The organism is Vibrio sp. 2130-1 (genome assembly GCF_033339515.1).
The window spans coordinates 344,303-401,973 of record NZ_JAWOUT010000003.1; the positions used below are offsets into that span (position 1 = coordinate 344,303).

The 57,671-nt window shown below is 44.3% G+C and carries 46 protein-coding genes (2 of these 46 running past the window's edge); 23 read left to right on the forward strand and 23 right to left on the reverse strand.

Going from position 1 to position 57,671, the window contains the following annotated elements:
* The 4 genes from R7Q09_RS06375 to napF form a co-directional block, all read right to left on the reverse strand.
* Positions 1-275 carry the 5' portion of a nitrate reductase cytochrome c-type subunit gene (locus R7Q09_RS06375; RefSeq protein WP_005389061.1) on the reverse strand. The gene continues 181 nt to the left of window position 1, outside the view, so 275 of the gene's 456 nt are visible here — the first part of the coding sequence; its start codon is at positions 273-275; its stop codon lies off the left edge, out of view.
* A gap of 78 nt (positions 276-353) precedes the next feature.
* On the reverse strand, positions 354-2,843 hold the full coding sequence (gene napA / locus R7Q09_RS06380; protein ID WP_213963673.1) for a periplasmic nitrate reductase subunit alpha: 2,490 nt from the start codon (positions 2,841-2,843) through the stop codon (positions 354-356).
* Positions 2,840-3,148 carry a chaperone NapD gene (locus R7Q09_RS06385; RefSeq protein ID WP_005373535.1) on the reverse strand — a complete coding sequence of 103 codons (309 nt, stop codon included), beginning with the start codon at positions 3,146-3,148 and terminating at the stop codon, positions 2,840-2,842. Before R7Q09_RS06385 ends, napA begins: the two co-directional genes overlap by 4 nt.
* Positions 3,149-3,195: 47 nt before the next feature.
* Positions 3,196-3,681, reverse strand: coding sequence for a ferredoxin-type protein NapF (napF, locus tag R7Q09_RS06390; RefSeq protein ID WP_104976222.1), 486 nt, complete (start codon positions 3,679-3,681; stop codon positions 3,196-3,198).
* A gap of 247 nt (positions 3,682-3,928) precedes the next feature.
* Here napF and narQ point away from each other — a divergent pair, with 247 nt between their 5' ends.
* Both narQ and R7Q09_RS06400 read left to right on the forward strand, forming a co-directional pair.
* Positions 3,929-5,665 carry a nitrate/nitrite two-component system sensor histidine kinase NarQ gene (narQ, locus tag R7Q09_RS06395; RefSeq protein WP_025767926.1) on the forward strand — a complete coding sequence of 579 codons (1,737 nt, stop codon included), beginning with the start codon at positions 3,929-3,931 and terminating at the stop codon, positions 5,663-5,665.
* 4 nt (positions 5,666-5,669) lie between these two features.
* Entirely contained in the window at positions 5,670-6,284 is a 615-nt protein-coding gene (locus R7Q09_RS06400; protein ID WP_031777156.1) for a response regulator, read from the forward strand.
* Between the two features lie 90 nt (positions 6,285-6,374).
* On the opposite strand, the gene R7Q09_RS06405 is transcribed toward R7Q09_RS06400, so the two are convergent.
* Positions 6,375-6,548, reverse strand: a complete 174-nt coding sequence (locus R7Q09_RS06405) for a hypothetical protein (RefSeq protein WP_005373524.1) — start codon at positions 6,546-6,548, stop codon at positions 6,375-6,377.
* A 261-nt stretch (positions 6,549-6,809) separates the two neighbouring features.
* Between R7Q09_RS06405 and R7Q09_RS06410 the strand changes: the two genes are divergently transcribed.
* Both R7Q09_RS06410 and pepT read left to right on the forward strand, forming a co-directional pair.
* A complete protein-coding gene (locus R7Q09_RS06410; RefSeq protein ID WP_318070617.1) occupies positions 6,810-7,673 on the forward strand; it encodes a DUF6279 family lipoprotein in 864 nt (287 codons plus the stop codon).
* Positions 7,674-7,843: 170 nt separating this feature from the next.
* A complete protein-coding gene (pepT, locus tag R7Q09_RS06415) occupies positions 7,844-9,073 on the forward strand; it encodes a peptidase T (RefSeq protein ID WP_176311456.1) in 1,230 nt (409 codons plus the stop codon).
* A gap of 82 nt (positions 9,074-9,155) precedes the next feature.
* On the opposite strand, the gene R7Q09_RS06420 is transcribed toward pepT, so the two are convergent.
* Positions 9,156-9,620: a dCMP deaminase family protein gene (locus R7Q09_RS06420; RefSeq protein WP_005373515.1), complete on the reverse strand. Its 465-nt coding sequence runs from the start codon at positions 9,618-9,620 to the stop codon at positions 9,156-9,158.
* 419 nt (positions 9,621-10,039) lie between these two features.
* On the opposite strand from R7Q09_RS06420, the gene vmeY reads away from it, so the two are divergent.
* Positions 10,040-11,167: a multidrug efflux RND transporter periplasmic adaptor subunit VmeY gene (gene vmeY, locus R7Q09_RS06425; RefSeq protein ID WP_017635193.1), complete on the forward strand. Its 1,128-nt coding sequence runs from the start codon at positions 10,040-10,042 to the stop codon at positions 11,165-11,167.
* Positions 11,168-11,175: 8 nt separating this feature from the next.
* On the forward strand, positions 11,176-14,328 hold the full coding sequence (gene vmeZ, locus R7Q09_RS06430; protein ID WP_318070618.1) for a multidrug efflux RND transporter permease subunit VmeZ: 3,153 nt from the start codon (positions 11,176-11,178) through the stop codon (positions 14,326-14,328).
* An 89-nt stretch (positions 14,329-14,417) separates the two neighbouring features.
* Here vmeZ and R7Q09_RS06435 read toward each other — a convergent pair whose 3' ends face one another.
* Together R7Q09_RS06435 and arfB are read right to left on the reverse strand one after the other, a co-directional pair.
* Positions 14,418-16,187, reverse strand: coding sequence for a methyl-accepting chemotaxis protein (locus R7Q09_RS06435; RefSeq protein ID WP_318070619.1), 1,770 nt, complete (start codon positions 16,185-16,187; stop codon positions 14,418-14,420).
* Between the two features lie 99 nt (positions 16,188-16,286).
* The gene (arfB, locus tag R7Q09_RS06440) at positions 16,287-16,700 is read right to left on the reverse strand and encodes an alternative ribosome rescue aminoacyl-tRNA hydrolase ArfB (protein ID WP_170893137.1); all 414 of its coding nucleotides are present in this window, start codon (positions 16,698-16,700) and stop codon (positions 16,287-16,289) included.
* A gap of 76 nt (positions 16,701-16,776) precedes the next feature.
* On the opposite strand from arfB, the gene R7Q09_RS06445 reads away from it, so the two are divergent.
* On the forward strand, positions 16,777-17,379 hold the full coding sequence (locus tag R7Q09_RS06445) for a beta-phosphoglucomutase family hydrolase (RefSeq protein WP_176311459.1): 603 nt from the start codon (positions 16,777-16,779) through the stop codon (positions 17,377-17,379).
* Between the two features lie 88 nt (positions 17,380-17,467).
* On the opposite strand, the gene R7Q09_RS06450 is transcribed toward R7Q09_RS06445, so the two are convergent.
* Entirely contained in the window at positions 17,468-18,460 is a 993-nt protein-coding gene (locus R7Q09_RS06450; protein WP_318070620.1) for an OmpA family protein, read from the reverse strand.
* A 459-nt stretch (positions 18,461-18,919) separates the two neighbouring features.
* On the opposite strand from R7Q09_RS06450, the gene aroG reads away from it, so the two are divergent.
* The 3 genes from aroG to R7Q09_RS06465 all read left to right on the forward strand — a co-directional run bounded on the left by aroG (position 18,920) and on the right by R7Q09_RS06465 (position 23,076).
* A complete protein-coding gene (gene aroG / locus R7Q09_RS06455) occupies positions 18,920-19,972 on the forward strand; it encodes a 3-deoxy-7-phosphoheptulonate synthase AroG (RefSeq protein ID WP_005389030.1) in 1,053 nt (350 codons plus the stop codon).
* 159 nt (positions 19,973-20,131) lie between these two features.
* Complete coding sequence (locus tag R7Q09_RS06460; RefSeq protein ID WP_025767923.1) at positions 20,132-21,304, forward strand: MFS transporter; 1,173 nt, start codon at positions 20,132-20,134, stop codon at positions 21,302-21,304.
* Between the two features lie 209 nt (positions 21,305-21,513).
* On the forward strand, positions 21,514-23,076 hold the full coding sequence (locus R7Q09_RS06465; protein ID WP_176311460.1) for a methyl-accepting chemotaxis protein: 1,563 nt from the start codon (positions 21,514-21,516) through the stop codon (positions 23,074-23,076).
* A 141-nt stretch (positions 23,077-23,217) separates the two neighbouring features.
* Here R7Q09_RS06465 and tkt read toward each other — a convergent pair whose 3' ends face one another.
* Together tkt and tal are read right to left on the reverse strand one after the other, a co-directional pair.
* Positions 23,218-25,209 carry a transketolase gene (gene tkt / locus R7Q09_RS06470; protein WP_158173414.1) on the reverse strand — a complete coding sequence of 664 codons (1,992 nt, stop codon included), beginning with the start codon at positions 25,207-25,209 and terminating at the stop codon, positions 23,218-23,220.
* Between the two features lie 125 nt (positions 25,210-25,334).
* On the reverse strand, positions 25,335-26,285 hold the full coding sequence (gene tal, locus R7Q09_RS06475) for a transaldolase (RefSeq protein WP_005373488.1): 951 nt from the start codon (positions 26,283-26,285) through the stop codon (positions 25,335-25,337).
* Between the two features lie 466 nt (positions 26,286-26,751).
* Here tal and R7Q09_RS06480 point away from each other — a divergent pair, with 466 nt between their 5' ends.
* Positions 26,752-27,753, forward strand: coding sequence for a sugar-binding transcriptional regulator (locus R7Q09_RS06480; RefSeq protein WP_005387670.1), 1,002 nt, complete (start codon positions 26,752-26,754; stop codon positions 27,751-27,753).
* A 165-nt stretch (positions 27,754-27,918) separates the two neighbouring features.
* On the opposite strand, the gene R7Q09_RS06485 is transcribed toward R7Q09_RS06480, so the two are convergent.
* The 5 genes from R7Q09_RS06485 to moeA form a co-directional block, all read right to left on the reverse strand.
* Positions 27,919-28,749, reverse strand: a complete 831-nt coding sequence (locus R7Q09_RS06485; RefSeq protein WP_017635204.1) for a sulfurtransferase — start codon at positions 28,747-28,749, stop codon at positions 27,919-27,921.
* A gap of 140 nt (positions 28,750-28,889) precedes the next feature.
* Positions 28,890-29,384 (reverse strand): hypothetical protein, encoded by a 495-nt coding sequence (locus R7Q09_RS06490; protein WP_213906157.1) that lies wholly within the window; start codon positions 29,382-29,384, stop codon positions 28,890-28,892.
* A gap of 12 nt (positions 29,385-29,396) precedes the next feature.
* Positions 29,397-31,502, reverse strand: coding sequence for an LruC domain-containing protein (locus R7Q09_RS06495; RefSeq protein ID WP_318070621.1), 2,106 nt, complete (start codon positions 31,500-31,502; stop codon positions 29,397-29,399).
* Positions 31,503-31,677: 175 nt separating this feature from the next.
* A complete protein-coding gene (moeB, locus tag R7Q09_RS06500; protein WP_206953447.1) occupies positions 31,678-32,427 on the reverse strand; it encodes a molybdopterin-synthase adenylyltransferase MoeB in 750 nt (249 codons plus the stop codon).
* A 9-nt stretch (positions 32,428-32,436) separates the two neighbouring features.
* The gene (gene moeA / locus R7Q09_RS06505) at positions 32,437-33,672 is read right to left on the reverse strand and encodes a molybdopterin molybdotransferase MoeA (protein WP_039841169.1); all 1,236 of its coding nucleotides are present in this window, start codon (positions 33,670-33,672) and stop codon (positions 32,437-32,439) included.
* Positions 33,673-33,959: 287 nt separating this feature from the next.
* Here moeA and folE point away from each other — a divergent pair, with 287 nt between their 5' ends.
* Positions 33,960-34,613, forward strand: coding sequence for a GTP cyclohydrolase I FolE (gene folE / locus R7Q09_RS06510; protein ID WP_005373478.1), 654 nt, complete (start codon positions 33,960-33,962; stop codon positions 34,611-34,613).
* Between the two features lie 45 nt (positions 34,614-34,658).
* Here the strand turns inward: folE and R7Q09_RS06515 are convergent, their stop codons facing one another.
* Both R7Q09_RS06515 and clcA read right to left on the reverse strand, forming a co-directional pair.
* Positions 34,659-35,606, reverse strand: coding sequence for a TDT family transporter (locus R7Q09_RS06515; protein WP_318070622.1), 948 nt, complete (start codon positions 35,604-35,606; stop codon positions 34,659-34,661).
* A 261-nt stretch (positions 35,607-35,867) separates the two neighbouring features.
* The gene (clcA, locus tag R7Q09_RS06520) at positions 35,868-37,271 is read right to left on the reverse strand and encodes a H(+)/Cl(-) exchange transporter ClcA (protein WP_005373473.1); all 1,404 of its coding nucleotides are present in this window, start codon (positions 37,269-37,271) and stop codon (positions 35,868-35,870) included.
* Between the two features lie 470 nt (positions 37,272-37,741).
* Between clcA and R7Q09_RS06525 the strand changes: the two genes are divergently transcribed.
* Positions 37,742-38,356, forward strand: coding sequence for a hypothetical protein (locus R7Q09_RS06525; RefSeq protein WP_245398181.1), 615 nt, complete (start codon positions 37,742-37,744; stop codon positions 38,354-38,356).
* Here the strand turns inward: R7Q09_RS06525 and R7Q09_RS06530 are convergent.
* On the reverse strand, positions 38,337-38,750 hold the full coding sequence (locus R7Q09_RS06530; protein ID WP_005387686.1) for a helix-turn-helix domain-containing protein: 414 nt from the start codon (positions 38,748-38,750) through the stop codon (positions 38,337-38,339). The two genes, R7Q09_RS06525 and R7Q09_RS06530, sit on opposite strands and share 20 nt — an antisense overlap.
* A 95-nt stretch (positions 38,751-38,845) precedes the next feature.
* Between R7Q09_RS06530 and R7Q09_RS06535 the strand changes: the two genes are divergently transcribed.
* The 5 genes from R7Q09_RS06535 (at position 38,846) to R7Q09_RS06555 (ending at position 44,671) form a co-directional block, all read left to right on the forward strand.
* Positions 38,846-39,754: an aldo/keto reductase family oxidoreductase gene (locus R7Q09_RS06535; RefSeq protein ID WP_005387688.1), complete on the forward strand. Its 909-nt coding sequence runs from the start codon at positions 38,846-38,848 to the stop codon at positions 39,752-39,754.
* 367 nt (positions 39,755-40,121) lie between these two features.
* A complete protein-coding gene (locus tag R7Q09_RS06540; RefSeq protein ID WP_005373466.1) occupies positions 40,122-41,126 on the forward strand; it encodes a response regulator in 1,005 nt (334 codons plus the stop codon).
* Positions 41,126-41,563, forward strand: a complete 438-nt coding sequence (locus tag R7Q09_RS06545) for a PAS domain-containing protein (RefSeq protein WP_005373463.1) — start codon at positions 41,126-41,128, stop codon at positions 41,561-41,563. The genes R7Q09_RS06540 and R7Q09_RS06545 overlap by 1 nt, the downstream gene beginning before the upstream one ends.
* Positions 41,564-41,649: 86 nt before the next feature.
* Positions 41,650-43,191 carry an NAD(P)H-hydrate dehydratase gene (locus tag R7Q09_RS06550; protein ID WP_318070623.1) on the forward strand — a complete coding sequence of 514 codons (1,542 nt, stop codon included), beginning with the start codon at positions 41,650-41,652 and terminating at the stop codon, positions 43,189-43,191.
* A 436-nt stretch (positions 43,192-43,627) separates the two neighbouring features.
* Positions 43,628-44,671 (forward strand): GMP reductase, encoded by a 1,044-nt coding sequence (locus R7Q09_RS06555; RefSeq protein ID WP_053304513.1) that lies wholly within the window; start codon positions 43,628-43,630, stop codon positions 44,669-44,671.
* A gap of 146 nt (positions 44,672-44,817) precedes the next feature.
* On the opposite strand, the gene R7Q09_RS06560 is transcribed toward R7Q09_RS06555, so the two are convergent.
* The 3 genes from R7Q09_RS06560 to R7Q09_RS06570 form a co-directional block, all read right to left on the reverse strand.
* The gene (locus tag R7Q09_RS06560; RefSeq protein ID WP_053307252.1) at positions 44,818-46,107 is read right to left on the reverse strand and encodes a linear amide C-N hydrolase; all 1,290 of its coding nucleotides are present in this window, start codon (positions 46,105-46,107) and stop codon (positions 44,818-44,820) included.
* A 439-nt stretch (positions 46,108-46,546) separates the two neighbouring features.
* The gene (locus R7Q09_RS06565; protein ID WP_005373454.1) at positions 46,547-46,873 is read right to left on the reverse strand and encodes a hypothetical protein; all 327 of its coding nucleotides are present in this window, start codon (positions 46,871-46,873) and stop codon (positions 46,547-46,549) included.
* 87 nt (positions 46,874-46,960) lie between these two features.
* Positions 46,961-48,652 carry an FAD-dependent oxidoreductase gene (locus R7Q09_RS06570; RefSeq protein ID WP_318070624.1) on the reverse strand — a complete coding sequence of 564 codons (1,692 nt, stop codon included), beginning with the start codon at positions 48,650-48,652 and terminating at the stop codon, positions 46,961-46,963.
* Positions 48,653-48,935: 283 nt separating this feature from the next.
* On the opposite strand from R7Q09_RS06570, the gene R7Q09_RS06575 reads away from it, so the two are divergent.
* Positions 48,936-49,409, forward strand: coding sequence for a DUF1842 domain-containing protein (locus R7Q09_RS06575; RefSeq protein ID WP_318070625.1), 474 nt, complete (start codon positions 48,936-48,938; stop codon positions 49,407-49,409).
* Positions 49,410-49,543: 134 nt separating this feature from the next.
* On the opposite strand, the gene R7Q09_RS06580 is transcribed toward R7Q09_RS06575, so the two are convergent.
* A complete protein-coding gene (locus tag R7Q09_RS06580; protein ID WP_318070626.1) occupies positions 49,544-52,216 on the reverse strand; it encodes an ATP-binding protein in 2,673 nt (890 codons plus the stop codon).
* Positions 52,217-53,583: 1,367 nt separating this feature from the next.
* On the opposite strand from R7Q09_RS06580, the gene R7Q09_RS06585 reads away from it, so the two are divergent.
* The 4 genes from R7Q09_RS06585 to R7Q09_RS06600 form a co-directional block, all read left to right on the forward strand.
* Positions 53,584-54,888, forward strand: a complete 1,305-nt coding sequence (locus R7Q09_RS06585) for a hypothetical protein (RefSeq protein ID WP_318070627.1) — start codon at positions 53,584-53,586, stop codon at positions 54,886-54,888.
* The gene (locus R7Q09_RS06590; protein WP_005373444.1) at positions 54,881-55,843 is read left to right on the forward strand and encodes a formyltransferase family protein; all 963 of its coding nucleotides are present in this window, start codon (positions 54,881-54,883) and stop codon (positions 55,841-55,843) included. The genes R7Q09_RS06585 and R7Q09_RS06590 overlap by 8 nt, the downstream gene beginning before the upstream one ends.
* 146 nt (positions 55,844-55,989) lie before the next feature.
* Positions 55,990-56,604: a phage tail protein gene (locus R7Q09_RS06595; RefSeq protein WP_005373442.1), complete on the forward strand. Its 615-nt coding sequence runs from the start codon at positions 55,990-55,992 to the stop codon at positions 56,602-56,604.
* Positions 56,605-56,724: 120 nt separating this feature from the next.
* A protein-coding gene (locus tag R7Q09_RS06600) for an Ig-like domain-containing protein (RefSeq protein WP_318070628.1) crosses the window boundary here: on the forward strand, positions 56,725-57,671 show its 5' end (the start). Its footprint extends 8,362 nt past the window's final position; the window shows 947 of its 9,309 coding nt (coding positions 1-947); its start codon is at positions 56,725-56,727; its stop codon lies beyond the right edge, outside the window.

Here is a 57,671-nt window from a genome sequence, read left to right on the forward strand (position 1 = left end):
CAGCTATGGCATGCAAGACACTTGTTAGCATTTAACGAAATTTCGTAGTGACGAATGCTGTGTGGGATCAACGGTGGTTGATAAACATAGCTGTCTTCAACAATTTGATCTTTAGGGAAGTCTTTGAACTCGTCTGCTGGACGCGTATCTTCCAATTGAGACATTCCACGTAAAGATTCTAGACCACCAATACCACCTGGATTATCCAACTCAGCTTGCGCAATGCCTGTCACTAACGCACCTACAGATAAAACTGCGACAAGTAATTTTTTCATCATTTCATCTCCGCCTTTATGGCTTAAATTCTTTATTAGGCCGCCATAATGACGGCCGTAGCATTCAGTATCTGAAGGTTAAGCAATCTTAGTGATTTTGACTGGGCACTTCTTAAAGTCTGTCTGTTTAGACAGTGGATCAGTCGCATCTAGGATAAGCTTGTTAATCAAAATACGTGCATCAAAGAACGGTACGAATACCAAGCCTTTTGGCGGACGGTTACGACCGCGAGTTTCAACACGAACGCGTACTTCACCGCGTTTGTTTGCCATGAGTACTTCTTCACCACGACGAACATTGCGTGCTTTTGCGTCTTCTGGGTGCATGTAACACACTGCGTCTGGTACTGCTTTGTATAATTCAGGTACACGACGAGTCATGGTGCCTGTGTGCCAATGCTCAAGAACACGACCAGTACATAACCACATATCAAATTCATCGTTCGGTACTTCTGGTGGCGCTTCGTATGGCGCGGAAATGATCTTCGCTTTGCCATCAGCATTGCCGTAGAAGTCCCAACCAGAACCTTCTTTCGCGTATGGGTCTGAACCTTCTTTAAAGCGCCACTGTGTTTCCTTACCATCAACAACAGGCCAACGTAGACCACGTACTTCATGGTAACGGTCGTATGGAGCCAAATCATGCCCGTGACCACGACCAAATGTTGCGTATTCCTCAAACAGACCTTTTTGAACATAGAAACCGAAGTGGTGAGCATCGTCATTCAGTTCACGAGCTTCTTCGATAGGGAATTTGTCGACGTTACCATTGCGGTAAAGTACGTCGTACATTGTTTTACCACGGTATTGAGGCGCTTTCGCTAGAAGCTCTTCAGGCCACACTTCTTCCATTTTGAAGCGTTTCGAGAACTCCATTAGTTGCCAAAGGTCCGATTTTGCTTGACCGACTGTGCCCACTTGTTGGTACCAAGCTTGGGTACGACGCTCTGCGTTACCGTAAGCACCTTCTTTTTCAATCCACATTGCGGTAGGAAGAATAAGGTCTGCTGCTTGTGCTGTTGCTGTCGGGTATGGGTCAGACACAACGATGAAGTTTTCTGGGTTGCGGTAACCTGGAAGACGTTCTGTGTTGATGTTTGGACCGGCTTGCATATTGTTGTTACATTGAACCCAGTAACAGTTCAGAACGCCGTCATTCAGCATACGGTCTTGCAATACGGCGTGGAAGCCAGGTTTTGGTGGAATCGTACCTTCTGGCAGTTTCCAGATGTCTTCTGCAATCTTACGGTGTTTAGGGTTAGCAACCACCATGTCCGCTGGTAGGCGGTGAGCAAACGTACCAACCTCACGAGCGGTACCACATGCTGATGGTTGGCCCGTTAGTGAGAATGGGCTGTTCCCCGGGGTCGAGATCTTACCGGTTAGTAGGTGGATGTTGTAAACCAAGTTATTCATCCATACACCACGAGTATGCTGGTTCATACCCATCGTCCATAGAGACATCACTTTCGTGTTTGGATCCGCGTATTGCTTCGCAAGCTCGATAAGCTTCTCTTTCTCAACACCAGAGATTTCAGATACTTTCTCTACTGTGTATGGCGCTACTGATTTCTTGTACTCTTCGAATGAGATAGAAGTGAGTTTGCCAGAGTTCGGGTTCTTCGCTGCTTTTTGTAGCGGATCATCGTCACGTAGACCGTAGCCGATGTCAGTGTCTGCTTGAGTGAAGTTCGTGTGTTTGTTCACGAAGTCCCAGTTTACTGCATCGTTTTCGATGATGTAGTTTGCGATGAAGTTAGCAATTGCAAGGTCAGACTGAGGATTGAAAATGTAGCCGTGGTCTGCCAACTCAAATGAACGATGGTAGTAAGTAGAAAGCACGTTCACTTTAACGTGAGGATGGCTTAGGCGGCGGTCAGTAATGCGAGTCCATAGAACCGGGTGCATCTCTGCCATGTTTGAGCCCCAAAGAACGAAAGCGTCTGCGTTCTCGAAGTCATCGTAACAACCCATTGGCTCATCGATACCGAATGCGCGCATGAAACCTACAACGGCAGAAGCCATACAGTGACGAGCGTTTGGATCAATGTTGTTTGATCGGAAGCCTGCTTTCATTAACTTTGATGCAGCGTAGCCTTCCATTACTGTCCATTGGCCTGAGCCAAACATACCTACGCTTGTTGGGCCTTTTTTCTCGAGGGAAGCTTTCCATTTCTCAGCCATGATGTCGAAAGCGTCATCCCAAGAGATAGGTGTAAATTCACCATCTTTGTGGAATTTGCCATCTTTCATTCGTAGCATCGGTTGAGTTAGACGGTCTTGACCGTACATGATCTTAGAAAGGAAGTAACCTTTGATGCAGTTTAGACCTTTGTTTACTGGTGCTTCTGGGTCACCCTGTGTTGCTACCACTTTGCCGTTTTGAGTGCCAACAAGAACAGAACAGCCTGTACCACAGAAACGACAAGGTGCTTTGTCCCATGTGATTTTGGTTTGATCAGAGCTTGCAATCAGGTTGGCTGCAGATGCTGGTAGTGTCACACCTGCGACAGCAGCAGCTGATGCAGCCGCGTTTGCTTTCACAAACGCACGTCTTGTCATTTTCATACTTCACCCTCGATTTGGGAATGTTGTGTTCCAGTGTCTTCTTCATCCGTTTCTTCAAGCCCAGTTTCGATTTGGTGATAAACCAATACCGTGCTTAAGACGTTCGGTAAATTGTTAATGGCGTCGATAGTGTCTGTGATGAAACCTTGGTTCTCAGTTTCAAGTACGACGATAATCTTGCCTTCAGGACTGTCACCATAGATTTCCGCATTTTCGTGTGCTTCTATCTTTTGTTTGATTTCGTCCAAATGTTCCGGCAGCACATGTACTACCAAACTTGAAATATGCACTTCATTTAGTGACATATAGCTCTCTCATTTATTTTTATTGCCTTTGGCCGACGACATTCGGCTTAGGCAGTTATATTGCTCACATTGATGGATGAAGTCGGGCACACTGAAACACAGGCGCCGCAGCCGTTACACTCATCAAGGTCTAAATTGGGTTGTGCTACTTTCCCCAGTTCTAATTTGAACTGAATTGCCATCGGGTCGCACATATCCCCACAGCTTCGGCATTCGACATTTTGTTTTGCTAAGCAGTTATCGTTGATACTTGCTTTTGCTTGCCAAGGTTGTTCTGTATCTGGCAAGAAAAGGGGCTCAGGACAGGCGTTTGCACATTGATAGCAAAATGTGCATTCATCGATGGAAAAATCGACCGAGGGGAATCCGCCATCACTTTTGGTTATAATCTTTGTTTCACAGGCCTCAATGCATTTACCGCAGCGAGTGCAATCGTCCGTAAACTGTTCCGGTTTAGTTAACCAAGGCAAACGTACGGCGTTGTCGGGGTGCGCTTTTCTTGCAAAGAGTCTTCTTCTGGAAAGGTCTACCACTTAGTCACCTCGAAACTTGGAACCCAAACTAAGCATAGTCCACAATTTTCATTAATAAACTGTCATTTAAACTAACGAAATTGTAGTTTTTGACATATTTGTATAAATACCTCTTAGGGGGTAAATGGTATGCAATATTGTTTTGGATCAATAAATTCCGTCGCAGGTGATCACATATTGATAAAGTTGAAAGGTAATGGGTTCATTGCACGTACAAATAGGATTGTTAATGGGCGAGGAACTCAGATTGTTTAAAAATGTGAAAAAGTCAGTGACGCGCACGATTGCGTCCGCGATGCTTCTTATTTTGCTGCTCTCAGTCGCTACGACTGGTTTTGCGATTTTTACGTTAGCGTCCAGTTTGAACGATGCTGAAGCCGTCAATGTTGCTGGCTCGATGCGAATGCAAAGCTACCGTCTGGCGAATGATATTCAGGTTAAATCTGTTGACTATTCTTCACATATTGACGCATTTGAACATTCGATATATTCACCTTCAATGAAAGCGCTTCAGCATTGGTCTGTGCCTGAAGACATCACTCACGATTACTACCGTCTTATTATCAGATGGCATGAACTCAAGGCGGTGCTTAGAGGAGACAACCCGGCAGAATATCAACTCCTAGTGGCCGGTTTTGTTGAACAAATCGATGAGTTTGTATTTAAGCTGCAAAGCTTTTCGGAGCAAAAACTGATTAACTTAGCCTGGATCGGCGGGTTAGGGTTGGGTGGCATCCTTTGTGTCAGTATGTTTGTCGTTCATTTTGTGCGCCTCGAAGTTGTTCGGCCTCTGCGTGCCTTAGTTTTTGCTAGCGAGCAAATTAAAAATCGCTCATTCAATATATCGCTCAATGTATCTAGCGATAATGAAATGGGAATACTGACTCGAACCTTTAACCGGATGGCGACAGACCTTGGTAAGTTGTACCGAGGATTAGAGCAAGCGGTTGATGAGAAAACACGTAAATTGCAGCATGCCAACCAGTCTTTAGAAGTGCTGTATGACTCGTCAAAAGAACTCACGGCGTCGCGTATTAATCAAGACAATTTCCAGGCGATTTTGCAGCATATTGTCAGTCTTGAGGGCATTAAAGCGGTCAAACTTGAAATCGAGCAGCTGGGAGAACCGAGCTGGATATTGATGGAAGGAGAAGAATGCTGCCAAGATTGTGATGAAGATTGCCACGGTAAAGCCCTGATGCTAGATGGCGAGCACTTGGGCTATTTATATTGGAAAGCAGGGTTACCTTGTCCGAACGAGGCTCTTATTGACAACTTCGTGCAGATTTTATCACGCGCCGTGTATTACAATCGGGCGCAGCGCCAAGCAGAACAAATTCTGCTGATGGAAGAGCGAGCCACTATTGCTCGGGAGTTGCATGATTCATTGGCTCAAGCACTCTCTTACTTAAAAATTCAGGTCGCTTTGTTAAAGAGAAGCGTAAAGAACTTACCTGACGAAAAGGCGATCGCGCAGGCTAATCAAGTTATTGCTGAGCTAGATACGGGCTTATCTGCGGCTTATACGCAGTTACGCGAGTTGCTGACGACGTTTCGTCTTACGATTAAAGAGGGCAGTTTTGGCCAAGCATTGCAAGACATGGTTGAAACGCTCAGTGAACAAACTGCTGCGGACATTACGCTAAAAAATAGACTTTCATCAACTGAACTGGATGCACATCAGCAGGTTCATTTACTACAGTTGATAAGAGAAGCGGCAATTAATGCTATCAAACATGCGCAAGCAGATAATATTCACATTCAATGTCTCGATAATGATGGAAAAGTCACAGTAACCGTTAGCGACGATGGAATAGGCTTTGAACATCAAGACGAAAAATTAAATCATTACGGTATGAGTATCATGCAAGAGCGGGCCGCTAGACTGCATGCCGATCTTCACATCGAAGCATCGATAAACAAAGGTTGTACCGTAAAATTAGAATTCCAACATAGTAAGGAAGTAAACAGTGACAGTGTGTAAAGTAATGCTGGTGGATGATCATCCACTCATGCGAAGAGGTATCCACCAGCTTTTAAGCTTTGAGCCTGAGTTTGAGGTTATTGCAGAAGCAAGTAATGGCGCGGATGCAGTAGCGAAAGCGCATGAGCTGGAACTGGATCTTGTACTTCTTGATCTTAATATGAAAGGCATGTCTGGCCTTGATACTTTGCAAGCACTGCGTGCAGATGGCTGTGAAGCCAGAATTGTCATTCTAACCGTTTCAGATAGCCCAGCAGATATCGAAGCAATAGTTCGAAGTGGTGCCGATGGCTATTTATTGAAAGACACTGAGCCCGATGAGTTGGTTGAGTTGCTAAAACAAGCGCACCAAGGGGACAAGGCATACAGCCAAGAAGTTTCTAAGTATTTGAGTGAACGTTCAGAGCAAGAGGACGTGTTTGATACACTGACCGATCGTGAATCGCAGATCTTAAGAGAGGTGGCAAGAGGTTTCCGCAACAAGCAAATTGCCGATCGTCTTTTTATCTCTGAGTCTACGGTTAAAGTACATATGAAGAGTTTACTTAAAAAGCTTCAAGTTCCTTCTCGTACTGCAGCAACCGTCCTTTATCTTGAGCGCTTTGGCGACATCAAATAACATTGTTGGATTTGAATCTGTAATAATAAATAAAATCAAACAGTTATATTGATTCTGACGAATAAAAAAACCGCCTGTTAGGCGGTTTTTTTACTTGTCTGGGCGAATAGAGTACAAGTCACTGTTGTGCTTACCACACTCCAAATAGTACTGATAAGCCACTTTTTTGCTTTCAGCAATGACTCTCATGCAGTGCATTTTCCCCTGTTCAAAATATCGAATCTCATATTCTACACTGGTATCAAGTTGCTCAGCGGCTGCCATACTTCGCCTCCATAAACCATCCAAAAAACATCCATGCAAATTATATGCCGTTATAGGGAGCGTCGTTCGGTACGTTTTTTAGCCGATAATTGCGCTCTAACTCACTTTTTTGCGGATAGCTGTGATCAAAAAGTTAATTTCAAACTCTATATATTATTAAGGTGGCAATCAATATTTGTCACACTGGTGTAAGTTTGCCGCAATACTAAGTGATACAGGTTGAGTATAGAACTTAATCAACAGAAAAGGGAATACGAATAAGTGACTAAATTAAAGGATGTATCTAATAAGGCGCTTCGTTATGGCCTTCTATTTTGTTTCGTATTTCTGCTTGCCGGTTGTGCGAAAAAGTTTTTATACAGCAATATCGATTGGTTCGTGCTCGATTACTTAGAGGACTATGTCTCGTTGCAAGGGGAACAAGAAGTCCTAGTGGAAGAGCGCTTATTATTGTTGGCAGACTGGCACAAGAAAGAGGAGTTACCATTATATATCGAACATTTAAAAGACCTTGAGAGATTAAAAGCGAGCGATATCACCTTAAATTACATACAACAAAATCGAGATAGAACGCGAGCGCATTACGATAGAGTGGTAAGCAAAGCAGCACCAGATCTTTTTGCGTTAAGTTTGCAATTAACGAAAGAGCAAGAACGCGAGTTTTTGAGTAATGTACAAGAACATTATCAAGAGCGAAACGCAAAATATGCCGATAAGACAGAAGACGAAGTGCGTGAAATTATTCTGGATAACACTGAAGAGTGGATGGAAGAATGGCTGGGGAATCTATCAGGAAATCAGCGTCAATTAGCTCAAACATTTTCTCAGCAAGTTATTTTAAACAGCCCTTTATGGAGAGATTATCGAGCCACGGTATATCAAGAGCTCGAATACTTGTTCGACAACAAATCTAATGTTGTGACTTATCAAGATATATTTATGCGACTCTTGTTCGAGCCAGAGAGTTATTATAGTGAGCAGCTTTCTCTGAATATTGACTCTAACTTTGCATTGGTTGATCAACTGACATTAGATGTTTCTCGTTCGATGACCGATAAGCAATGGCGTCATTTTCGTGAAAAGGTTAAAGAGTGGCGAGTACTGGCAGAGGAACTTTTAGATTAAATTCGTGCTTCAATTAGCGAGGGCAAAGTGCAGAAGCCTTTCTTATCAAAAAATGATTCAAAGCAAATTCTTATTGAACTAAGAGCGTAACATAGCGTGAGGTTTGATGAGGCAACGTCAGCTTATCAATGCGTGATAAGGCCTCATCGTACAAAACAATGAGAATAAATATGAAACATTTAGTTGAAAGATTTCTTCGATACGTCACGTTTGATACCCAATCCAATCCACATGTGACGCTTTGCCCAAGTTCACCTGGTCAGCTTGTGTTTGCTGAGTTACTTAAAAAAGAGATGATCGAGCTTGGTTTAAGTGACGTGATTTTGGATAAAAATGGCTACTTGATGGCTAAACTGCCAGCCAATGTTGATTATGAGGTTCCTCCTATCGGCTTCATTGCCCATATGGATACCGCGCCGGATGCATCTGGCAAAAACGTAAAGCCGCAATTCATCGAAGATTACCAAGGTGGCGATATTGCATTAGGGTTGGGGGATGAAGTGCTATCTCCCGTGCAATACCCCGATTTACATCACCTACATGGCCACAATCTTATTACTACCGATGGCACTACATTACTTGGCGCGGATAACAAAGCCGGTATCGCAGAGATTCTTTCCGCGGTAGCTCTGCTACTGGAAAACCCAGACATTCCACACGGCGACATTTGTATCGGCTTTACTCCGGATGAAGAAATCGGTCGTGGTGCAGATTTGTTTGACGTTAAAAAGTTTGGCGCGAAATGGGCATACACTATAGATGGTGGCCCGCAAGGTGAATTGGAATACGAAAACTTTAATGCAGCAAACGCTGATGTAATTTTTCATGGAGTTAGCGTTCATCCAGGTACCGCAAAAGGCAAAATGGTCAATGCGATGAACTTGGCTGCGAAATTTCAAGTTCAAATGCCCCAAGATCAAACTCCGGAAACAACCGAAGGTTACGAAGGGTTCTTCCATTTAAAATCGGCAGAAATGGGCGTTGCACGAAGCGAGCTAGGTTACATTATTAGAGACTTTGACCGTCAAAGACTTGAGGATCGAAAAGCCTTTATGCAGAAACTCGTCGATGAAATGAACACGGGTTTACGCCATGGTTCTGTAGAGCTAAAGATAAAAGACAGCTATTACAATATGAGAGAAATGGTTGAGCCTTACCCTCATATCATTGAGCTGGCAAAGCAAGCGATGGAAGCGTGTGATGTGGAACCGATTATAAAACCTATTCGTGGTGGTACAGATGGTGCTCGTTTATCTTTTATGGGTTTGCCGTGCCCGAATATCTTCACCGGTGGTTTTAACTTCCACGGAATTCATGAGTTTATTTCTGTTGAAATGATGGAAAAATCAGTACTCGTTATTGTCAAAATTGCTGAGCTCACAGCGAAAAAACACAGTTAAAAGACTACGTCGAGACCTCTTGCAGATTTAATAACAAAATAGCCCAGATCTCTCTGGGCTATTTAAATATTAAGATGGAATACTAGCGCACGTCTTTGTCTTCAATTTCAATGTCTTCTAGTGGTAACCAGTCGACTTTCACACCCGCTTGATCGAACATATCTTGACTGACTTGGATTTTATCTCCCCAGCGAGATAAAAAGTCTTCAGACTGCTCAGGGCAGTGTACGTGTGAGATCCCTGTTTGAATGATCTTTGCCGCGCAGTTAGGGCAAGGAAAATGCGTTACCCAAATATCACATCCGTCTAAGTCACGTTTTGAGAACAAAATTGCGTTCTCTTCCGCGTGCAGTGTTTTAAGGTATTTCAACTCGCGCTCATCGGTGTCGACACTGTCAGAAACACCATGCGGATAGCCATTAAATCCAACAGATACAATGCGATTCTGTTTAGTAATAACGGCACCGACTTGTGTTGATGGGTCCTTACTCCAAGACGCCACTAGTTCTGCCATCTGGTAAAAGCGTTTCGCCCATTTAGAAATCATAGTCATCCTCTCTGTCGAAGGCGTTGAATTAATTGAATGATAACCCATTTATATTAAAAAAATAGTCAAAATCGGGGTCTTGAGTATGAAGGCGTCACTTTTCACCTTTTTAGCCACAAAACGTTCTTATCTTGAGCACTGAATCTCACTTTACGTCCGAATACAATACTCCCGTTAGTGTTTCCAAGCACACGCTAAAATTCGCGATCTCCTAAGGCGTATATTAAATAGTTATGATTGAGTTGTATGTATATTGCTCATTGAATACCACTGTTAACTAAATTACTTTATTTTCCTTTTGTTTCTCATGTTTACATTTAGAAACACCTTGGGCGCTTTTCAGTGAAGTTTTCAGTGGCAGCAAGGAGTAAGGTTGATAGGAATTCAACAATATCCTGTTCTATAAAGACGGTAAATACATGCAAAAGAAACCACTTGTCGCACTAATGGCGGCTACAGCAATCCTCGCTGGATGCGGGGAAGCTAATAATGCCCAAACGAAAGGTCAAGCGCCTCTCGTAGTGACTCAGGATGTCACGGTTATCGACTACCAACCGAGCAAGTCTTATATCGGTCGCATTGAAGCAGTAGAAGATACCAATATTACCGCGCAGATTTCTGGCTACTTAAAAGCTCGTCACTTTGAAGAGGGGCAAATGGTAGAAAAAGGGCAGCTCCTTTACTCTATCGAGCCATCTTCTTTTGAAGCCCAAGTCGCGAGTGCTAAAGCCGCACTTGCACAAGCTAAAGCGGCGCTAAAAAAAGCCGAATTAGATCATACTCGAGGTAAAAACTTGTTGCCTCGCGGTAGTATCTCTCAATCTGAGTTTGATGCTTTAACTGCGGCACTTCTTGGTGCGAGAGCAGAGCTAGAAGCGGCAAATGCTCAACTTAAACTTGCTGAAGTTAACCTTTCCTATACTCAAATCCGAGCACCTTTTAGCGGACGTATTAGTGATACCAAAGTGAGTACGGGTGATCTGGTTTCTCCATCATCTGGCGTGCTGACGACATTGGTGAGCTTAGACCCAGTGCATACTTCATTTAGTGTGAGTGAGCGCGAGCGTTTAGCTATGGGTATGGATCAAGTAAAAGGTGATGGCTCGGCTGAATCAAACCGCGTTGAAGTTCAGCTTGAACTGGAAAATGGACAGTTTTTTGAGCATCTCGGTAAGCTTGATTTCTTAGGTAATCGTATTGACACCAAAACGGGTACGATTGCTATGCGCGCGCTAGTGCCAAACCCAGAGCAGAAGTTACTTCCGGGTCAACACATCAAAGTGAACTTGAGAGATAAGAACACGAAAGACGTTATTGTTATCCCACGACGTGCCGTACAGACTGACTTAGAAGGTGACTTTGTGATGGTGATGGCTGAGGGAAGTGTGGCAGAGCGTCGCAACGTCGAGCTTGGTCCTCAGGTTGAACAAGGCATTATCATTCGAGAAGGGCTCGATCAGGAAGATACAGTTATTACACAAGGCCTACAACGTGTGCGTAATGGTGTAGAAGTGCGCCTTCAAGCACCTGCTGAAGATAAGCAGTAGGGGGCACTATGTTAAGTCGTTTCTTTATTCAGAGACCTAAATTCGCGCTGGTTATTTCGATCATATTAACGCTAGCCGGCGCGATCTCACTGGCGATTTTGCCAGTGGCTGAGTATCCACAGATAAGCCCGCCATCAGTAAGCGTTTCGGCTTACTACACTGGCGCGAGTGCGGAAGTTGTCGAGCAGGCCATTGCGGACCCCATAGAGACCTCAGTCAACGGCGTTGAGGATATGATATACATGTCTTCAAAGAGCGCGAACGATGGCTCTTATAGCCTAAACGTCACGTTCGATGTCGGCACCGATCCAGATATGGCGCAAGTTAACGTGCAAAACCGCGTGTCACAGATTGAGTCAAAACTGCCTCAAGAAGTTCGCATGGTTGGTGTGACGGTGAAAAAGCGTTCACCTGACTTGCTGATGGTACTTAACTTCTATTCACCTGATGGCAAATACGATGATCAGTTCTTGATTAACTACATTAACTTGAATGTAAAAGATCAGTTGGCTCGTGCGAAAGGTATCAGTGAAGTTAACGTGATTGGTGGTGGCGAATACGCAATGCGTGTTTGGTTAGATCCTGAAAAAATGGCCAACCTTAAGCTAACCACGTCAGACGTATACGCCGCTTTGGCTGAACAGAACGTTCAAGTTGCGGCAGGGCGTGTAGGTGCAGCACCATACAACAATCCGCAAGAAGTTCAGTTTAACCTTGTGACCAAAGGTCGCTTGGAAAGCGTGAGCGAGTTTGAGAACGTTGTCCTTCGAGCTAATCCAAATGGTTCCACGGTTTATCTGAAAGATGTCGCTCGTGTCGAACTAGGCAAAAAGTTCTACGATGGTAACGGTAAGTTCCGTGGCAAGGACGCGTCAATCGTTGCGTTGTCTCTTCAATCGGATGCGAATGCGTTAGAAAGTGGTCAGGCCGTCATGGAGCTCCTTGAAGGCTTGAGCAAAAACTTCCCAGAGGGAATGGAATACGAGACCAGCTACGATACAACCGTGTTCGTATCTGAATCGATCAAAGGGGTAGTAAAAACACTGATTGAAGCGATTCTATTGGTGATTGCTGTAACTTACTTGTTCTTGGGTAGTGCGCGTGCAACGTTGATTCCTGTTGTCGCGATCCCCGTTTCTCTGATTGGTACGTTTGCCATCATGCAGGCAACGGGCTTCACCATTAATACGGTTACTTTGTTTGGCTTGATCCTTGCGATTGGTATCGTGGTGGATGATGCGATTCTGGTTATCGAAAACGTCGATACTACCATGGCGAAAGACCCAACTATTTCACCGCGTAAAGCGACGTTGCTAGCGATGAAAGAAGTAACGGGCCCAATCATCACGTCGACCTTGGTCCTACTTGCGGTATTCATACCTGTTGCCATGCTGCCAGGTATCACTGGTATCATGTATCGCCAGTTCGCTTTGACCATCTGTATTTCGGTTGTGATTTCATCCATCAATGCATTGACGCTGTCCCCAGCACTTTGTTCTCTGGTATTGAAGCAGGGTGGGGGCAATACCGCTAACTGGTTCCAGGCTTTCAACCGAGGCTTAGAGCGCATCACTACGCGTTATGGCCAGATCGCTGGTTTCTTGGTGAAGAAGTCTTTACTGCTCGTGACGTTCTTTATAGTTGCTATCGCAGCGGTCACTTTCTTTGCGAAAACCACCTCTACAGCGTTTGTTCCTCAAGAAGATAAAGGCATTTTGCTGGTTAACGTACAGCTACCGGATTCAGCCTCTTTATCACGTACTGAAGAAGTCACCAATGATTTAATGAAAATGATCGGTGAAGAACCTGGTGTGGATGGTGTGACGGTTGCGAATGGTTACTCGTTTATGACAGGCGCAGCAGCATCAAACGGTGCTTCTGTATTTATCAAATTGCATGACTGGGATACTCGTAACTCGCTGCAAGGAGAGCACTCTGCTAATGCTATCGCGGCACGTATTAACGGTCGAGCGGCGACAGAGCTACCTCAAGCGGTTGTTTTTGCGATGGGACCACCGGCGGTTCCTGGTATGGGCGCTGCGTCTGGTTTTGAGTTTGTGCTTGAAGACACGCTAGGGCGAAGTCGTACCGATTTGTCGATGGTCATGGGAGAAATGATCCAAGCGGCTAACCAAGCGCCTGAAATTGCCTACACGTTTAGCACGTTCCGCGCGAATGTTCCGCACTACTACGTTGATATCGATCGTGAGAAAGCGCAGCAATTAGGTATTTCGCTGTCGTCTATTTTCCAAACCTTGCAAGGCAACTTAGGTTCGCTTTATGTGAATGACTTCACCATGTTTGGTAAGAACTTCCGCGTAACCATGCAAGCTGATAGCCAGCACCGTAGCAGCATGGAAGATCTAGAGCGTTTCCATGTTCGTTCTTCGAACGGTGATATGGTTCCGTTAAGTACGCTAGTGAGCTACGAGCAAGTGTTTGAGCCTGATGTGGCATGGCGTTACAACATGTACCGCAGTGCTATCATTCAAGGCCAACCAGCTCCGGGTTACTCTAGTGGTGATGCGATTGCCGCAATGGAACGCGTTGCTGCTGAAGTTCTTCCGCAAGGGTACACGTATGAATGGACAGGTATGGCTTATCAGGAAGTGCTTGCGGGCAACCAAGCCATTTATGCGTTTGCGCTGGCTTTGATCTTCATTTACTTGTTTATGGTGGCTCAGTATGAAAGTTGGAGTATTCCACTGGCTATTATTTTGGTGGTCCCAGTAGCCACGTTAGGTTCCTTCCTTGCGTTAAATCTAACTGGCACGCCGCTTAACTTGTATGCCCAAATTGGTCTTGTCTTGCTCATAGCCTTGGCGGCGAAAAACGCAATTTTGATTGTGGAGTTCGCCAAGCAAGAGCGTGAAGAAAAAGATGCTGATATCGATAGTGCAGCGGTTAAAGGAGGCACGTTACGTTTCCGCGCTGTGAATATGACATCTTGGTCATTTATCCTGGGTATCTTCCCGCTTATCTTTGCCGCTGGCGCGGGGCACGTGAGTCAAAACTCACTCGGCGTGTCGCTGATTGGTGGTCTATTGTGTGTGCTTCTAGCAGGTACATTCTTGATCCCAGGCTTCTACGCTCTGGTGCAAAGACAGCGTGAGAAAGTTCATGGCGGCAACACCAAGCTGGTTCCTCTTGATGATGAATAATCACATCCGAAGTGCGCAGTAAGCACGAAGTGACAATTGAAAAAAAGCCCGAAGCAATGATTGCTTCGGGCTTTCTATTTTGAAAAGGGTTATTTTAGCGCAGTTTTGAATTGTGCAACGGCTTCATCCATATCATGAGCTTGAGCAGAGACAGAGTTCACTTCATGCAAGCATTCCTGAGCGGATTGCATGTTATTCTCAGATATTGCGTTTAGCTCGGTGATTGAACCGCTAACTTGGTTCATCACGATACCTTGTTCTTCAATTGCTGAAGCTATGCGCTCCGAATTACCTTGAATTGAATGCATGTCAGTAATGATCTGTTGCAGGCTAGAATCCAGTTTTTCAGAAGCATTAAGTGTTTGTTGCCCTTGATCGTTACATTGATCAATATCAGCAACAACTGTAGACATTTGAGTTTGAATGTCTGCAACGACCCGCGTGATTTCCTCTGTGGATTGATGAGTTCGGCTAGCTAGGGCGCGTACTTCATCGGCGACAACTGCAAACCCGCGGCCTTGTTCGCCTGCTCGCGCGGCTTCAATTGCTGCGTTGAGAGCTAGTAGGTTGGTTTGCTCTGCAATTTCTTGGATGGTGTTCACGGCACCACCAATTTTATCTACATGCTGATTCAGCGAGCCAATCGACTGCTGGCTGTTTGATAAAATCGTGGTTAGTTGACCGATGTTGGTTACCGTCGCCTCAACAACTCCTCGACCTTGTTCGGCATTATTCGCTGCCTGATGTACGCCTTCTACCGCAACTGATGTGCTTTCAGAGATTTCACCTATTGTGGCAACCATTTGCTGAACTGCCGTCGCCATTGATGCTGTGTGGTCAGTTTGCGTGTGGAATTGCTCCATAACGCCTTCTAACTCACGATGCATATTATCGGTACTTGCAGTGAGTTGCGCCGATTTTTCTTGGGTACTACTAATTAGATGCTCAAGCTTATCCAATAGGTCATTGAGGTGATGACTGATATCAAATAGCTCGTCTTGACCTTTCAAATCAGATCGAAGTCCCATGTTGTTCGTTTCGCTGATACTTCGAATGGTGCCAAGTAAGCTATTCACTCGCGTATTGATTGAACGTGAAATTTGCCAAATCAATGCGAAAATAACGACTAAGATCAGAGCTGTAATGACCTGCTTGATGGTCGACATTTGTTCATCACGTTGTGCGGCAGCAGAGCTAAGGGCTGTGGAAAAGGTTTCAAATTGCTCTTCTACGGCATGGGATAATGCGCGAGTTTCACCGAGTAGGCCTTTGTCATAAGCAACCCCAACAACTTGCTTTTGGGCCGCCAATTGCTTACCTGTTTTGATAAGCTCAGGAGCATATTGCCCCTCAAGCAAGTCACTATTGAATAGTCCTGCTTTTACCGCAGAGTCAAAACGGACTAATGCCAATAACTGCTGGTGGTCTGAACGTTGTTTTGCTTCTAATAGTGCTTGTTCGTAACCAGCGAGAAGCCCACTCTTTGAATCAAGCCCGTATCGTTGGTAAGCGCTGACCAGATTCTGAAAGCCCCTTTGGTATGCGAGCAAGTCTTGCTTAAATTGTTGACTGGAAGGTAATTCATTACTCTTGAGTATGTTCGCAAGCTCTTTTTCTGTGTCTATAAACTTGTCAACATTGGCGTCAAACTTATTTAGATATTTGTCATTACTACGTAGTAGGAAATCTTTTTCATTTCTGCGTAAGTTGAGTAAGCGTATTTCTAGATCACCAACGAGTTTGATGGCGTGATTAAGATCATTGCTCTTATTTTCAAAATGGGATGACGTACCCAAAAGGGCCACGATGCCTAAAATGGCGATAACTCCGAGGAAGTAGAGTTTTTGCCTAATAGTCATATTGTTGTTTCCTGAATAAGTAACTAAAAAGAGAAATCCAATGAGATTTCCAAGGGCTAGCAAACGTTGTTCAACTAAATGTCGAGAAAACGACATGCACTAATACAGCACTTTCTTACGTTGCTGTTTTTTCGCTCCGTGCTTGTTTTTTGTATCAAGTCGTCGGCGTTGAGAAGCGCGGGTTGGTTTCGTTTTAATACGCTTCTTCTCCTGTAAAGCGGCAGCTTTTATCAATGCTTGAAGCCGATTTAGGGCGTCTTCCTTATTTTGTTCTTGTGTCCGAAATTGTTGCGCTTTGATGATGATCACGCCATCTTTACTTATACGACTATCAGAAAGTGCAAGTAATCGCTCTTTGTAAAAGTCAGGTAAACTGGAATGCTGGATATCAAAGCGCAGGTGTATAGCAGACGCTACCTTGTTAACGTTCTGGCCACCATTTCCTTGAGCTCTAATTGGGGATAATTGAATTTCCCACTCTTGAATTGTGACGGAGTTCGAAATTTTGAGCATGACAAGTAAATGCCGGTAAGGACGATTGAAAGAGCTGATAAATTAACATTACAGATGCACAAATAGAAGAAAAGACATGAGCACGATTGATTTTAGACCCTATGAGGGATTCATATTTGATATGGATGGTACTCTAATCGATACCATGCCAGCCCACTTGGCAGCTTGGCAAGCAACTGCTGAGCGTTTTGATTTTCCGTTTTGTCAGGAGTGGTTTCACAGTTTAGGAGGGATGCCGAGCTTTAAAATTGTTGAGGAACTAAATCGTGTGCATGAGCTTTCATTAGATCCTAAAACTGTCGCGACATTTAAAATGGAAACATTCGCTGCTATCGAGCTTCATGGTGGCGTTATTCCTTGCACGAACATCGTGTTAGAGGAATATTTAGGCCATAAGAAAATTGCAGTCGGGACTGGCAGCCAACGAGAAAGTGCCATGCGCTTATTAAGCCATGCAGGTTTATTAGACAAGTTGGATGTTGTAGTAACCGCGAGTGATGTAGAGAACCATAAACCCTTTCCAGATACTTTTTTGGTGGCCGCGGAACAACTCGACTTGGAGGCGTCACAGTGTCTTGTGTTTGAGGATACTGAGCTGGGGAAGCGAGCGGCGCATGCAGCTGGTATGGATTGTGTTATGGTGCAAGATAATGAGTTGATCTTTTTCCCAAAACCATAGTGGCAATATCCCTTAATATGAGATCAAAATGGGGTGCAAATGCACCCCATAAATTTTTGCCACATCATCGATCATGAATCATAGATGCTTATTCTGGTTGAACTAGCTCTTGGTATTCAAATGAAGGTACTACAACTTCTACGCGACGGTTTTTCTCACGACCTTCGCGAGTGCTGTTGTCAGCAACTGGGTTTTCTTCACCCATACCTTTGACTGTCAAACGATCTGAACCAATGCCAGCTGCGGTTAGGTAATCAGCAACAGATTGAGCACGACGCTCAGACAGTTTTTGGTTGTATGCCGCAGGGCCTGAGCTATCTGTGTAACCAGTAATCTCTACTTGAGCTTGAGGATATTCGTTCAAGAATGAAACAAAGTTGTCCAGACGTTCAGAAACGGACTCTGTTAACTTAGCACTATCGAATTCAAACGTACCTGTACCGTACTCTTCTTTGTGCACCTTGCTCATCATCACTGGTTCTGGATCTGGCTCGATCACTTCTTCCGTTACAACTGCTGCAACAACTGGAGCAGCTGCGAATTTGTAGTTAACACCGATACCAAAGAAGTTAGCATCCATGTCGTCCCACACGTCGTCAGACATGTCTTGGTAACGTTGGTATTCAGCGCGAACACTCCAGTTTCTATCGATCGAGTATTCAGCACCCAAAGAACCTGTTGGGACAAAGTCTGTTTCGTCATCAGACATCATGTAAGCACCACCGATCTTAGCAAACAGATTCCAAGAGTCGTTTAAGTGCCAGTTGAATTTAGGTGCAAGTGTTAAAGCCGTTAGATTGCCGTCAATCGTATTAATCGTATTAGCCCCTGACCTAGAGTTTCCTTCATAGTCGCCTAAGAAGTCTACGCCGTACTCTAGCCCGATGATATCGGTAAAGTCATAACCGATATGTAGTCCTGCACCGAACGCTTCATCATCACAAGGGCTATTTAGATAGCAAGCGTCGTCAAGTGTAGTCATGCCCAATTTGCCCCCGATGTACATTTCAGCTTGAGCAGAGTTTAAAAGCGCGCTACTACCAGCTACCACTGCTGCTACTGCAATTGCTACTTTGTTCATAATGTTTCCTTGTATTGATTGCATATTAACTTCTACTTCGTTTTATCAAAAAATTAGAAAAAACCAGCGTTTATAAGAAATTAGTTTAATATTCTAATCATTTCATATCAAGCAACAATATATTTGAACTTGATCAACATTTACTACCCAAAAATACCTCACAAACTTCTGATATTTCTTACATTGTAGTAAAGATTTCTTGGTGCATAAGAAAATTGATGATTATTTTGAACTTTTTTTCGTAAACTTTACTTTACATTGTGCGCGGTGGTTAACAGGTGGTTTTTATTTGCATTTATTTGCAAAAACTGATTGCAAGTCTACGCCTAAGCCGATAAGTTACTTAAACGCTAGACAGAAAATGACCACAGCCCTTGATGCTGCTCGCTTTGTGAACAATGTTGCAATGAGTTCAGTTGGTAAAAATGGGGTCGGAAATAAAACCAGGAAGTAGAAGTAATGTTTCAAACTGATGATGTAAGAATAAATAGAGTAAAAGAGTTATTGCCACCTGTTGCAGTATTAGAGAAGTTCCCAGCGACTGAAACCGCTTCTTCGACCACTTTTGATTGCCGTAACGCCATTCACAATATTCTTGAAGGAAAAGACGATCGATTACTCGTGATCGTTGGCCCGTGTTCTATTCACGATCCGGCTGCCGCGGTTGAGTACGGTAAAAAGCTAAAAGTATTACGTGATGAACTGGGCGAGCAGCTTGAGGTTGTTATGCGAGTTTATTTTGAAAAGCCGCGTACGACCGTTGGTTGGAAAGGCCTTATCAATGACCCTTACTTAAATGACACCTATAAGCTAAATGATGGTCTACGTATCGGACGTAAACTTCTTCTTGATCTAACCGATATGGGCTTGCCGACGGCAAGTGAATTCTTAGATATGATTACACCTCAGTACGTGGCGGATTTGATCAGTTGGGGAGCTATCGGTGCTCGTACGACAGAATCTCAGGTTCACCGCGAGCTTGCTTCTGGTCTTTCTTGTCCTGTAGGTTTCAAAAACGGTACAGATGGGAATATTAAAATAGCGAGCGACGCGATTCGTTCTGCAAGCGCTTCCCATCACTTCCTTTCAGTAACAAAATACGGTCATTCCGCGATCGTAGAAACCGCTGGTAATCCAGACTGCCATATTATTCTACGTGGCGGTAAAGAACCAAACTACAGTGCAGCACATGTAGCTCAAATTAAAGATGAGCTGGACACCGCAGGTCTGCCGAAAAAAGTGATGATTGATTTTAGCCATGCTAACAGCTCGAAGCAGTTCAAGCGTCAAATGCTGGTGTCTGATGATGTATCCGAGCAAATCTCTGGTGGCGAAGAAGCCATTTTTGGAGTGATGATCGAGTCTCATTTAGTTGAAGGTCGCCAAGACTTAGTGGATGGCAAAGCAGCCACTTATGGTCAGTCGATCACTGATGCATGTATTGGTTGGGAAGATACGGAAACGGTACTTCGTCAGCTTTCTGATGCAGTAAAAGCGCGCCGCAACAAGTAAGCTCAACAGAAAAACTTTTTAAAAGCGAAAAGTGAATAGTGAAGAGCCAGAGGTACTATGCCTCTGGCTCTTTTTGTTGAGAATTACTCTCATATCTTTCTATTGTTTCTGCTTTCCTATATGTTATCTGTATACGTTGTAACCAAAAGGAATTTGGAATTGAATCGTAATGTATGGCTTCTATCCCTCTGCCAAGCCTTATTAATGACAGGGAATATTTTACTCATATCTGTTATTGCCCTTATTGGCAAAACACTTGCGCCGTCATCAAGTTTTATCACATTACCAGTTGCACTGCAGTTTTTGGGACTGATGGCCGCGACAATTCCCGCGTCGCTAATTATGGGCAAGTTAGGGCGTCGCCTTGGTTTTAGCCTTGGTAATGTCATTGGCATTTTGGGTGCTAGTCTAGCGACGTATGCATTAAGTCAACAAAACTTCTATCTGTTCTGCATGTCTACGTTTTTGCTTGGTGTTGGTATAGGTTTCGGTACTCTATACAGGTTTGCTGCCATTGAAGTGTGTGAAGAGTCGGCAAGACATAGGGCGATTTCGATATCTATGGCGGGTGGGGTGTTAGCGGCGATCCTTGGGCCTAATCTGGCCGTGTACTCGCAGCAGTGGTCAGGTGATGGCTTATACATTAGTGCATTTGCTGTGCTTGTCGTGCTTTATATAACCGCGTTGGTTGTGCTACAAACCATTCGTTTTCCACCTGCACACACGCAGGCGCTACACGCTAAGGCGGATAAGCTGAGACTGATTATTCGTCGACCTAATTTCATGCTGGCCGTTATCGCGGCAATGGTTGCGTACGCGGTGATGAACATTTTAATGACAGCAACTCCTTTAGCGATGATTGGTTGTGGCTTTGATTTTGATAAAGCGGCGGGAGTGATCGAATGGCACGTGTTGGGTATGTTTGCACCTGCGTTTGTCACGGGCCGTCTGATAGAGCGGTTTGGCGCTAAGAATATGATTTTGGCGGGTGGATTGCTATTTGTTGCTTGTATTGGAATTAATATACATGGAGTGTCTATCTGGCATTTTAGTCTTGCTTTAATCCTGTTAGGAATAGGGTGGAACTTTATGTTTATCGCAGCAACCGGGCTGTTTAGTCAAAGTTATGAAGCGAAAAACAGAAGCAAGGCTCAAGCGTTTAATGAATTCTTCGTGTTCAGTTGTGTCACCATCACCGCATTACTATCTGGTTGGCTTGAGTCTACCGTAGGTTGGCAGAATCTTAATTTGTATGTTCTTCCATTTGTGTTACTCGTTATCGCGATGTTTGCGTTAAAAACGAATAAAAAGCCAGAATCACAAACCGCTTAATTGAGGCTTAATATATAACCCGGCCGATCGTGTCGGGTTTGTTTATTAGCTCAAATCAACAATCTCTTCTTTATGTTTTTATCGATAATGTGAATTCCCACAATAAAAATGTCGATTTGATAAGACTTTTTATCTAACTTTTTGTAATAAAAATAAAAATCCTGTATATATCTTGCCGAAAATCAATAAAAACTAAAGAAGTTTCGTCTATGTCAGCCAATATTTCTCATAAAGCTCAAGAAACTCTCGTGAGGGAGTCTGAGGAACTCGTCTCAACAACGAACTTACAAGGTGTTATTACATATTGTAATGAAGCCTTTTGCCGCGTTGCTGAATACACTCACGAAGAACTTGTCGGTCAGAACCATAATATAGTTCGTCATAAAGATATGCCTAAAGCCGCTTTCGGTGATATGTGGGCACGCCTTAAACAAGGTAAAGCCTGGCGTGGAATGGTTAAGAACGCCACTAAGTCTGGCGGTTACTATTGGGTTGATGCTTATGTCACCCCTATCTACGAAGACAACCATGTTGTTGGGTATCAATCAGTGCGCGTGAAACCAAAGCGAGAGTGGGTTGATATTGCGACAAAAGCCTACAAAAGCATGCGTGCTGCAGAAAAGTCTGGCCGAACTTGGTCGTTGAAAATCAATGAAACCATTCGCTATGCGATTCTACTTGGTGCACTAACCGCACCTGCAACCGCATATGCGTTGTCTGTTGAAGGGCCGTTGGCTTGGCTTGCAAGTGCGTTACCTGCAAGTGTTCTAGCTCTGTTATTCCGCCAAGAGTTAATTGATACACCTCAGCAACTTAAAAAGTTACAAAAGCAATATGACAGCGTAAGTCGCTTGATCTATTCTGGTAACACGGCATTTTCGATTGCCGATTTCCATATCAAAATGCTATCCGCAAGAATTCGAACCGTGTTAGGAAGGATGACTGACTCCGCATTGCCTTTGCAGCATTGCGCCGAAGAGCTTAGTCAAACAACGGCAGAAGTCTCGGCTGCATTAAATCAGCAAAATACCGATATTCATCGTGTGCGAGATGCTACCCAAGAGGTGGAGTCGTCGGCAAATTCGGTTTCTTCGAGTACCAATGATGCCCATATGTTGATTGATGATACATTGAAGTCATGCTTGATGGCGAAGGAGACCATTGATCAAACGCACACCAATCTAGCGCAATTAAGCCTTCAAGCTGAAAAAGCGACGGAAACGACGTATCAACTGAGTGATCAGGCGCAGAAGGTGAACCATTTGATGGAAGAGATTGGTGGGATCGCAGAGCAAACCAATTTACTGGCACTTAACGCGGCGATTGAAGCAGCAAGGGCAGGGGAGCAAGGTCGTGGTTTTGCTGTTGTAGCTGATGAGGTCCGCGCGCTTTCTGGGCGAACATCCAATGCAACTGAACAAATCCAAGCCTCTATCTCCACTATGTTGGCAACGATTCAAAGTTGGCAGAAAGATATTCTGGCAAACAAAGAGCAAACCGATGCCTGTTCTCAAGTAGCAGAACAAAGCGCGTTGCGTTTGTCTGAAGTTGAACAGATGATGCAAACCATGAGTGGGCTGATGGTTGATGTAGCAGAAGCGGCGAATAACCAGTTAAAGCTATCTAGTGATGTAAACCAGCACATTCATTCTATCGCTTCGACCGCAGAACAAAACTTGGCAGCAACACATTCAGTTGAGCAAAATAGCCGACAGTTGAAAGACCAAGTACAAGATTTCTATCAGCTCGCACTTCGATTTGAAGACAAATAGTCGTAACGAAAGTTGTGATGTTTATGTCCTGGCTGCGTTTATGCGAATAGGAGCCAGATAAAAGAAAGCCCCGCCATTGCTGGTGGGGCTTTTCAGTTTTCACATTCGCAATAGAGAAAACTGACTATCTTTTTACTGCAATTACGCGAGTAGCTCTTTTGCTGTGTTCACTACGTTTTCAGTCGTGAAACCAAACATTTTGAATAGTTCGCCGGCTGGTGCAGATTCACCGAATGAAGTCATACCAATGATGCGACCGTCGAAACCTACGTACTTGTACCAGAAGTCAGCAATACCTGCTTCAATTGCGATACGTGCTGTTACGTCTGATGGCAGTACAGCTTCACGGTAAGCGGCGTCTTGTTTGTCAAACGCATCTGTTGATGGCATTGAAACAACGCGTACTTTCTTACCTTCAGTAGTTAGCTGTGCTGCTGCTTCTACTGCTAGTTCAACTTCAGAACCTGTTGCGATAAGGATTAGCTCAGGCTTGCCTTCGCAATCTTTCAGAATGTAAGCACCTTTTGCGATGTCTGCTACTTGTTCTGCTGTGCGCTCTTGTTGCGCAAGGTTTTGACGAGAGAAGATAAGTGCTGTCGGTGCATCCTTACGTTCAATCGCCAACTTCCAAGCTACAGCGGACTCAACTTGGTCACATGGACGCCATGTGCTCATGTTTGGTGTTAGGCGTAGCGATGCCATTTGCTCAACTGGTTGGTGAGTTGGACCATCTTCGCCAAGACCGATAGAGTCATGCGTGTACACTTGGATGTTCTGAATTTTCATCAGCGCAGCCATACGCATTGCGTTACGTGCGTACTCCATGAACATTAGGAATGTTGCGCCGTAAGGAACGAAACCACCGTGTAGCGCGATACCGTTCATGATCGCTGTCATACCGAATTCACGTACGCCGTAGTGGATGTAGTTACCAGAGAAGTCGCTTGCTTCTAGAGACTTAGAACCAGACCACATGGTTAGGTTAGAAGGTGCTAGGTCAGCAGAGCCACCCATGAACTCTGGTAGTAGAGCACCAAATGCTTCTAGAGCATTTTGAGACGCTTTACGTGATGCAATGTTTGCTGGGTTAGCTTGAAGATCAGCAATGATTTGGCTTGCTTTCTCTTCCCACTGTGCAGGAAGCTCACCGTTTACGCGGCGTTTAAATTCAGCTGCCAGCTCAGGGTACGCTGCTTCATAAGCTGCAAATTTCTCGTTCCACGCTGCTTCCTTAGCTGCGCCTGTTTCTTTCGCTGACCATTCTGCGTAGACTTCTTGCGGAATTTCAAAAGGACCGTGCTCCCAACCTAGTTCTTTGCGTGTTGCTGCGATTTCTTCTGCACCTAGTGGCGCACCGTGACAATCGTGTGAACCAGATTTGTTTGGTGAACCAAAACCGATGATAGTCTTAGTACAGATAAGTGTAGGACGTGGATCCGCTTTCGCTGCTTCAATTGCTGCGTTGATTGCGTCAGCATCGTGACCATCGACTGCAGGGATTACGTGCCAACCGTAAGCTTCGAAACGCTTAGGTGTGTCGTCAGAGAACCAACCTTCAACGTGACCGTCGATAGAGATGCCGTTGTCATCCCAGAACGCGATCAGCTTGCCTAGACCTAGAGTACCTGCAAGAGAACATGCCTCGTGCGAAATACCTTCCATCAGACAGCCGTCGCCCATGAACACGTAAGTGAAGTGGTCAACGATGTCGTGGCCTTCTTTGTTGAATTGCGCTGCTAGCGCTTTTTCAGCTAGAGCCATACCAACCGCGTTAGTGATGCCTTGACCTAGCGGACCCGTTGTGGTCTCGATACCTGGCGCGTAACCGTACTCTGGGTGACCAGGAGTTTTAGAGTGAAGCTGACGGAAGTTTTTCAGATCGTCGATAGACAACTCGTAACCTGCAAGGTGCAGTAGAGAGTAAATCAGCATTGAGCCGTGGCCGTTAGACAGCACGAAACGGTCGCGGTCTGCCCACTCAGGGTTTGATGGGTTGTGGTTTAGATGAGAGCGCCAAAGAACTTCAGCGATGTCAGCCATACCCATAGGTGCACCTGGGTGACCAGAGTTAGCTTGTTGAACACCATCCATGCTTAGCGCACGGATTGCATTTGCTAGATGTTTACGATCCATAGTGATTACTTCTCGATATTTGATTTAAATAGAGGGAACTCGCCGAAACAAGTTCAAATAGAATTTTTTGAAAATAGTGCTGATGGTAAAAGCGAGTAGACGGGCTACTCGCTTTTGGTAAGCAATTATAGCTTAGCTTCGATCATCGCTTCTAGTTTGCCTTGGTCAACGGCGAAGTTGCGGATACCTTCAGCCAGCTTCTCAACAGCCATTGGGTCTTGGTTATGTTCCCATAGGAATTCAGCGTGAGTCATTGGTGCTGGACGCTCAGCTGCGCCTTTAGAATCAACTAGTTTCTCAACTACTTCACCTTCAGCTGCTTCTAGTTCTGCAAGTAGAGCAGGAGCGATAGTTAGACGGTCACAACCAGCTAGTTCTAAGATCTCACCGATATTACGGAAGCTTGCGCCCATAACTACAGTTTTGTAGCCGTATTCTTTGTAGTAGTTGTAGATCTTAGTTACAGATAGTACGCCTGGATCTTCTTGAGCTTCGAAGTCACGGCCTTCTTTCGCTTTGTACCAGTCCATGATACGACCAACGAATGGCGAGATTAGGAATACGCCCGCTTCTGCACAAGCACGTGCTTGAGCGAACGAGAATAGAAGCGTTAGGTTACAGTTGATGCCTTCTTTTTCTAGGATCTCAGCTGCGCGAATGCCTTCCCAAGTTGAAGCCAGTTTGATAAGGATACGGTCGTTAGTGATGCCAGCATCGTTGTACATTTTCACTAGTTGACGAGCTTTCGCTACGCTGCCTTCCATATCGTAAGATAGACGAGCGTCTACTTCTGTAGAGATACGACCTGGGATAGTTTTTAGGATTTCTTTACCGATGTTTACTGCAAGCATGTCACAAGTATCTTGAACTTGTTGAGCTTTGTCGTTGCTCTGTGCTTTAGCGTATTCGATTGAAGCATCGATTAGAGGTGCGTACTCTGCGATTTGAGCGGCTTTAAGGATAAGAGAAGGGTTAGTTGTTGCGTCTTCTGGCTGATACTTTTTAATTGCATCAATCTCGCCAGTGTCTGCTACTACAGTCGTTAGTTTACGAAGTTGCTCTAACTTGTTGCTCATAATCGATCATCCTATTTAAATGGGCTTAAGCGTGATTTTTGTTATCACAGCTTGTGCATTTGCAAGCGAGTTAGCTAACCGTCTCATCGCATTTAATGAGACATCTGCTCAGCCAACTACGGAAAATTTCGTTACCGAACAAATGCTATGAACATTTGATCGATAGCTGAGTAAATGATGTGTCCATATTTATCCTATCTATGCTGAAAGTCAATCGCTGAAATGGACTTATAGTGAACTTCATCAACGTTTTTTTACTGTGTGTTTAGTGGTTAACCCAAATAAACGTTTGCCCTTATTGTTCAAAGCTTGAGCGTTGTCCAAGAGGGTAAAAAATTGTAGTGAGAAAATGTTATTGCGATGAGCAAATGTAGCGTTTAAATTGATAAAGAACATATGCTAAGTCAATGAGCATATGTTCACTTATTGCATACAATATCGATCCTCTTAAAGGGCGAGAGAAACCATGAGCAGTTCTAATCAAGATATTTCCATTGAAAACACGGATTTGTTGACAGAGATTTCCGTCGCGTATTATCAAGACGGTGCTACTCAGGAAGAGATATCGAGAAAATTTGCCATATCACGCGCAAAGGTCGGGCGAATGCTCAAGCAGGCACGTGATGAAGGCATTGTTGAAATTACCGTTAAATACCATCCGGTGTTCAGCGCCAAGATTGAACAACGTTTGATCGAGCGATTCGGCGTTAAGCGCGCGCTTGTTGCTCTTGATCAACCGAATGAAGAAGCGCAACGACTACAGGTATCGGGATTGGTGTCCAATTATCTCACTAGCACGCTCAAAAACGGCATGGTGGTGACGGTCGGACAAGGGCGCAACGTGTCGTCTGTCGCTCACCATATTGGTGTTATTACGCCGCGTGACTGTAAATTTGTGTGTGGCATTGGTGGTATTCACCCGCGTGGCGGTATGTATAACGCCGACCATATTTGTCGTCAGTTGGCGAAGAAATATGGGGGAACCTCTGAAACCCTTTATGCGCCGGCATACGCAGAAAATAGAGAACAGAAGTTGGCCTTCATGCAAAATGCAACCGTGAAACAAACGCTCGACCTAGCACGTAAAGCCGATGTTGCTTTGGTTGGTATTGGTGACATGAGCGAAAACAGTTACATGGTCGACTTAGGTTGGTTTACGCCTGATGAAGTGGTTCAGTCGAGACTTCAACAAGGTGTGGTAGGGGATTTTGCAGGTTATGACTTCTTTGATATTCACGGTAATGTAGCGAACACGGTAATGAGTGACCGAGTAATTGGACTTGGTATTGAAGAGTTTCGGCCGATCTCGGAAGTCATTGCGATCGCAGCTGAGAACAGCAAGCCACTCGCTCTACTCGGAGCATTAAGAACTGGAGCGATAGACGTGATCGCCACGAGCGTTAGTAACGCATTAACCGTGCTCAACTTAGATGAGCAAATGCACGGTAACGCGACATCTGAACGCTAACGGAAATAGTCGGCTTTTGATGTAGTCAGGCTATGAGGAGGGACAAATCACTCATAGCCAGTTTCTATTTCGAAATGACAAGTTTGGTTTAGAAGCTGCGTTTAGTTTATTGGAACACATCATCTTTAGATAAACGTAAGATACTTTGTTAAACAGACACTTGTCTTAACGCTCGATAGGTAGAGAGTGGTCAGCACCCCATTCGGTCCAAGAACCGTCGTACACCGACAGATTGTCTAGACCAATTTGATACGCCGCGAGTAATAAAATGCATGCGGTTACACCGGAACCGCAACTAAAAATAATCGAATTGTCACTATCTATCGTTAGTGCGCTAAATATCTGTTGCAACTCTGAGTTTGGTTTAATGTGACCGTTGGTCAAGAGTTCTTGAAACGGTAAGCAAACCGAATTTGGAATGTGCCCACTACGTAGACCTTCTCGTGGCTCAGGCACTTCACCAAGGAATCGTGCTTTGGCTCTGGCATCGATGATGTTGGCACTTTTATTGGTTGAATGAGCAAGAACATCTTGTGCACTCAAAAAGGCATTTTGGTTGAGCTTACCTGCAAAGTTACCTTCTTCGCTTGGTTGCGATAGGGTACTTTCAACAGGGAATCCGGCTTCAACCCAAGCGGGAAGGCCGCCGTTTAAGACTCGAACATTATCATGTCCCATAGCTTTGAACATCCACCAAGCTCTTGGCGCGGCTAAAGTGCCAGAGTTGTCGTAAACCACAATCAAATCTTCGTTGTTCAAACCGAGTTGTTGCGCACTTTGGTTGAAGCCTTCTTCTGTTGGCATCATATGCGGCAGGGAAGAACCGGGTAAGCAAAAGTCATTGTCGTAATCGAAGCGTAAAGTATTTGGAATCCACTTATCTTGAATCTTTTTGCCTTCAGAAGGGATTTGAAACGCAATACTAGCGTCGAGGAGCTTGACGTTAGGTTGGCCGAGAAGGCTATTGAGTTCATCAGTACTAATCAGTGCTTGCATTGTCTTTAGTTTGCTAGGTGGATAATCTTACTGTTTTACAACAAAAAAATCGCATGTTCAAAAGAACGATGCGATTTTTAAGCTTGAGATTGAAGATTTATGATGAAAGGTCGCTTTCGCCATGCCTTCAATCTATCTAGTTACATGGTCCAAGTGTTGTCTCCAGAAGTAATCACTTTCTGAATTGGGTCACTGCCGTCATAGAACCAAATTTCAACAAGTAGGCTACCTTGGCTATCAGAAACATTAAAGTCGACGTTTGCTGTACCGTTGTTGAGTGGAACCGATGCGACTTTGCTTGGATATTTTGCATCGTAGTTACCTGAACTGTTCTCGACAAACTCTTTGTACACGCTTAGGTGTGCACGTTGTGAAGAGAAACCACTGATGTTTACATTGAGCGTACCCTCCGTCACTGGGTTGTAGCTAAAGCCATCCGGTACTACTAGGTCCTGCATGGTTGCATTTTCTACAGTTACGGTAGTCTCTTCTACGGTTGTTTCTTCCTGTTGGGTTGTGTCTTCCTCTGCAACGGTGGTTTGGGTTGGTGAAGGTGGTGTACTGTTACCACCTCCGCCGCCACCGCCACAAGCCGTTAGTGCTAATCCCATGATGATTGTGATAAGTGCTTTCATAATGTTATCTCCCTATGGAATGTAGCATTTGTTAGGTGTTGGAGCGGTGTGCCAATCTGTGCTTCGTTCGCCACCAGACTCAGCCCAAGTTTGGAATTGAGGGTATGCATCGACCATGTCTACACGCTCTAGCGGCCAATCCCAATCTTCTACTATCAACAGTGCCCAAGGTAAGTTGTTTGCTGTTTTGAAGTACACACCTTGCGCAGGGTCACTTGCATCGACGCCGACACCGAAGAGGTTTTGGTCATCAAACTGTTCTGTTGGTGCTTGGTCTGCTAAGTGAACTTCCCACTTACGCCCTGGTTGGAAAGTAATACCATCGCCATGGTAAGTGCCCGGTGTTGCAAAGATGAACGGGTCGTATGGCATGGCTTGAATTGCTGAACGGTCAGAGCCTTCAGTGAAGTACACATTCAAGGTAAAGGTGAGTGAAACGTTATCATCACAGCCAGACTCGGTACGGAAGTAGCTACAGCTGCTCGCCGCGTGTGTGCTTAAGTCTTCACTGATGATGAAAATGGCTTCATCAGAAATACTTTCCAAGCCATTAGATGCTTGTTCTACACCATTGAAGGATAGCGTCGTTAATCCATTTTCAATCGAGCTTCTCAAAACACCCGGTAGTCGGATTGCGAAGCCATTTTTGTAACTTGCGCCGTAAGCCGCTAGGTCACCAGTAATTTGAATATTCTCAACATGACCAGCAAGACTGGTTTCAGTGATGCGGAATTTCACGACCACATCGTTCATATCGTAGTCTGCGGTGTATGGCCAGTTATCTTCGTAAGCGACGGTGGCGTAATCTTCTGCACTCGGGAAATATTCCACTGAGTAGCCATTACCAGTAATGGTAATTGGGTAATCTTCCACCTCACCAGATGTCGAACCACCATCGTAGTTTAATCCGGTTTGTTGGCTAAAGCGGAATCGGCTCCAGCTAGACCCTTCCGTTGCAGCGGTTGAAACGACAAACGGTAGGGGATTATTACCCGCAGACAGTAGTTGGTCAGTAAAGACTTGTTCGCCTTCATCATTAAAGTCACCATCGCGGTTCCAGTCAAACCATGCTGATAGGTAACCAGAAGTAGAAGCAGTCACATTCACAATTGAGCTTAAGCCTGGGTCAAGTGCGGATACAAAACCAACACCATCTTCATCGGCTGTGCCCACAGAGTTGTCGTTTGCTTGACCGTCGGCATCACCATCAGGAGCGACTGAACCAAGCCAAGTTACACCGTCGACTTCGTGGCGAGGACCGTTTGACGCAAGTGTTGTGTGGTAGCTGTCTGGAGCATCACCGAAATCAATTGGCTCGTCTTCGTTAATCACCGGAGCATTTGCACAACGTGCGCCATCATTTTGGCTTGAGCTTGGACCGTTGGATACAAACTCAACCGCAGGAACGATACCTGCTGCGATATTGGCTGCGTTACCTTCCGAAAGGTCAACGCGATAGATTTTGCCATCTTGGTTACGTGACACGTAGTAGTTGCCGTTTACATCGAAGTAGCCAGCACCAAATGTGCCTTTCTCACCTGTGTCACCTATCGCAGTTGCGCTACCATTTGATGGGTTGAACTGATATAGCACACCAGAGTTGTTGTCGATGCCGTAAAGGGAGCCATCACCTGGATGAAATGCAAAGTCGGTTAGGTTCACAGTCGTTGTTGAGCTGATTTTCACGATGCTCAATGTCGCATTTGGATCAGAATCGAGCGGAGAAAGGTCAATGGAGAAAAGTCCTTTGCCTTTGCGGTACAAGTAGTAGACGTGGTTGTAAACGTCACCTACGTAAAACGTGTGGTCGGTAGGAAGACCCGAAACATCAAGTGTCTCTGCTTGGAAGTCTTGACCAAGACGAACAATCTTTTTGTTTGTGGTGTCGTAGCCGTAGATATAACGGTCAGTGAAGTTAAAGCCTACACCGTTGATGCCCGAAGCCAAACCTGTGTCGTCCTCTAAAAGAGTCGTAGAGCCTGTAACCAAATTGACGCCATAGATTTGAACCGGGGTTGATTGGAACAGGTATGCTTGGCTTGGGCACGTATCAAATGGCGCCGCTTGTGCGTAAGCGCTCGCTATTAGAGACCCAAGTAGTAGTGATGTCCTTTTCATAATTCGCCCTCTCATTGGTTCGTGATATATGCAATGAAAGGAATGTGCCAACTTTTAAGTTGTTGAATTTTATAGAGCTAAGATTTGTAAGAAGAAGGGTTGTAAATCTGATTGTCAAAATGAGAAAAAGCCCAACATCGAGTTGGGCTTTTTGGGAATGATTAGAGGTATAGAACTAACTACAAACCGGACAGGAGGGCATTTTCATCAGATTCATTTCTCGCCAAGACATGCTGAGCGCATCCAAAATCAGAATTTTTCCTTTCTTTGGTTGGCCGTAATCAGCAATCACTTTAATCGCTTCCATCGCTTGCACTGCGCCAACAATACCCACAACAGGCGCCATTACTCCAGCTTCGACACAACTTAGCGCATCGCTGCCGAAGAGAGCACTTAAGCACTGGTAACATGGTTGCGCTGGGTCGTCGTAAGTAAACACACTCACTTGGCCTTCCATGCGAATGGCCGCGCCTGAAATCAGCGGTGTTTTGGTCGCAAAACATAGGCGGTTAAGTTGATTGCGCGTATCGACGTTATCTGATGCATCGACAACAATAGTGTGCTGTTCGATCAAGCTTTTTAGCTCTGTATCATCAAGACGCTTTGCGATGGTATCTACAATGATGTGCGGGTTAAGTTCGCGTAGCGCATTGGCCGCCGAGTCTACCTTCTTACGACCAATATCCGCATCGTGGTGCAGCACTTGGCGCTGAAGGTTAGACAACTCGACGATATCATCATCAATCAGCGTGATTTTACCGACACCAGCAGTCGCCAAATATTGGCTTGATGCGCAGCCTAAACCGCCAGCACCAAGCATCAATACCGATGCTTGTTTGAGTGCTTCTTGTCCTTCAAAGTCAAACTGACGAAGAATGATTTGGCGGTTGTAACGCAACATTTCCTGATCGGAAAGAATATCCACAACGTCTTCCTAGTAAAGGGTTGAGTTGAATAGTTGAATCTGAACCGTTTCGCCCACTTCAACTCGGCCGCGTTCACGTTCCAATACAACAAAACAGTTCGCTAGGCTCATTGAGCGGAATGCACCAGAGCTTTGGTTACCGGTTGTTTCAACGACAAACTTGCCATCTTCCAATGTATAGATACCACGTTGGTAATCGGTACGACCTGGCGCTTTCTTAAAGGCGGTTTTGGTTGTTGCTGGAATAGATTCGGGTGCTTTCCATTCTGTATGGCCTGCAAGTTTTGCCAGCATTGGTTGAACAAGCACGTACATAGTAAGAACTGCAGAAACAGGGTTACCCGGCAGCCCACAGAACCAAGCTGTACTTAGCTTACCAAATGCGAAAGGTTTACCCGGCTTGATTGCTAACTTCCAGAAACCGATTTCACCAAGCTCTTCAAGAATGTCTTTGGTGTAATCCGCTTCGCCCACACTAACACCGCCTGAGGTCACAACCACATCTGCCAATGTTTGCGCTTGTTCAAAGGTTGCTTTCAGAGTCTCTGGGCAATCTGGAATGATGCCAAGATCAACGGCTTCACAACCGAAGTTCTCGATAAGTGGTTTAATACCGTAACGGTTGCTGTCGTAGATCTGACCTTCGTCTAGCGGTTCGCCCAGTGGTTTAAGTTCATCACCAGTAGAGAAGAAAGCAACTTTTGGCTTACGTACTACTGTCACATGGCTAACACCAAGCGACGCAATCATCGGAATATCGCGAGGTGTCAAACGTGCACCTTTTGCCAGTACGATGTCGCCTTGTTTGATGTCGTCACCTGTTGGGCGGATGTTGTTTTGTGGCTTCACGTCGGTTTGGTTGAACTGAATGCCAGCATCTGTTACTTCAGTGTTTTCTTGCATGATAACGGCATCACAACCCTGTGGGATTTTTGCGCCAGTCATGATGCGAACACAGGTACCTTGAGGCCATTCACCTTCAAAAGGTTGTCCTGCAAATGATTTACCTGCCAGAGGCAATACAGAAGATGACTCAAGATCTTGAATGCGAATAGCGTAGCCATCCATTGCTGAGTTGTCGAATGGCGGTACGTGGATAGGAGACAAGATATCTTCTGCCAGTACAAAACCGAGTGCGTCTGCAAGTGGAAGAGAAAGCGTTGTTTGGATAGGTTTGATTCGCGATAGCATTTTGTCCATCGCTTCTTCAATTGGCATCAAGCCAGGTGCGTCGCAGCAGCCCATTGAGAAAATCCTGTGTTCTTTTGTTTTGTGGTAACTTTACCATAAAAGGGGACTGAGTAAGAATGTCCACCTATAAAATATGGGTGTAATTATTCAAAAATCCGAGTATCCTTGTCAGCCATCCAAAAGGGGTAAAAAACCTGCGGAGCTCAAGAAAATCAGCTCAGTACCTTCATCTGATGTGACTTGGTGTAAAGACACGAACTGAGCAACTCAAAGCGAAAAGTATGAATGCAATTTTGATTGGGTTTGTACGAAGGCTGAAGTAAAACAAAAGAGGAAGTGGAATGTCAGGTCTTAGCGAGTCAGCGAAGTTAGTAAAAGAAGCGCTAGAGCAACGCGGTTTGGAAACGCCAATGCGCCCAAACAACGTAAGTCGTGAAGAGAAGAAAGAGAAGATCGAACACCACATGCGTGAGATTTTAGGTCTACTTCAACTTGACCTCACTGACGATAGCCTAGAAGAAACCCCTCACCGCATTGCTAAGATGTACGTTGACGAAATCTTCTCTGGTCTGGATTACTCCAACTTTCCTAAAATCACGGTGATTGAGAACAAGATGAACGTGAGCGAGATGGTTCGCGTGAAGGACATCACAGTGACCAGTACTTGTGAACACCACCTTGTGACCATCGATGGCAAGGCTGCTGTGGCTTACATTCCACGTGGCAAGATCATTGGCTTATCAAAGATCAACCGTATCGTTCGCTTCTTTGCCCAGCGTCCACAAGTTCAAGAGCGTATGACTCAGCAAATTCTTGTTGCACTTCAAACGTTGCTTGAGTCCGATGATGTGGCAGTGACGATTGACGCAACACACTACTGCGTGAAATCTCGCGGTGTGATGGATGCAACCAGCGAAACCACGACAACAGCATTGGGCGGTATCTTCAAAAGCAACCCAGCAACGCGTGCCGAGTTTCTGCACGGTTTACGTTAGGTAACTAAGCAAGTTTCTAAGAGGATGGCAAACGCCATCCTTTTTTTATGCTTGTTTAGAAAATGACTTCATGATTTCTGGCCAATACATTTTGACGTAACCTGCCGATACCCAAACAACCAATACAGTCGCGATACTGAGCTCTAGAAAACCAAAGTCGTGTAGCCAGTGCCAGTGAGGGTGCGATTCGGCAAAAAAAGAGGTTAAGCGATGCATTGCGATAGCGCTGATCACGGAAGGAAAGGTTACTGCCGCGATAGAAGGTTGAAACTTCAAGCGAAGTAAGCGGAAGTAACATAAGTAGATCAATAACGTCATAGTGATGGCGATCCCGGCCAATGCGCCTGTCAGTATCGGATCAGGTAAGGGAAAGTTCACCAAGTATGCTGCTAATGACAAGTTTACCGGCGCGGCCATAATCGCGAGGGTCGGTCTTGCTCGCCTTGGTAGAGAGCCGAAAAACACTAAACGATACAACACGAGTGGCAGCATGAAGAAATAAATGCCGATGCACATCATCGCTAATGTATCGGAGAATAAGTTGTGACCTAGTTGAGAACCGGCTAGTGAACTACTGATTAGCCCCACCGGATAAAGAAACCAACTCGGTACGATATTGGACATTTTGAAGTTCATTAGCTGAAAGCTAAAAAACAGCACCATCATAGTAAAATGCAGCAAAAGCGCCATAAACCAAAGTGGATAAGCGATGATAGGTGCTACAGCGGCAAGATAATCTGCAAGGATCAGTAACGCCATACTCATTGGTGCCATTAAACTACCACTCAGCGGGTGACGAATGTCGACCATGAATAATCGTGGATTCGCGGCATATTTTATGAGTACAGGGGCGAGTAAAAGTGCGCCGAGTGACGCCAAAAATGGGCGTATCGGTTCACCAATCTCAGGAACATAGAGTGCCCAAGCTTGCCCTAAACCTATCATACCTAGTGCCAACGCGGCTTGAGACGGCGGGACACTATAAAACTGCACAAGTCTTCTCCAGTTCAAATCTACTCCATTTGATTTTTGCCTGAATGAAACAAAACATGACGATTTGGATGAAATGCTCTATTTAAGTAGCGAATACTAACAAGTATGGAGAGGGGTTTCTCATGAAAGGTGGTGAGCAAATATCAGAGAATGATAATTTTGTGAGTTTGGTATCGAATATTTGGGAAAAGATGCAAAAATGCAGCGTTTATCGCTCCAAACCCTTCGATAGTCTGGAGCGAAGTGATAACAAAGAGAATGTTATGTTGATTGATTCTCCGGTAGATCCTGTTGGCGTAACTTTTCGTTTTTGATTGTGCGATGCAGCAGCTGGCTGTAAATAGGTTGTCCACCCAACAATTGAGCAATAATCACAGCGCCCAAACAAGTAATGATCAATGGCAGGATTAAGTAGTAGTTATTCGTCATTTCAATCACTAACAGAATACCAGTAATCGGTGCACGTACCGTTGCAGCAAACAGGGCACCCATGCCCGCAATCGCAAATACACCAGGCTCGATATCAAGCGCAGGGAGCAAGACATCAGCACTTGCTCCGAACGCGTAGCCAAATAAGGTTCCCAGAGCAAGCATAGGTGCAAAGATGCCTCCCGGCGCACCAGAACCAAAACAGAGCAGGGTTGTAATTACACGACCAAAGAAAAGCAAAACTAAAATAGATACCGAGTAGTTACCGTTAGTAATGTCAGGAATAAGGCCGATACCACCACCAGTTAGTTGGGGTACGTACAAAAGAAGCAAGCCAAACACGCCTCCCAGTAACGAACCTACAATCAAGTAGCGCTTACGATCGTTTTTGTGAATTGCGACAAAACTGTCTTGTGCCACGGTAATCAGTTTATTGAAGATTACGCCAAACACGCCAAACAATGCGCCAAGCAATAAAAACAGCCATAGGGTTTGAAGCTCTGGCGACTGGTATTGCGGCATAGTGATAACGGCGTCTTGCCCGTTGATGGCGCGAAACACTATGTTCGCCATAATGGCAGAAATGATCACTGCGCGAATTGAGATCAAAGAGTAGCGAAACTGAGGTCGCATTTCCTCCACAACGAACATAATGCCTGCGAGTGGGGCATTAAAGGCCGCAGCCAAACCGCCAGCAGCACCAGAAGCGAGCAGGGAGTGGCGGGTATCGTCATCCTTTACCCGGAATATATCGGTCACCATTCGACCTACAGCACCACCCATTTGAACGGTTGGGCCTTCACGACCAAGCACCATACCAGAGCCAAGTGCGCCCATGCCGCCGAAGAATTTTACTGGTAGCACGCGCCACCAGCGCACTGGACGAATATTATCCATTGCCCCTTCGATTTCAGGAATACCAGAGCCTGCCGCTTCTGGCGCAAAGCGGTGCACAAGAAAATAGCCAATAAAAGCTAAAAGTGCGCTAATGAGAACCGCTGCCAGCCACAATGGTAGAACATTACCAATTTCGCTTCTTAACCATTCTGTTCGTGTTTCAGAAACGAAATGAACGGCAAGCTCGAAATACGTACCGACAAAACCAGCCAACGTACCTACAATGGCCGCCATAATGAGAACAGAAAATGGTGTTGACCCTCGAGAGACAAACTGGTTAATCGCATCTTTCGGTACGTGCGCTAACACAGATTTCACAATTCTCTCGCGTTTGGTCATTAACAAGCTCTCCTGTTGCTGGGGGAAGGTACGAAAGAAAGTATACGCTTCGCAGAGTCTAGACCTAATCAATAAAGATGCAATTTAGCTTTTCACTATTGAGTGTTCGAAGTGTCGCGATATTATTCATTCACTCAGATTGTGCTATTGCTCTCATAATTTAGGATAAAAAACTTGTTTTTTGAGAAAAATGAACCATGCTTTAAATGTAAAGCAACATGACTGCTTCAGAAGGAGGGATGTGAGGTTTTACACACAATTTGGATGGATTCAAACCCTACGGTAAGTCCTCGTTTTATGTTCGGGATGCATCAATAGACATCGCCGATTCGCACACTCACGATTGAGTAACGAGGTAGAGGCGCACGCACATGTGCGCCTTCTTAATTTCTGCGTTATAACTTTCATCACCATAACTTTCATCGCCACCTGCCACTATTTTTCTCTTGAACATTTTCTTGCAGTTAGTAATGTCTTGGTTCGATGTCAACCAACTAGAGCAGTGCATGCGCTTTTATCTTCGACTCTTACTTTCTTTATGTTGTTGTTCGGTAACGTTTCCGGCACTTTCAACGCCGAGCTGGTGGCAAGACACGTTGTCAGCAATGCCATATTCCAATCTAAAAGAACGTATAGAAAAAAGTGGAAGCTGGTATGGTTGCGAAGTGCAGCTGCGAGACAACTCAACGTTTATCAGCGCATTTTGTTTGGATGATTTTTCGTACTACCGGCAGCACTTGTATGGTGAAGTGATTTTGAGAAGAGAAAGTGCTCAGTTCTCGTTTCTCACTGAATACGAGTGGCAGCGTCTGAATGACTTACTTCTCAACTTAAGAAAGGATGGGTTAGTTTTACGCAGAGTTACTATCGGACAAGAACACTATGATGTCGTTGAAGCGCTGGAAAAGAAATCTTCCGAACTTGTCGATAAAGAAGTTATTTTGTTGATGAACCGCTATCCGCAAGAAGCGATTCGAAGTTTGCTTTGGGTAAAACCGGACGAGTTTCTGACGCCATCACCGTCCTTAAATGTGCACTTGCGCAGTGATGGCGAAATTATCGAGGTCAAAGTGACTCGTTTTTAGATTCTTTATGGAGAGATAGGAAGGTCGCCATTGCAGATTCGTCCAAAAAACCATCCGATTTTTTGTGAGCGCGCAGGTATTGATAGCCAGCGATTAGCTTGCGGTGTAGCTCTTCTGCATCGTCTGACAACGGCTGATTCATAACGTGTTGAAAGGCAAGTTTGTACGCATCCATATCCACGACTTCAGCACGGCGATATAAATAACCACATCCCGTTGCTAACCATTCGAGAGAGCAATTGGCGCGCATTGCAATTTGATTTGCTTTGGTTAGGCTAGGTTCACTGCCTTTAAGGTATTTGCGTATTAAAGCTTCAGACACATCGACGCGTCGAGCGAACCCGCTGATGCTTTCTTCTCCGATCAGGGTGGCTAGGCGTTGGGCAAAAGACATATTTCGTACTCCAGTTCGAATTGCGAAAGTTTACCCGTTGAGCCGGTACGAAAACAAGACTACGATGAATGCAGATCAATTGAAGGAGAAAACCCATGGTTGCAAAAGTAGTAACTGCACCAAAAGGCCCAGAGTTCTCAGAGCTGGTTCAAGGATATTGGCGTGCAGTTGAGTGGGGAATGACGGCTCAAGAGCGTTTGTCATTTCTTAAGCAACACATTGAGTTAGGCATTACGACAGTCGATCACGCCGACATCTACGGTAATTACGAGTGTGAGGCGTTGTTTGGTGAAGCGTTAGCTTTAGACAAGAGTGTTCGTGAGCAAATTCAGATCGTGACGAAATGCGACATCAATTTGTGTGGCGATAAAACGCCAGAGCGTAAGATCAATCACTACGACACGAGCTCAGCACATATCTACCAATCGGTGAATAACTCGCTAGAACGTTTGAATGTGGATGAAATCGACGTACTTTTAATTCATCGTCCTGACGTGTTAATGGATGCAGACGAGGTTGCAGAAGCATTTTCTGAGCTTCACAAAGTCGGCAAAGTGAAGCACTTTGGCGTGTCTAACTTCACCCCACGCCAGTTTGAACTGCTGCAATCTCGCTTAGGTAAGCCGTTGGTTACTAACCAAGTGGAAATCAACCCACTTAACTTTGAGGTTGCACACGATGGAACGCTTGATCAAATGCAAATGTTGCGCACGCGACCAATGGCTTGGTCTTGCCTCGGTGGTGGTTCAATTTTTAGTGGTGACAGTGAGCAAGCTGTTCGTGTCCGTAACGAATTAGAAGCAATTCGTGAAGAAGTGGGCGCAGCGAGTATTGACCAAGTAATTTATGCCTGGGTACGTCGTTTGCCATCTAACCCTATTCCAATCATTGGCTCTGGTAAAATCGAGCGTGTGCAAACTGCAGTTAATGCATTGAACATCGAACTTACTCGAGAGCAATGGTATCGCGTATGGGTGGCTTCTAAAGGTCATGGTGTGCCATAGAATTGATATCTTATCGATGAAATTATTATTAAAGGCATCCTCTAGCAGGGTGCCTTTTTAGTTTTAGCGCGTTACTGTTTACCCATTATGGAAATAGAAAGAATGAAATTCGAGCAAAAATGGGCTTTGGATGTTAGCTGCAACTTTTTGCTTACTTTGGGTGGAGGAGTTTTACCCATGTTTGTTTTATGTCACTAAACAGCGAATGTGATGCTTGCTTTTTAGTCATTTTGTTCACTCATTCATTCATATTGCGTATGCTTATTGAATAATAAAGAAATAAAAAACTCGTCAGTTTTCTCGTATTACATGCTGTAACAATCTGTTAGACTCCGGCGCAGATTGTGGAATATAAAAAGGTGATTGAATGTCTTTTCCCGTACTCATCTGTGATGATTCAGCGTTAGCACGCAAACAGATGGCGAGATCACTACCAGCCACATTGAATGCCGATATTACGTTTGCTATCCACGGAAAAAACGCGCTAGAAGAACTCGAAAAAAACGAGTTTAAATTGATGTTTCTTGATTTGACCATGCCAGAAATGGATGGCTTTGAAACACTAGAGCACATGCAACGGTTGGGGGATAAAACTCCGGTGGTTGTGGTGTCGGGGGATATCCAACCTAAAGCGAAAGAGCGCGTGTTCGCACTGGGTGCAAAAGCGTTTATTCAAAAACCGATCGCCAAAGATGAACTCAAGAAGGCGCTTAAAGAGTTGGTCGAGCCAGAACCTCGTCCTCAAATTATTACGCCTGTCTCTATTGAGTTACCGATTTTACGTCGTCGCGATATTTACATGGAAGTGGCTAACGTTTCAATTGGTCGAGCAGCCGATGCGTTGGCGCGTCACTTTGATGTGTTTGTGCAACTACCTCTGCCGAACGTCAATATCTTTGAAGTGAGCGAACTTCACATGGCCCTACGCGACTTGGCGTCGCATGACAACGTATCGGGTGTTTGTCAGGGATTTTGTGGCGAAGGTATTGCTGGCGAAGCGCTAGTGATTTTGAGTGATTCAAGCGTATCTGATCTCAAAAAGTTGATGAAAGTACCAGCAGACAGCGAAGAGCTAGAAGAGCTTGAGCTGCTAATGGATATTTCTAATATTTTGGTGGGGTCGTTCTTAAATGGTTTAGGCGAGCAGTCTGAAGTCCGATTCTTCCAAAGTCCACCAGTACTCCTTGGTCAGCATATCTCAATTGACTCGATCATTGAATCTACAACTGGAGCATTCAGCCGCACGATGACATTCGAAGTGAGCTACAACATTGAAGGAACGTCGATTCGTTGTGACTTGTTGTTTATGTTTGTGGATGAATCCTTGCCGCTGCTTGATAACAAACTGTCTTATCTAATGGAGGAGTTCTAATGTTGAATATGCCAGCAGAGTTTGAACAATTCCATTGGATGGTGGATATGGTACAAAACGTCGACATGGGCTTAGTGGTCATTGATCGAGATTACAATGTACAGGTCTGGAATGGGTTTATGACTCATCACAGTGGTTTGCAGTCTCATGATGCGATAGGTCGTTCTATATTTGATATCTTCCCTGAAATCCCACAGGAGTGGTTTAAATTAAAAACAAAACCAGTGTATGACCTAGGCTGTCGCAGCTTCATCACATGGCGACAACGACCTTACTTATTTTGCTGTCGCAATGTTCGACCAGTCACGCAGCAAGCGGAGTTTATGTACCAGAATGTTACGTTGAACCCAATGCGCACACCGACTGGAAAAATCAACTCGTTATTTTTGTCTATACAAGACGCGACGGCTGAAGCTCTGATGTCTCAGAATCAATAGCGATAAAAAACTTTCTCAAAAGCCAAGGTCCGCCTTGGCTTTTTTGTATACTTATAATTGTGTTTTCCAATGCGTAGAACGTGAATATGGACTTTAATCTCGCCCTAAAACTCTACACCGCAGAGCAAGTAAAAAACGGTGAAACGCTGGCTGCGCAAATGGCTGGTGTTTCTATGTATAGCTTAATGCAACGCGCTGGTATGGCCGTGTATGAGCGCTTTTTACATTTGTATCCTAAATCAAAAAATATCCTAGTGATTTGCGGTAAAGGGAATAACGGTGGCGATGGTTACGTATTTGCATCTCTTGCGAAACAAGCTCAACTCAATGTACATGTTTTCCAAATTGGTGATGTATCTGCGCTAAAAGGTGATGCTTTGCGCGCATACCAAGATTGGCAGTCAATCGACGGTGTTAACAATGATTGGGATGAATGGAATACCGCATTGCTAGAAGCAGATGTGATCATTGATGCCATGTTAGGTACTGGTTTAAGCGGTGAGGTTCGTTCGGAGTATCGTCGCTATATTGACCAAATTAATCAAATTCATACCCCTGTGATTGCAGTCGACGTTCCTTCTGGTCTGTGTGCTAATACAGGTGCAGTTTTAGGTGATGCTATTCGTGCCGAGCATACTGTAACCTTCATTGGGGTTAAGCAAGGCTTATGCACTGGACAAGCGAGAGATCGAGTTGGCAAGCTCTACTTTTGTGGTTTAGGCGTCAATACTAAGTTTGATACTATCGAAGTAGAAAGTGCATTAGGTATTGATCATCAGGTTGTTTCAAGATTAATGCCCAAGCCAAATCCAACGGTCCATAAAGGTGACAACGGGAAGTTGCTTTGTGTTGGTGGCAATCAAGGGATGTCTGGGGCGATTCGTTTATGTTCCTCCGCAGCGATTAGAGCCGGAGCGGGTTTAACTGCCGCAATTACTCACACGAGTAGCCTTATTCCACTGCAGGTTGGTTGCCCAGAAGTAATGAGCCAGAGCATCACCACTGACTTGCTCAGGGATACTGAGAACGACTTAACTAAACGCATACGCTGGGCTGACGTATTAGTGTTTGGTCCTGGCTTTGGAGATGATGAGTGGGCTTATCAAGCCTATCAATATCTGGCTCAAGAGCAGAAACCTAAAGTTGTTGATGCTGATGGCCTCAATATTCTAGCGATGCTGAGCCAGCGATGCGATGGCACTCTAGTGTGCGACAACCATCGAGTGATCACGCCGCATCCTGGAGAGGCAGCTCGACTACTAAATGTAACCATTCAACAAATAGAAAGTGACCGATACTCTGCTGCAAGACAACTGCAAGAGCGTTATGGCGGTGTAGTGGTTTTAAAAGGCGCGGGGACGCTTATTTACGATGGAACGAGAATGTACGTCTGTCTAGCGGGTAACGCCGGAATGGCGACTGGGGGAATGGGAGATGTGTTATCTGGAGTCATTGGTGCATTACTAGCCAAAGGTTTACCAATTTCTGTTGCCGCACGTTTAGGTGTGGTACTTCACAGTCATGCTGCTGATATAAACGTGAGTCAGCATGGTCAAATTGGTCTTTTGGCAAGTGATGTCGTTAGCACTCTTCGTACCGCTATCACCCAAGAGCTCTATCGAAATTAATTAGATTTCATGCATTGCTGAGAAAATTGGTCGATTTTTTTGAGTACTTTTTTACGAATTAGCAGGGCATCTTAGTATTAGGTGATTGAGTTTTAGGCAGATTTGAGAGGTGATGCGTTTTAATTTTTAAGATATGACGCAAAGGTTTGCGCAATGGGTTAACTTAAGTGCTTTCTCAAGTTGTTGATAGTTATAAATAATAAGAGGTTTTGGTGACTTGGGGAGCGTTTTTGATATGCGATTTTCAAGATGGTATCACAAAAAAAATTCAAATATCAGACTTGTAGGAAATAAATCACAGCCTATAATGCTGAAAACCGGAGCGTCTGCCAACGCTCCGGTTTTTTTGTGTCCGAAGAACAGTGAACTCGTCTGCCAACGAAATCACTACGCACTCTGAAATGACACATATACATATGAATCAAGGAATTACACAATGCGTATCGAACAAGAACTTAAGTTAGGTTTTAAAGATGTACTGTTTCGCCCGAAACGTTCTACCCTTAAGAGCCGTTCTCAAGTAAATTTAACCCGCGATTTTACATTCAAGCATAGTGGTCGTCAATGGTCTGGTGTGCCAGTAATCGCAGCAAACATGGATTCGGTTGGTAGCTTTGCAATGGCTAAAGCGCTGGCTGAGCATGGTGTAATGACCGCTGTTCACAAACATTACACGGTAGAAGATTGGGCTGAGTTTTCTAAATCAGCAGATAAAGTAACCATGAATAACGTTATGGTGTCTACGGGAACATCTGACGCAGACTTCCAAAAAACCAAAGACATCATGGCACTTTCAGATGAATTTATTTTCATTTGTATCGACATTGCAAATGGTTACTCAGAGCATTTGGTCGAGTATGTTGAACGCGTGCGAGCAGAGTTCCCAGACAAGGTTATTTCTGCAGGCAACGTGGTTACTGGTGATATGTGTGAAGAGCTAATCCTAGCTGGTGCAGACATCGTTAAAGTGGGTATCGGCCCAGGCTCTGTATGTACAACTCGTGTAAAAACGGGTGTTGGTTACCCGCAGCTTTCTGCAATCATCGAGTGTGGTGATGCAGCGCACGGCCTTGGTGGCATGATCGTCGGTGACGGTGGCTGTTCTTGTGCGGGTGACGTAGCGAAAGCATTCGGTGGTGGCGCGGACTTCGTAATGCTAGGTGGGATGCTAGCGGGTCACGAAGAGTCAGGCGGCGAAGTGATCGAGAAAGACGGCGAGAAGTTCATGAAATTCTATGGCATGTCGTCGAAGAGCGCGATGGACAAGCACTCAGGTGGTGTCGCTGGCTACCGTGCGGCTGAAGGTAAAACCGTATTATTGCCATACCGTGGTAGCGTTCACGGCACTATTCAAGACATCCTTGGAGGCGTTCGCTCAACATGTACATACGTAGGTGCAGCAAAGCTTAAAGAGCTAACCAAGCGTACTACATTCATCCGCGTTCAAGAACAAGAGAACAACGTGTTCGGTAAAGAGTAAATCGACTGAATGTAACAAGTGTAAAAGCAACCATACGTTATATCTATAGCAGATAAAACTATACTATATGCAGCTATGAGCCAGAGTGAGATTGATTTCTTACTCTGGCTTTTTGCTTCTCATTTGTTTGCGCTTCAAAATTAACTCTAAGCGATTTTAATAGTTGGTCGAGATTCGACTTGTTCAAACGGTAATGATGTTGTAACTGGCATGAGCTGTAAAACGCTTGAAATCTGACAGTCTCTATTTAACCCAATATAGTCTTTGACATTAGCGACTCGCCAAGTCATGTCTCCGTAAGTACGCAGATAGAACGCGGGTGATTGATGACTGTTATGTCTAATAACGCTCCATTGGGTAATATCACTAAAAAAGACTTCAGGCTTATCGGATGTCTCAAACTCATTCGCCATGATGCCCAAAGGTATATCAACGCGATTAAGTAGCTTTTGTCCGAGTGAGAAGGCTTCGTCGAAGTTAGTTGGTTGTTCGCTTAACTGCTTAATTGCATAGGTTTGTACAAATCGAGACGGCGGTGTTGGGTCGGCGGGTAGACCCATCAAGCCAGCGCCATTGATTGATTGAAGTGGGCCAGGCACTTGGACATGACGTTGCATGGTTGCTTCATTGTTCGGTTCTGGGTTGTAGTTGCGCAAATTGGAAAAATAAGAGAGGTGATTGACATGCCAATGGTAATTTGGGCAGTTAGTCATTACTCCAACGTAGGAGTGGTCCACAACCACTTTATAATCATCAAAGTCGTATTCGGTACATTGATAGCGTGCTTGCTGATTTTCCTCTTTGCTGAACATATCGCTTTCTTTGAATGCTCGATAGATATGCATATTACCGTTAAGAAACTCAATGACGGCACTGTCATTATTTGCATCGTGAATCACGAAATGCTGGTCCAAAGCCATGTTGTCACTCTCTGTTTCACCAGTTGAAATAGTCGAGTTAAACACGTAAACGGGGTGGGTGGTGAAGTAGGTCACCATCTCGTCCACAGTATTAAACGTAGACAAGATAAAAGTACCAAACAGGCCGCTGCCTAATGCAAAGGCATCATCAGGGATGTGAGAGGTCGATACATTTTGATTGAGAATGGGCAAGTACAGTGACCCAACAGAAAGGCCAGATTCATTAATGCCATCAGCTGTTAAAAGAGGGTTATTATACCGGGTAATGGCATTGCAGTGTATGAAGCTCAACTCTCCCTGCCAATTTGCTCGAAACTCACATTCTTTACTGTGAAGTTTTGGCGGCTGACCATTGAAAACACGGTCGGCTTTTCCGTCGGAAGTAAAGGTCGTAATTTGGTAAGTTTGTTGGGCTCTAAACCAAATCTCGGTCTGAAGGTTAACTGCAAACTCCATGGTTCTAGCGGATAAGGTTTGGTTGTTGCAACCATAATTGATATTAACATCTGTACACATAGCCATGCTTTCCGTTGTTTATCTTGAATGATGAATATCCAAGAAACCCTCTGAATCAAATGCTTAGAGATTACGTGGATATAGATGAATTGCGCTTTAATAATGGTTTTAGCCATTGAGATAAGCGCATGCTATTAAGTTAAGCATTCAATCAAAAAACGTCATTAGCAGTTTAGTATCAGTTAAAATTGATATAAAAGAGATGAACTAAAGATATTACTTTACCTTATAATCACATGATACATATTGTTAATATCATTTTGTCTGATTTTATATTGAAATTATTATATATCTTGATGATTTAACGTGAAGGAATAAAAATTACAATATTTAGAATATGATTGAAAATGAAGGTAATTTGCAATTTAAATGCTGAGAAGTGAAACTGCCCGAGAAGTTGTGCAACTGTCTCGGGCGAAGTGATGAATCAGGTGAGCAGCTATAAAGTTTTCTCACAAGAACCGCTAAGTGGTGGAGATATTTTTAAATTATCATTAAAGATTTCTACAACGACGGGGCCTTTATTTTCATCTTTTGCATAGTATGCACAGGACTTGTCCCCAGTATAGGTTTTACCTGCCTTTTTGAAACTGTAATACCAGGAGTCATGGGTAGCGGCACCGGATTCAAAACTAGCAGATTCAGATTGTTCGCCAATATTCAAGTCGAAATGAACCTCCATTTCCGGAGAGTCTTTAAATCTCACATATCCGGTGATTTTATCGTTGGAGTTATTTTTAACGTAAAATGAACCCTTAGTTGTCATAATTTTTCCTCTTTTTTAATTTCTATACGTGATAGAACGGCCAAATGACGTTCTGTTAATATATGCTTTTTAAGATGCATATTGATGTTAAATGATGGTCTTATTAGTTCTAAGGTGATTAAACTTATCCTTAGCGTATTTTTCTTTTATACCGATTAAGTCGCGGTAGCTTCGATCAAAATAAACGCTTGTCGGAATTGCCGGATCTTTAAAGCTGATGAAGGCACCATAGGTTCCCGGTATATCAGCTTCTCTGGCTTTATCAATCCAGTCCATGGCTCTGTTTACATCAACAAGTACTGGGTTATTTTGTAGTTCTAGTTTTTGCTTTATCTCTTCATTCCACCAGGTTTGATATTGGACTGTATATTGACACTGGCGGTAGGGGAAAGATATGTCTTCAAGGTCGTCTGAGTGATGATAAAAACCGCCAGTGATCGCCCCTAAGGTTACGTAACTAAATAGCCCTTGATCGCGGTTTTCTGGCTTTATCAAAGGTGAAGTTAAGCTTTGCAAAAGTGCAGTATAGCCTTCTGGTTTAAGACCTCGCTCTGACACCAATCGCGAAGTGATTTTGTGAGGTGCTGGGGCGTCATAATCGGGAGGGAAAGGAGAACCGTTTTGACACAAAGAATCGCGCCCCCATGTGCTCATCAGGGAGTGATCGTATTTCTTCCCGTCAAAGTCAGTGCCATGTGCTTCATAGACTTGAACTAAATCAGGGAAACAAGCGCCAAATTGAACGGCTATAAATTGGTGAAGATCTTGTTCTGTTCCTTCCCAGTAGCCATACATGGTGCAGTGATGGCTGATGGTTTCAATATCACAGTGGTTAGATGATTCAGGCAGAGCATCAATTTGCAAGTTGGTGCCAAGAAGTTTAGGCGTATCGAGGCTTTTTATAGCCTGCTCCCAATTTTTTAGCACATCTATGGTAGGGTGCGTTGGTATTGGCTGAAGCATACCGTTGATTTTTGGATAGAGGTTCCACTGAAGCTCGAAGCGGTGGATCTCTTTGGGTAAAGGGAATGTTTTTACGCGTAGCTCGGTAACAATGCCATAGCTCATGCCTCCGCCGCCTCTTAGTGCCCAAAATAGGTGAGGGTTGGACTCTGCTGAGACTTCTGTGATCGTACCATCACCCAATACCACGGTTGCACTCACTAGGTGCTCACAACACATGCCGTATTTTCGCGTCCAAGGGCCCCATCCTCCGCCTTGAATATAGCCAGTCAACCCAACTGTGGCACAGGTTCCATGTGCAACCATTCGATCATGCTCTGCAAGTTTTGGTGTCAGTTGATAGAAGCGATAGCCAGCACCAATGGTGGCAATATTGTCACACAATTGGAAGGTCTTAATTCTGCTCACGTCAATCAAAATGACGTTGTCACCACTGCATTCACCTGCGTGATCATGCCCTCCTGAGCGAACACGAATCGGGAGATTGAATTGAGTTGCTGTTAGATAGGCTTGCTGAACTTCTTGCGTACTTTCGCACATGACAATGACAAAGGGTTGGTGTTGATAGCGAGTATTGAAGATGAGTGACTCGACTTGATATTGGTTCAAACCGGGAACCGGTGAAACCGTGTTTTCAAGAGGTGTCAGTAATCGTTCTTTAGGAAAACCGCACTTATCCATTTTCTGAATAAACAGTTTGGCATTATTGACTGAGATTGAGTACGCGCTAAGTACAGCGAGGCGTTGTATTTGAGGGTTAGGGTGCTGTTCTACCACTTGGTTTTCTTTAGTTCCCTGCATCCATTCATGTTCCATTATTTTTTCCATTTGGCTTATGTATTGAATAGTTGTTCAAATATTAAACCAAATGCATACATTCACCATATCAGTTTGGTATCAGTTGTTCTGTACAAATCGCCAAAAGCATCAGCGAGAGAGCAACAATATCTGGTTGATGAAAAGAACGATCGGCATCTGCGTGACCGTGGATAATTTATGTAGTCAAGTAGATCTGAGCCTAAATTGATACTGAACCAGAATGACGTGTTATCTACATTGAATGGGTCACTAACGACAATAAATTCAGTTGGAGAACACAATGAAAATGGACTCAAAAGAATCACAAGCAATTTTTACTGCTCATTATCAAATTGGTAACGGCTTACCTGGAGGAGTGAGCTTCGATGTTAATCTACTCGTGGCCAGCGAAGACAAATCAATAGTGGGTAAAGGACATATCTTTCAGGCCGTTAACCCACCGTTAAATGTGGTGTCTGATCTCAATGGTAGTTTCAACTATCAATGCACGATGCGTGATTGTCATATCATGGTGACGTTGCAGGGCTACCAGCCTTATCTAGGCATTGCTCCTTTAGGAGCTGATCTTCATAACGTAACGCTCAACATCCTACTTAATGATGATTGGAAGTCAGGCGTGGCATTCTATCGATATAAAAATAGTTCAGGTAAATGGATTGAAGTAGCAAATCAACGCGTTACTCTACTTTTGCCTGAGCATGTTCCTAGCATCGAGAACTTTAAGGTGGAGCAAAATGATCTTGCGCCAGCATAAATCTCATCAGCGATGACACTGTGCCAAAACACAGATATTCGATGGTTTCGAATATCTGTGTTTGACGAGGTAAATCGAGTAAACACGATGACTTGACGGTGCAATTAATCGACTTTCTTCGTTTATTGAATATTTCATGGTTGAGTAGATGTGGAGAGCCAATGGTCCAGCTCATCAACACTTATTTGAGCCTGATTCAGTTGATGCTTACGCGCGGCCTGATTGAAGTTTAACAACTCAGAGACGGAGCTGGACTGGTCGAGTAAGGCAAGCATCAGATTCGCTTGTTCAATATAAAAGTCACCCCATGGATGCGGATCTTCTCGGGTGAAGTTAGACAGCTTATCGCGATATTTTCGAAGTAGCGTAGGCTGCTTATACTGCCACGCTACTTGGATTCCTTGTTGGTAAAAGCGTAAATAGTTATGACCGACACAGGTAGATTCTAGCCAAGCCTCACCAGTGCGCAAAGCGGAGAGGGCCGTTGATTCATCGCCACAAATAAGTGCCTTGGTAGATACGAGCCAAGGACCAATAAAATTGTGTAGCTTATTGATATGAACAAGATCTAGAGCCGTGTCGATGTCCGAAAGGGCTTTCTCCTCTTTTCCCTGATACCAGTGCAATCTTGCACTGGACTCCAAAAGAAAAGCGACAAATCGATGAGCATTAAGCTGTTTTGAAAGTTGTAGAGCGGTCGAGATTTCGTTTTCAGCTTGCACCAAGACATTACGGTCGAGAAAGATCCATGCAGCCGTAAGCCTAGAAACAATTTCTGCTCGGCGGTTTGCCGTGAGATAGGCAAGATTCGAGGCATGCTGAGCCTGTTTTAGTGCTTCGTCAGATTGCAGTTGATAGATCATCACTGTTGCCAGCATGTAGCGATTGGCAGTTTCAATCGAAAGCAACTGATGCTCTTCACACAGTTGCAAACACTCGGTTAAGTGCTCGTATGAGCGAGCCATTTTTCCTTGTGCGTAGGCACAATCACCGAGGCCGCCAAGCGATTTTGCTTTCGCGCGAAAACAGTTTGCTCGTTGACTGTAATCTAATGCAAGTAAATGTTCTTTCTCACATTCGTCTAGCTGCCCAGTGGGGAACAGCATATTACCTCTCATCGAGTGAATTTCACACAAAGATTTATTTAACGTCAGCTTTTCGCACAGGGCTTGGGCTTGGTCTAAAATCGACATCGCTTGTACAAAGTTGTCGGTTAAACGGTAGGGGTTAATGAGGTCTAAATAGTATTGAACACGTTCAGAATCATTTTCTGTGTGATGAATCGCTTGCTCAAGAACCTCAATACTCTCTTTGATGCGTCCCATCGAATACAGGCAGTTTCCTTTCATATTTAGTGCATACGCCATCTGTGCTTTAGGTGACTCTTTAATAGCGTATTCAATAAGAGTCAGTGCTTTTTCAAATTGATAATTGCTCAGGTAATGTTTGGCGGTCTGGTCAAGAACAGTAAATACACCTTCGCCCTTGGCATGATTGATATGGACTGCATATAAGAACCGATCTCGGTTCTCATACCATTTTGCGCAGGCCATGTGTATTTTTGAACACTGTGACTTGTCTATTTGACGGAAAACAGCATTACAAATCAAATCATGATGGAAAAGGTATTGATCGCCATTGAGTTTTACTAAGCCAGCGTCGACTAACTTATCTGGTACGTAGCCGGGAATTCGAGTGATTTCACGCAGTTGCTCCAGTTGAAAGTACTGCCCTAACACAGATGCAGTACAGAGTGCTTGGCGATCTTGGGCTGGAAGTTGAGCTAATTGTATCGAAACTAAATGTTCCAATGACTCCGGAACGTCTTTATCAAACTGAGAACAAAGTAGTGTTTGGCGTAAGTATAGAGGATGGCCTTTCGCAAGCTTTATACAGTCATTGATATGTTTATTCTGTTGGCATGTGATTGAGCAAGCTAACTCGTAAGACTCTTCAGATGATAACTCCCTAAGTTCGATTAGATTCACGTTGGCAAACCAAGATTGTTTGGAACTAAGTCGTTTTTGCTGCCTAAACGTCAGAAAGAGTAAAATATTGGTGTTTGTAATATAAGGTAGCAGTGTCTCAAGAAATGCCAACATTACCTCGTCGGCCCAATGGACATCTTCAACAATAATCAAATGCGGTTTGCTGGTCTGCCGTTGTTGAATTAAGAAAGGGATAGATTGCTCTATCGTTTGTTTCAGCGTTTGGAACTCCATTAAGTTCAGCAGCTGTTTTTCTGATTCGTTGAGTGTTACCCCCATTAACCAATAAAGGCAGAGATGGAAAGAAGAGGGAATTGATGACTCGACAGTCTGCTGACGAATAGAATCATCGGTATCTTCACGAGTAAATGAACAAATTGCCCGAGTGAATATATTTTGAGGGGACAAGAGATCAGCACTGCCATGATTCAGGATTTGAATCTCTGTGGTTAAACACGAAGAACGACTCAAAGACGAAATGATCTGGTTGAGTAGGCTGGTCTTTCCTATCCCTGCGGTACCAGTAATACAATACGTTTGGCCTGCTTCTTGTTTTTGCCATCGCTTGATTCCGCTATTCAATGTTTCTAGTTCAAGTTTACGCCCTACGAAACAGTCAGTATGGTTTTGGTGTAAGGATACAAAATGCCAGTTGTTGAAGTCCGGCTCTCCTGTTAGAAAAGGTTTTATTGGTCTGGCACAATTGGACGAGATAAAGCAAGGACAAGCGGCTATTTCTCCCCAAGGGATTTTAACTAGGATTTCATTGATTGGGGTTATCGCATTCGGATGTTCCGATAGCTCAGTGATTCGATACATGTATTTCACATTGATAAAAGACCGAATCGAAGCCGAAAGAGCAACCTGTAATTGAAGGGCTAGTTGTCGAATTCGCTCATAAATATATTCGTCCGATTCCTGTAAAGACCAAGTAAGAACAAACGTCCGGTTTTGTATTATGGGTGTAGTGTTTTGGCTGAGAAGTAAGGTTTGCAGAGCCTTTGCGGTCAAATCACACTTTGCTTCGATTGCAAAAATAAAAAAATATGGTGGTGATGAAGATACATTTGTAAATAATGGTTCTGAGGCCCGATCTATTAAAAGGTCCTCTACGGGGACAGAAAAGTATTCCGCGAGATTGGATGCGGTACGATACAGCACATTCGCCCCAGACTCTGCTCGCTTTATAGAAGCAATAGATACGACAAAACCCTGTTGAAAGCATTCTTCCGCCAGTCTTTCTTGGCTCAGTCCTAATTTCTTTCTCAGTTCTTTGAGTCGTAATACGTTGAGTGGAATTCTTCCATCCCTATTTGCCATATTTCACTCCGTTGTAACGTATAGCTTTTCCCAGTAAACCTGAATCGATTGGATATGTTGAGTGAATAAATTTATCTTATTTCACCACATATAATACTAGTAGTTAAAATGTTATATACGAAAATGAAATGGGCATTTTAATCCTCAAGCCATCTTAATTCTTTGTTATATTAGTGGTGTTTTTGTTATTAATAATTTTGATGTTTATTGTTGTGAGTTTATGTTTTTCTTAATAAGTTTTTGAAATATCTTTAAACTTATATCTTTTAAAAGATTGCACACTTTCAACTTATATTGGACTGCATTAAACTTTAAAATTTAAATCCTTTAATTTTAGGGATATAAATTGACAATCTTATTTTTAGTGTTTTTTTTGATCTCTATTCTGGCTAACTAATTTTTTCTAGTCTATAAATCAAATATCGGCAATTTCAAAATAACTGCCGACAAAATTATTTTAATTTCAATATTATAAATAGTTGGCTTTATACAATGGATATTGGCTTTTCCTGCCTGTTAAATGGCTCTCATATTACACCACACTTGAGTGCCGCGCTTACCTCTATTAAGGAGACTGCGTGGCTGCCATATGTCAAACGATCTTGTCATCGAGGGGATTGGCAAGCGCTTGCTTTAGAAGAATCACATCGAAAGGCCTATTACCCTAACTATTTACTACTCTCTGAATTTCCAGGATTAGAACTGTTTTTATCTCAATTTCTCTGCCCAATTTTGTCAGTACGGTTTATGAAGTTAGAGCCGGGAGCTGAGATATTGTAACGCGGACCTCTGGCATATGTTTTTCTCAAGTACAGGCGTGTTACATCATTAACTACTGCTAAAGCGGCAAGTGAGGTTCATGAATTATGCAAAAAGGCTCATCTATAGAATTCTACCAGCAACGTCCTAAATCTCGTGAGACGGTTGGTGTTGAAGTTGAAGAAGTGCAGCAACAAACTCAACAGTTTGATTTTGCTGAACCCCAAATGGATGAGCTGCTTAAGTACTCATTACGGACTCAACTTGAAGCTATGCTCCAAAACCAACTCAGCACGGCTGAACGCCGACGACAACTGAAAGAGAGTTTCGCTGCGGCAGTTGAGCTCGTATTGAAGGAGACGAAAGTTGAGCACCGAACACTGGTGCAAGCCTTTCAGACCATGTATGGCAACGCTTGCCAATCTCTTTCTCTGGCTAAACTCACTCAAGAGGAACTGACCCGACAGTACATTTCCACGTCTGGGCTGGTGATGTCCCCACTTAACTGTAAACACACCATCAAAGATGTGTACCGAATTAAAGGCTTTGCGTGTGGTATAAACAAAGCTATCCAACATATGCTTGCCAACAAATCACAGGTTAAAGTGCTTTATCCAGCTTGCGGCCCCTTTGCACCATTGCTGCTGCCTTTACTTGCTCACTACAAACAAAGTGATCGAATTAGCGCAGAGCAGCTTCAGGTGACACTAGTAGATATTCACCCCGGAGCCATTAAAGCACTCAATCAATTGATCGCGGATCTCGATATCGCAGACTACATTGAAGCCTTAGTGGAAGAAGATGCTACCCAATTTTCGCCAACTCAAACGTTTGATCTCCTGATACTTGAAGCGATGCAGCATGGCTTTAGTCGGGAAGGGTTCCTCAGCATCGCGAAACATTTGGTTCAATATTTACATATTCAAGGCGAAATGATCCCCAATCAGGTATCTGTGCGCGCCATGATGGTCATCGGGGAGACGGAATTTAATCAACAATGGGAAAAAGCAGAGTATGCACATTCCAACCATTGCCAGCCGGAAGCGATCGATGATCGAATTGATCTGGGAGAAATTCTTAACGTCAATAAAGCCATGTTGCTCAGAAGCGAGATTTTTGAGCTAGATGGTGGAATAAAAATGCTGCAAGGCAACACCATTGAGCTGCCGAAAGATGTGCCAGATATGGCAAAACGTATCCTCGCCATTTACAGCCATATCGATACTTACGGAGATGCGATGGTCGGACAATACGACTCTGGTATTACCCATCCTAAACCCGACATGACTTTTTATGTGGATGCCAAGCCCAAAGCTGTTGAACACCATTACTTTGAAGCGAAGGGAGGGGATAAGGTCAGTTTCTATTATCAGTTAACCGGATTGCCAGGTTTTGTCGCCACCCATGGATGATTTCGATATGCAGCAAAAATACGTCGTTTTTACAGGAAGTTGTTACGCCTTGCCCATCATTCAGTTGTTGGCACAACAGCATAAATTGGCGGGCGTGGTAGTACCGGAAGGAGAACTAAATCCTGACTTACAGCAGCTACAGAGCTATCTGAGCGCTCAATCGATTCATATTGCTCAGTATACCGCCAATGACAGCAGTGCTTTGATAGCGCAACTCGATGTTTGGCGAGTCACGGATGGCGTTATCTATTTGTTCAGGCACATAGTTCATTCCTCGCTGTGTCAGTTTTTCAACGGAAACTTGTACAACATTCATCCGGGAAAGCTGCCCGAGTATCGAGGCCCGATGCCTCTCTATTGGCAATTAAGAGAGGGTTTAGACACCTTTAGCCTCACCCTGCATCGTCTTGAGGCATCGGCTGATTCCGGCGCTATAGGAATGGAGTTAGAGGTACCATTTCACCCGTTTGAGACCTTAACCAGTGCTCAGCAAAAAGCGTCACAAATGACGGCTAAGCTGATGTATGACTTCCTCATCGCGCAACAAAAGCAAGGGCTGGTTTGGCGTGAACAAGTATCAAACCCCAACGAAGTGGCACGAGCAGTAAACCAACATGATCTGCACCTTCGTTGGAACGTGCAAACGAGTCGCGAAATCGTCAACTTAGTGCGAGCAGGCAATCATGACTTCGGTGGTGCGATGTTGAGCTTGCCAAGTGGTGTCGCCAATGTTTTGCAAGCAAGCGCAATGGAGACTTCTTTAGTCGGTGTAGAGGCGGGGAGAATTCTCGAGATCAGCCCACAACATGGGTTACAAGTGAAAACGTTAGATAGCGCCATATCAATAGATGTTATTGCTACACCGCAAGGCGTGTTTTCGGGTTATCGCTATGCGCAAATGGCTGGGCTAGATGCTGGGATGTCATTGCTCCAGCACGCTTCTGCTTGTGAGTAAATAAATATCTCAATACGGCTCTTTGCGGCAGTGATGAAGCCCGTAACGGTATTTAGTAATGCGAGATTGGAAAGTTTTAACCAACCACACCAATTTCGTTATGGGCTGGTTTTAACTTAAGTGTATACGTTGAAAGGAAGAACAGTATGGCTACAGAACCGTATCTTGGGACACTAACCGCATTTGGTGGCAATTTTGCAATTAGAAATTGGGCAATGTGCTCGGGGCAAATGCAGGCAATTGAAGATAATCCAGCGCTCTTCTCTCTAGTTAGCACTCTATACGGAGGTGACGCCCGAACTACCTTTGGTTTACCTGATTTGCGTGGCCGCAGTCCAGTTGGTGTAGGCACACGACCTGGGGGGATGGATTATCATCAGGGAGAAAGATTGGGTACTGAACTGGTAACTATTGATATAACTCAAATGCCAGCACACTTACATACGGCAATTTTTACCCCTCTTGGCACTTCTGCACCTGTAACAGGCAGGATGCAGGTTGCTACCAATGCTGCAAATACACAGGTACCCGATAGTAATTCGTATATAGCGCAAAACTCTACCCCCGGGTTCTATAAACCGACGTTTCAGCAACCAGATTTGACCGAGATCGAAGGCTTAAGTGTGTCTGGTAGTGGCTCGGGCGGAGGTACTGTAACTGTGACTGAAACAGGCGGTTCAATGCCACTTAATATTCTGAGCCCGGTATTGCCGATTAATTGGTTAATTGCCACTGCGGGAGTATACCCACCGCACAGCTAATCAACCAAGAAAGAATTGGCTGAATCTTTAGCTAATCCTTTCCTATAAAAAAATTAAATATTTAAGTTGATTATGATAACCCGGCCATGTTGATAAGGCCGTCATCTTCAGGAGAGGAAAATGAGATTACATCGTCAGGTTGCGATCGCAATTACAACAGCATGGGTGTTCTCAGCGTTTTTTTCCGGTGGAGCCTGGGCTGCACAGCAAACGATTAACTACTCTAATGGTTCAGGTTCCAATTTTAGTGAGGTGGAGACCGGCGTCACAGGGGGTATGCCCTCAGTCACTCTTACCAATGCAGGTACTGTATCTATGGTATTAGATGCGGGCACTAGCTCGGATGGCACTCCGTTTACTGGCCTAAATGACCTCGGATTTGTAGCTGGTGTTCTTTACTCAAATACCATGATTAATGAGTTCAACAATCGTGGCTTCCGCTTTTTTGAGAAATCAAGTACTAACTTCAGTTTCGACGAAATTACCTATATGCAGGGGTCGGCCCGAGACTCAGATAAAACGTATCAACTTGTGTTAACTGGCTTCTCTAATGATATTCAAACAGTGACCGAAACTGTCACCTTGCCAAAAGGTGGTGAAGCAAACTCAGGGTTACAGGACTTGTTTACCCTGACCCGTGGTACAGATTTTAATGATTCGGCATGGCAGGACGTTGATACAGTGACTATGGCGTTTACCCGAAGTCCGGGTGCTGACTCTCGTTATCTTATCAGAAGTATCAAGATTGATGACGCTGCGGTTTCAGACTCTACCGCGCCTACTTTTGTCAGTGCGAGCTCAACTCCCACTGATGATGCAACCAATGTTTCTGTTAGCAACAACATCGAGATTGCCTTCGATGAAAATATTGAGCTGAAGAGCGGCAATATTACCATTCGTAATGTTACCGACAGTCGCGACTTTGAAGTATTTAATGTTGCCACCGAAAGCGATGGCACAACAACATCACCAGGCGCTGGTCGCATCAGTGTTACCAACAATAAAGTTTACTTAAACCCAACCAGTGATCTGGCAGGGAACCGGACCTACGCCATTCATATTGAATC

Excerpts from the sequence above, each read along its gene's own strand:
- napA (WP_213963673.1), bottom strand. The coding sequence starts at position 2,843 with ATGAAAATGACAAGACGTGCGTTTGTGAAAGCAAACGCGGCTGCATCA.
- R7Q09_RS06385 (WP_005373535.1), bottom strand. The coding sequence starts at position 3,148 with ATGTCACTAAATGAAGTGCATATTTCAAGTTTGGTAGTACATGTGCTG.
- R7Q09_RS06400 (WP_031777156.1), top strand. The coding sequence starts at position 5,670 with ATGCTGGTGGATGATCATCCACTCATGCGAAGAGGTATCCACCAGCTT.
- R7Q09_RS06405 (WP_005373524.1), bottom strand. The coding sequence starts at position 6,548 with ATGGCAGCCGCTGAGCAACTTGATACCAGTGTAGAATATGAGATTCGA.
- pepT (WP_176311456.1), top strand. The coding sequence starts at position 7,844 with ATGAAACATTTAGTTGAAAGATTTCTTCGATACGTCACGTTTGATACC.
- R7Q09_RS06420 (WP_005373515.1), bottom strand. The coding sequence starts at position 9,620 with ATGATTTCTAAATGGGCGAAACGCTTTTACCAGATGGCAGAACTAGTG.
- vmeY (WP_017635193.1), top strand. The coding sequence starts at position 10,040 with ATGCAAAAGAAACCACTTGTCGCACTAATGGCGGCTACAGCAATCCTC.
- vmeZ (WP_318070618.1), top strand. The coding sequence starts at position 11,176 with ATGTTAAGTCGTTTCTTTATTCAGAGACCTAAATTCGCGCTGGTTATT.
- R7Q09_RS06435 (WP_318070619.1), bottom strand. The coding sequence starts at position 16,187 with ATGACTATTAGGCAAAAACTCTACTTCCTCGGAGTTATCGCCATTTTA.
- arfB (WP_170893137.1), bottom strand. The coding sequence starts at position 16,700 with ATGCTCAAAATTTCGAACTCCGTCACAATTCAAGAGTGGGAAATTCAA.
- R7Q09_RS06445 (WP_176311459.1), top strand. The coding sequence starts at position 16,777 with ATGAGCACGATTGATTTTAGACCCTATGAGGGATTCATATTTGATATG.
- R7Q09_RS06450 (WP_318070620.1), bottom strand. The coding sequence starts at position 18,460 with ATGAACAAAGTAGCAATTGCAGTAGCAGCAGTGGTAGCTGGTAGTAGC.
- aroG (WP_005389030.1), top strand. The coding sequence starts at position 18,920 with ATGTTTCAAACTGATGATGTAAGAATAAATAGAGTAAAAGAGTTATTG.
- R7Q09_RS06465 (WP_176311460.1), top strand. The coding sequence starts at position 21,514 with ATGTCAGCCAATATTTCTCATAAAGCTCAAGAAACTCTCGTGAGGGAG.
- tkt (WP_158173414.1), bottom strand. The coding sequence starts at position 25,209 with ATGGATCGTAAACATCTAGCAAATGCAATCCGTGCGCTAAGCATGGAT.
- tal (WP_005373488.1), bottom strand. The coding sequence starts at position 26,285 with ATGAGCAACAAGTTAGAGCAACTTCGTAAACTAACGACTGTAGTAGCA.
- R7Q09_RS06480 (WP_005387670.1), top strand. The coding sequence starts at position 26,752 with ATGAGCAGTTCTAATCAAGATATTTCCATTGAAAACACGGATTTGTTG.
- R7Q09_RS06485 (WP_017635204.1), bottom strand. The coding sequence starts at position 28,749 with ATGCAAGCACTGATTAGTACTGATGAACTCAATAGCCTTCTCGGCCAA.
- R7Q09_RS06490 (WP_213906157.1), bottom strand. The coding sequence starts at position 29,384 with ATGAAAGCACTTATCACAATCATCATGGGATTAGCACTAACGGCTTGT.
- R7Q09_RS06495 (WP_318070621.1), bottom strand. The coding sequence starts at position 31,502 with ATGAAAAGGACATCACTACTACTTGGGTCTCTAATAGCGAGCGCTTAC.
- moeA (WP_039841169.1), bottom strand. The coding sequence starts at position 33,672 with ATGGGCTGCTGCGACGCACCTGGCTTGATGCCAATTGAAGAAGCGATG.
- folE (WP_005373478.1), top strand. The coding sequence starts at position 33,960 with ATGTCAGGTCTTAGCGAGTCAGCGAAGTTAGTAAAAGAAGCGCTAGAG.
- clcA (WP_005373473.1), bottom strand. The coding sequence starts at position 37,271 with ATGACCAAACGCGAGAGAATTGTGAAATCTGTGTTAGCGCACGTACCG.
- R7Q09_RS06525 (WP_245398181.1), top strand. The coding sequence starts at position 37,742 with ATGTCTTGGTTCGATGTCAACCAACTAGAGCAGTGCATGCGCTTTTAT.
- R7Q09_RS06530 (WP_005387686.1), bottom strand. The coding sequence starts at position 38,750 with ATGTCTTTTGCCCAACGCCTAGCCACCCTGATCGGAGAAGAAAGCATC.
- R7Q09_RS06535 (WP_005387688.1), top strand. The coding sequence starts at position 38,846 with ATGGTTGCAAAAGTAGTAACTGCACCAAAAGGCCCAGAGTTCTCAGAG.
- R7Q09_RS06540 (WP_005373466.1), top strand. The coding sequence starts at position 40,122 with ATGTCTTTTCCCGTACTCATCTGTGATGATTCAGCGTTAGCACGCAAA.
- R7Q09_RS06545 (WP_005373463.1), top strand. The coding sequence starts at position 41,126 with ATGTTGAATATGCCAGCAGAGTTTGAACAATTCCATTGGATGGTGGAT.
- R7Q09_RS06550 (WP_318070623.1), top strand. The coding sequence starts at position 41,650 with ATGGACTTTAATCTCGCCCTAAAACTCTACACCGCAGAGCAAGTAAAA.
- R7Q09_RS06555 (WP_053304513.1), top strand. The coding sequence starts at position 43,628 with ATGCGTATCGAACAAGAACTTAAGTTAGGTTTTAAAGATGTACTGTTT.
- R7Q09_RS06560 (WP_053307252.1), bottom strand. The coding sequence starts at position 46,107 with ATGTGTACAGATGTTAATATCAATTATGGTTGCAACAACCAAACCTTA.
- R7Q09_RS06565 (WP_005373454.1), bottom strand. The coding sequence starts at position 46,873 with ATGACAACTAAGGGTTCATTTTACGTTAAAAATAACTCCAACGATAAA.
- R7Q09_RS06570 (WP_318070624.1), bottom strand. The coding sequence starts at position 48,652 with ATGGAACATGAATGGATGCAGGGAACTAAAGAAAACCAAGTGGTAGAA.
- R7Q09_RS06575 (WP_318070625.1), top strand. The coding sequence starts at position 48,936 with ATGAAAATGGACTCAAAAGAATCACAAGCAATTTTTACTGCTCATTAT.
- R7Q09_RS06580 (WP_318070626.1), bottom strand. The coding sequence starts at position 52,216 with ATGTATCGAATCACTGAGCTATCGGAACATCCGAATGCGATAACCCCA.
- R7Q09_RS06585 (WP_318070627.1), top strand. The coding sequence starts at position 53,584 with ATGCAAAAAGGCTCATCTATAGAATTCTACCAGCAACGTCCTAAATCT.
- R7Q09_RS06590 (WP_005373444.1), top strand. The coding sequence starts at position 54,881 with ATGGATGATTTCGATATGCAGCAAAAATACGTCGTTTTTACAGGAAGT.
- R7Q09_RS06595 (WP_005373442.1), top strand. The coding sequence starts at position 55,990 with ATGGCTACAGAACCGTATCTTGGGACACTAACCGCATTTGGTGGCAAT.